This is a genomic window from Falsiroseomonas sp. HW251 (genome assembly GCF_050563545.1).
Taxonomy (GTDB): Bacteria; Pseudomonadota; Alphaproteobacteria; order Acetobacterales; family Acetobacteraceae; genus Falsiroseomonas.
This window is the reverse complement of record NZ_JBNXUM010000043.1, coordinates 1-47,723: the sequence shown is the minus strand read 5'-3', so window position 1 is coordinate 47,723 and position 47,723 is coordinate 1. Positions and strand designations below refer to the sequence as shown.

The window sequence follows — 47,723 nt, the reverse complement described above, 5'->3', positions numbered from 1 at the left end:
CGCTGTTCAACGCCTTCCGGCAGGGCACGGCGATGTCGCTGATGGCGATCCTCGGCGCAATCGCCGGCAACCGCTTCTGCGTGATCGCACCCGCGGCCAAGGCCACCGGAATGCGGCCCGGCGAGCGCGACGGCCTCGGTCAGCTCGATATCGCCTTCCAGCTTGATGGCGCCGATAGTCCGCTCTTCCTGGCGCAGTTCTGACGCTTGGGCGGATGGGTGGCGCGCGCGAACGTCAACGCAAGCTGCGCTGCTTAGCCCGCGCGCGACTTGGAGGGGGCATCCTCCATTGGTTCGGAACGACGTGCTACGCTGTCCTGCGCGGCCTGGGTCATAAGGCGGCCAACATCGCGCAAGAAGGCCGAGCCCGCCCTGGTCTGCTGCACTTGCACACTGCGGCGGTCCGTTGGGTCCGGCTTGCGACGGGCAAAGTCGAGATCGCCAAGCCGATCCAGCGCCCGCGTAATCGCCGGCTTGGATACCCTGAGCTTTGCGGCCAAGCCGCGGACCGTGTGTGGGCCGTCAGTGAGGTACACGGTTAGGAAGACCGCCATCTGGCGAGCGGTCAGGTCTGGCCCGTCTCGCCGCACCAGCTCCACCACCGTTTCGCGCAGCAGCAGGAGCATGTCGCCCTGCTCGGTGTCCGGCGTCATCGTCCGTATTCCTTTGTGGGCAAGGTTGTCGCAAGCGTCGCCGATACATCGAAAGCTGCGCAATCACGGTGACGAAACAACACGACATTTGTCGGTGATGGCGGGCCGTGGCCCGACCGTAGGCGCGCGTGCGATCGCTCCCGCGGCCAAGGCCACCGGCATGCGACCTGGCGAGCGCGATGGCCTCGGCCAGCTCGACATCGCCTTTCAGCTCGACGGCGCCGACAGCGCGCTCTTTCTGGCGCAGTTCTGAGGGGCCGGTTGAGCGACATTGCAGGACGAGTTCAAGCGATGCGATCGGAGTGCGCGAGCAATCTGTGGCGTGTCGAACAGCTCGTTCAGGCAGTTAGGATCGATCGCGCGGCCAACGGAAGGTTGAGGTGCTGATCTCAGAGTCTCGTTGAATTACGCTGCCGCGGTGATTGGCCTGGGTCGTCCGCGCACTGCGACGAAGCAGAGCGCTGCCACGAAGCAAAGTAGGCCGGCCGTGAAGAAGGCTGGCAAATAGGTGCCGAGCACATCGCGCGACTCCCCGGCCACATAGGCCATCGCCCCGGCGCCGAGCTGATGCGCGGCGAAGATCCAGCCAAAGGCGATCGGCGCCTTTTCCCGCCCCAAGGCCTGGACGGCGAGCTTCACCGTAGGCGGCACAGTCGCGATGAAGTCGAGGCCGAACAGGACGGAGAACAGCGACAGCTCCATGATCGAGAAGTCGCTAAAGGGCAGCCAGACCAGCGACACGCCACGGAAACCGTAGTAGCCCATTAGGAGCCAGCGCGGATCGTAGCGGTCCGACAGCCAGCCCGACGCAATCGTGCCCGCCATGTTGAAAGCGCCGATCACCCCAAGCAACCCGGCCGCGGTCAGCGTCGCGATCCCGTAGTCGCCGCAAAGCGGCACGAAATGTGCCTGCATCAGGCCCGTGCTCGAGAGCCCGCACACGGCAAAGGTAAAGGCCAGAAGCCAGAACAGCGGCGTGCGCACGCCTTCGGCAAGGGCGCTAAGGCTAAGCGCGAAGGGATTGCCCGAGGAGAGCGCAGCCGGATGTGCCGGTGGACCGGTTTCGCCATAGGGAGCGAGGCCAATCTCCTGCGGGCGGTCACGTGCTAGCAGCCAGAACAGCGCCGCCAGGATGCCGACGCTGATGGCGGAAGGCAGAAGCGCGTAGCGCCAACCCCAGGCCTCAGCGATCCAGGCGACGGGCGGTAGGAATACCAGCTGCCCTGCCGCGCCTCCGCCACCAAGTAACCCGAGGACCAAGCCGCGCCGCGCGGTGAACCAGCGGGTGGCCACCGTTGCGGGCAGCACTACCGCGGTCATGCCAGGCGCGATGCCGCAGAGCACGCCGAGGCTGAGCCAGAGCTGCCAGCGCGTCGTGATGGTCATGGCCATCAACAGCCCGACGAGCAGCAGCGCGGCGGAGGCTGCGACGACGGCGCGCGGTCCATAGCGCACCAGTAGGGCGCCGGCGAAGGGCGCGATTAGGCCGAACAGTGCGAAGCGAACGCCGATGGGAGCGGAGATATCACCCACAGACCAGCCCAAATCCTCCGCCATGGGCACCAGCAGCACGCCCGGGATGCCGAGTGTCGCGGACGAGCAGAGGACGTAGAGGAAGGTCAGTGAGACCAGCACCCAACCGTAGTGGATGCCGCGCCGCCTCAGCGCTTCAGCGAGCCGATCTCCAAGCATCAGATGCTCCGTTGCCTCGCACCGGGGACGGCCGGCTGCTCTCCTTCGGCCGAACCGAGTTGAGAATGATCCTGCCGCTTTAGCCATGGCAAGGGCGGCGACGGGAACAGGGGCGGAGCACGACGGCGCCGACAGCCGGCTTTTCCTGGGCAGTTCATAAAGGAGACCCTATGACCGTCGTCTTCTCGCGGCGTGATGCTGAGTGGTTCGCGCCACCTGGCGCTGCCGACCGCCGTTACCTCGTCGCGCCGCTGACCTATCGCGAGCGCCAAGCCTTTCGGGCCGACCTGGCGCGGGAGGGTGGGATCTACCCCTCGCAGGCGCAGATGCTCGACGCACTGCGGGCCGCGGTCCGAGAGGCCTCGCCCGGAAACGCGGACGAGCTGCTCGCGGTGATCGACGGGTCCGAGGCAACGCCGGACGATGCGGCAGTGCAGGTGCAGCTCGGGACCATCGAGGCGGCCTGCGCCACCGTGCCGATCTATGCGGGGCTGCTCGCCGCGCGTCAGCGCTACCTCGGCACGTTGCCCTGGGTCGCGGCTCGGCACGCACTGCGCGGCTGGGAGGGCACTGGCTTGCCACCCTTCCGCCGAGCACGGGGCCTGGTGCCCGACGACCTTCTCGAGGTGCTCCCGCAGGACGAGGTTGAGGCGGTGGGCTGGCGGGCCAGCACCCTCATGCAGCCCGGGCGGGATGCGGCGGGAAACTCCGGGGCGCCCTCGCCGTCGCCCGAGACCCCGGCGCCTTTGACGGCGGCCTGAAGCCCGACGACGGCGGCGACTGGTTAGTGGGTGGCGAGCCGTGGGCGGAGAACCCGAGGCTTGTCGTCCCCGAGGCCTGGCACGCCTTCGTGCGGCTCTGGGCGGCGTGCCGCGGCGGCCTGGGCGGCATCGCCCACTGGCCCGATCCCGGCGGTGTCAGCGACCAGGCAGCGTGGGTCGTGGACGCATTCGCGGTGCTTGGTGGCATCGATGCCCTTCTCGACGCAGAGCGGCGGCGATCGGGGGAGCGGTCAGGCGGGTAGACTACTGGCGTGAGGAGTCTTGCCGCGGTCCCTCCATCCCCGATGTGGCGCTGATCAGCACGGCCGCCCGCTCCGCCAGGACGTTCGGCTCAATCGGCTTGCGCAGCAGCGAGAAGGTGCCGTGGATGGCGCCGCCAATCGCGAGTTCGGCGGCATCGGTCGCGAAGCCCGTGAGCAGGATCGCACGCAGGCCGGGCCTCCGCCTCTGCGCCTCTCGGATTAGGGCTATCCCGTCCATTCCAGGCATCGAGAGGTCCGTGATGAGCAGGTCTACTGGCTCGCCGGAGTCCAGAAGCTCAATTGCTTCCGCGCCAGTTCCCACCGAATCAACGACGCAGCCCGCGGCCTCCAGCCCCTCGGTCGTGATCGCCCGGACCAGGGCTTCGTCGTCCACGAGCAGCACGCGGACGCGCCCACCGCCCTGTCGCGGCATTTGCATGGGGACCGGGCCGGGTCGGGAGAGGGCGTCGGCTGCGGCAGCCGGCAGCCAGAGACGGATGGTCGTACCCCGGCCAGGGGAACTTTCGATGGTGAGCGCGCCGCCGCTCTGCTCGGCAAAGCCGCGAGCCATCGCCAAGCCCAGCCCCGTTCCCTTTCCAGGCGGCTTCGTCGTGAAGAACGGCTCTGCCGCCCGGGCCAGCGTGGCCGCGTCCATGCCGGCCCCGGTGTCCGATACCGACAACCGCAAATAGCTGCCGGGTTTCAGCGCGGCCGGGTGACCCGGCCTTCGCATGCCACGCGGCACGTCCTCGACGATCCCGGCAAGAGTGATCACACCGGCGCCGCGCATCGCGTCGCGGGCATTGGCGGCGAGGTTCACGATGACGGTTTCGAGTTGCCCCTTGTCGGCCAGCAGCGGAAGCAAAGATGCCGGCGCCTGGACGCGCACCTCAATCCCGGTGCCGAGCGTGTGCGAGAGGATCTCGCGCATGTCCTCGAACAGCACGGCGACGTCCACGGCCTCAGCGCGCAGGTCGGCCCGCCGCGAGAAGGCCAGCAGGCGTCGCGTGACGGACGCGCCGCGCCGTGCCGCCTCGGCGATCATGCGGGCAAGGCGGCTGACCCGTTCAGGGTCGCTGTTCCGTGCCTCCATCAGCCGGGCCCCGCCTGCCACGGCATGGAGAACATTGTTGAAGTCGTGCGCCACCCCGCCGGCGAGCTGTCCCAATGCCTCCATACGTTGGGCCTGCGCCGCGCGAGCCTGAGCCTCCTCACGCGCGGCCACCTCCTCGCGTACCCGGGCCTCCAGCGCTTCGTTCAGACTCCTGAGCTCGGCCTCGCTCCTCGCCAGCTCCGCCTCGGCCCTCTTGCGCGGTGTAATGTCAATGGCGGTCCCGATCACCCGGATCGGACGATCCGAAGGGTCGAAGGCGGCGCGGCCCTTGGCCGCCACCCATCGTACGACGCCGTCCTCCTTGCCGACGGTGCGGTACTCGACATCGTAGACAGCCCGCTGTTGGGGATCGCAGGCTGCCGCGAATGCACTCGCCGTAGCCTCGCGGTCATCGGGATGCAGGCCCGCATAGAAGTCCTTCATCGAGACCGGGACGTCGGCCGAGATCCCGAACATCTCCTTCACGCGGGGCGGCCAGATCATCGTTTCGTTCAGCAGGTCGACGTCCCAAAAGCCCACCTCGGCCGCCTCGGTCGCCAGCCTCAGCCTCGCCTCGCTCTCGCGCAGGGCGCTCTCAGCCTCCAGGGCCCGGTTCGCCGCCTCAAGCTCCCGCGTGCGAGAGGCGACGAGATCCTGCAGCTCGATGGCCGTCCGCTCCCGCTCTTGGAGGTGGGCGCGTACCTCGTACTGGCGCCGGCGTGCCCGCACCGCTGCCAGGACGGCGCTCCTTAGGGTGAGGGCCTGAACGGGGCGCTCGAGGAGCGAGACGTTGCCCAGAGCCCCCAGCAGCAGCTCCCGTGCCGGCGCAGGGCGGTGATCGTGGTTCGTCAGCAGCACGAAGGGCATGTCCGACCAGGGCGGCTGGCGCGAGACCCAGGTCCCAAGCGCCTGCGCCGGCGCGCCGGCGAGCGCCTCCTCCGCCATGACGACGACATCGGCCCCTTGCTCGAGTGCATCCAGGAGGTCGCCGGTGTCGCGGCAGACCAGCGTATCGAGCCCGGCGCGGCCAAGCTGCTCGGCGATGGCCGGACCGTCACGTCCACGCGGAGCAACGACGAGGATCCGTGGCTTGGCGGGATTGGACGCTCTTGGCATGGCGCTACTCCGAGCCGTCGCCGTCCAGGCCCGGCAGGGCCGGTCCCGTGTAGCTTGGAGTGCCGGAAAAGACGCCTCGGAAGTCCCGAAGCGGCGGGCCGACTGCGATGCCCCCCTCGCTGAGGCGGAACTCGCGGATTGAGTGCTCGTGGTGGCCGCTGCGCTTCTTCACGATCGACAGCGCGCGTCGGACCTCGCCCTCGAACTCGAAGTAGCGCAGCAGCAGGACGGCGTCGCTGAGGTAGCTGAGGTCGATCGGGCTCTGGAGGGGTCCGACCATGCCATGCTGCGCGAGCACGAGGATGGTGAGCGCGCCCATCTGCCCGAGATAGGTCAGCAGCTCGTGCATCTGCAGGAGGAGGAAGCGCTCGTCCGGCATGGCGCTGAGGTAGCCGTTGAGGCTGTCGATCACCACGACCCGCGCCCGGTCCACTTCCACCGCGCGGCGAACGATGCTCGCGAACTCGCCTGGCGAGAGCTCGGCAGGATCGATCTGCTGAATGCGGAGAAGACCGGCCTCGACCGCGCCGTCCAGGGCCAGGCCCAGGGTCCTGGCCCTGGCCTCGATCGTTCCCCGCCCCTCGTCGAAGGCGAAGATCACGGCCCGCTCGCCCCGGTCCGCTGCGGCAATCGCGTAGGTCAGCGCCAGAGAGGACTTGCCCGCGCCCGCAGCGCCGAGGAGCAGGGCGTTGGTGCCGCGCTCCAGGCCGCCCCCGAGCATATCGTCCAATGCGGGATTGCCACTGCCGGCGAAGATGCTGCCCTCGGCCGCGCGATGGTGCTCCGCCGCCACAAGACGCGGGTAGATCTCGAGGCCGCCGGTCCGGATGGAGAAGTCGTGGAAGCCGCCGCGGAAGTCGATGCCGCGCATCTTGACCACCCGCAGGCGCCGGCGTTCGGCGCCGTAGTCGATCGCCGTCTGCTCCAGCCGGATCACGCCGTGGACGATGGAGTGGAGCTGCACGTCGTCAGCTTCCGAGCTGAGGTCGTCCAGCACCAGGACGGTGCAGTGGCGGTCGGCGAAGAAATGCTTGAGGGCGAGGATTTGCCGCCGGTAGCGGAGCGGGCTCTGCGCAAGGAGCCGCAGCTCCGACAGACTGTCGAACGCGATCCGGGTCGGGTTCAGCGCCGCGACCCGCTCGAAGATCATCCGGGTGGTTTCGCCGAGTTCCATCTCCGAGGGTGGGAAGACGCTCTGCTCGCGCTCCGGATCGAGGGCGGCTTCGGCAGGCACCAGCTCGAATAGGGAAACCCCGTCGAGTGACCAGCCGTGCCGGCGGGCCACGAGGCGGAGTTCGCGCTCGGTTTCCGACAGTGAGACGTAGAGGGTGGTTTCGCCCCCGCGCGCGCCCTCTAGGAGGAACTGCAGCGCGAGGGTCGTTTTGCCGGTGCCGGGCGTGCCCTCAAGGAGGTAGAGGCGGTTCGCGTCCAGCCCGCCACCGAGGATGTGGTCGAGGCCCGCGTTGCCCGTGGAGAGACGAGGTGGGTCGTCCAAGGCGGCTGCTCCGTCGATGGCCGAGCCAGCCGCGGACTGCTCATCGCTCGGCTGATTGATCATCCAGCTTTCTCCGACACTCTAGGCTGACGCGCCCTGACGAACCAATGGTCAGGTTCCGGTTCGGAATGCCTGACGGCGGAATGGGTTTCTCCGTTCGGTCCCTGCACGAGGTCCAGGAGTGAGCCCGATGGCGGGCTAAAGGCCCGATCGTCCTCGTCTCTGCGGCGGAAGAAACAAGAAATTCAATGGCATGATTTGTTCGTTCCGCGGTTACAGAGCCTGACGCGGGAGCGATTAGGTCGTCTGATCGTCGAGAGGCGCCTGCGGTCGAAGGGTTCAAATGTCTGGCTAGCGTCGAGCGGTAGCCGCTTCGCCCAACGAGCTTCTGCATGAATGAAACCGGCTGAAAGACGCCCTTCGCGCCCCTCTACGGCGTATCGACAGACATGCCCCTCATCACCGCCGCTGTTCGCGGCCACTTGCGCGCTGCGATGGATGCGGAGGTCCGCGATGCCGCACGCGCCCTGCGTCGCGGTGTCGAGCGCGCCGGCCGCGAGGTCCAGGCCGAGCTCCGCACCCAAGCGCGCGCCGCCGGCTTCAGTGACCGCGGCCGCGCCGTCGCCAATGCCTGGCGCCTGAGCCTCTACCCGCCGCCCGCTGCGGCCCCGCGCACGCTCCGGCCCGCGGCGCTGGTCTGGACCAACGCCCCCAAGCTCGTCGACGCCTTCGACCGCGGTGTCCCGATCGTTGCCCGCGGCGGCCATTACCTCGCCTTCCCGACGCCCTACAACGCCGCCGGCGGCCGGCGCGGCGCTTCGGCCCGCGGCGGCCTGCGCGTCACGCCGGCGCAGATGCAGGCCGCGCGTGGTGAGGCCTTCGTCATCCGCTCCCAATCCAATACGTCGGTCCGGCTTTGGTGCCTGCGCGTCCGCGCCGCCAGCGGCATCGCCCGCCGCAGTCGGCGGCTGCGGCTCTTCGTGGGGCCGAACGCCGAAATCCTGACCGGTCGCCGCCGCGGCCAGCAGCGCCGCGCCCGCGAGATCCTCGTCCAGGGGTTCGTCCCGATGTTCTTCCTCCTGAGGCAGGTGAGCCTGCGCAAGCGGCTCGACGTTGCCGCCGTGCGTCGCCGCGCCCCGGGCATCCTGGCGCGCGCGCTCGCCGCCGAGCTGGGCCGCCGGGCATGAGCGGGGCTGCCGCCCGCACCATCGCGATCCGCCTCACCGCCGACAACGCCGAGCCGACTCGCCGTGCACTGGAGCAGGTGGGCGAGAGCGGCGAGCGCGCGCTCCGCCGCATCGATGCCGCGTCTGCCAAGGCGCATCCCGCGCTGCAGGGCCTTGCCGCCGCGTCGGACGGCGCCGTGCGCGGCTTTGCGAACCTCGGCGTGAGCCTCGGCGGCGCGGAGCGGATCTTTGCTGGCGTTGCATCGGGCGCCGGCCTTGCTGCCACGGCCATCGCGGCCCTGGCGGCTGGCACGGTCGCGGCCGGCGTCGCCGTGGCCCGCGCCGGCGACGCGGCAACCGAAACCCTCGCCCGGCTACAGGCCGCCACCGGCTCCATCGCCGCGGCTGAGGCGGCCTACGGGGGCCTCTACCGCCTCTCCCAGCAGACCGGCGTGGCGGTCAGCGAAAGCGCTGGTGCTTTCGCCCGCTTTGCGCTCGCCGCGCGCGAGGTCGGCGCGACCAACGACCAGGTGCTGGCCCTCGTCCGCACTGTGCAGCAGGCCGGCATCGTCGCCGGCGCCAGCACCGCCGAGACCAGCTCGACCGTCATGCAGCTCGGCCAGGCGCTCGCGTCCGGCAAGCTGCAGGGTGACGAGCTCCGCTCCATCCTGGAGAACATGCCCACGCTGGCCGAGGCGCTCGCGCGGCAGCTCGGCGTTGGTGTTGGCGAGCTCCGCAAGATGGGTGAGGAGGGCCGGCTCACCGCCGACGTCGTGCTGCCGGCCTTGCTGCGCGCCGGCGAGCGGATCAACGCCGAGTTCGACAAGCTGCCGCCGACCATGGGCCGGGCCTTCTCGGCGCTCGGCGAGGCGATGACGCGCTTTGCCGCTGATCTCGACCGCGCCCTCGGCCTGTCGCAGGCGATCGCCCGGGCCGCGCAGGCTGCGGCCGCCGCGGTGGACCGCACCCGCGTGTCCGTCGGCCTCGGCACCCCTGAGGAGACCGCCCGCGCCGGCCGGGCCGCGGCCGAGCAGCGCCTGGCGAATGCCGACCGGCAATCCGCCGAGATCGAGCGCAGCATTGCCGCGCTCGAAGGCCAATCCGCGCCGGACCGTTCCCGAGGACGCGATCCTGGAGACGCTGCGTCGCCAGGCCGCGCCGCTCCGCGCCGACCGCGAGCGGGCCATCGCCGAGCTCGAACGCTTCAACCGCGAGGTCGAGGAGATCGAGCGCGAGGCGACCGTCCGTCGGCTTGGCGAGCAGGAGTCAGCTGAGCGCCAGCGCGCGGAGGGCCAGCGGCGGCGGGATAGCGCAAGTCTGGCTGACCTTCGCAAGGCGCTAGACCGCGAGCGCGGCATCCGCGACGAGCATGCTACGCGGGTGCGCGAGATCGACGCCTTGCTCAGCCGCGGCGCGGTCGAGGCCGCGGAGGCGCAGCGGCTGCGCGCGGCCGCCGATCGCGAGCGTGACGAGGCGCTCCAGCGCCTCGGCCACACCGCGCGCGAGACCGGCCGTCGGGTGCGCGAGATCGAGTATGAGAACGCCCCGGCCGGCCAGACGGTCTTTCCCGCCGTTGCCGTGCAGTCGGCGCTGGCCCGTGCCGCCGAGCAGCAGGAGCGGCGCGAGGCGGAGGCGCGCCGGACGCGCGAGCGGGCCATGGAGGAGGCGCGGCGGGAGGTCGAGAGCTTCGAGCAGACCTCACGCGATGCCTTTGCCCGCATCGGCGAGAACGCCTTCGATCGGATCGGCCAGGGGCTGGTCAGCGCCTTCACCTCGGGCGGGCAGGCCGCGCTCGACTTCGGGAGCCTCGCCAAATCGGTGCTGGCCAGCGCGGCCGCGGATTTTGCCAAGCTCGCGCTGGTCAACCCGCTGGCCAATGCCCTGCTCGGCACCAGCCGACCGACGCTGGCCGGCGCGTTCGGTGGCGGCGGTGACCTCGGCGGCTCGACGATCTTCTCGGGGCTGGGCGAGAGCATTGGCCTGACCGGCGAGGGCGGCTTGCTCTCCGGCCTCGGCGCGTCGCTGGGCCTGACGGGCTCCGGCGGCCTGCTTGGTAGTGCGCTCTGGACCACCTCGGCTGGTGCGGCCGCGACGGCAGCGCTACCGGCGGGGATGGCCGGGCCCGTACTGCCGGCCTTCGCCCTGGGCTCGATGGGCCTCGGCACCACGCTGGGCAGCCTGGCTGGTGGCGCCGCGCTTGGATTTGGCGCCGGCTCGCTGCTCGGCCGCTTCGTCGCGGGCAGCAGCCCCGTCCGCCAGCAGAACAGCACTCTTGGCGCCGGCGCGGGCGCGCTCGCTGGTGCGGCGATCGGCTCCATCATCCCGGGTGTAGGCACCGTGCTCGGCGGCCTGATCGGCGGTGCCGCGGGCGGCGGCCTCGGCGCCCTGCTCGGCTCCAAGGGCGGTGGCTCCTCCGCCGGCGAGGCCTGGATCACCGTCGGCGACGACGGGATGCTGCGGGTATCGCGGACCTCCAGCGACCGCTTCGACACCACGCAACTCGTCGCCAGCGCCCAGCAGCAGGTCGAGGCCATCAACGCGCAGCTCCGTGCCGGCGGCCTCTCCTTCGCGACCGGGGGCTCCGGCGTCGCCTTCCTCGGCGGCGGGCAGTCCCGCTACTCCAGCGACATCAACACCGCGCTGGCGAGCTCAGGCATCCTTGGCACCTTCCGCGCCAACACCGCCGACGCGCAGCGCACGCTCGATCGCGTCGGCCAGGGCGATCTCAACGCCCTGCTGCAGGCCCTCGCCCAGGACCGCCAGCAGCGCGCGTTTGAGGAGGCGCAGAGGGCCGCAGATCGCGCGCGCGATGAGGCGCAGAGAGCCGCCCAGACCGACGCTGCCCGCCTTGGCGCGGCGGGCGTGCTGGGGGGCTTGGCCGACTACGCCCGCGGGCTGCGGACCGTCGCCGACAACGCCGGCACGGTCGAATCCCGCTACGCCAGCGCCGAAAGCCAGTTCAGCCAGGACGCCGCTGCCGCCACGGCCGGCGATGCACAGGCGCTGGCCCGCCTGCAGGCCTCGTCCGAGACCTATCGCGGCCTCGCCCGCCAGCTCTACGGCACTGGCGGCGGCTACGCCAACGCTGAGGGGCGCATCGCCGCCGTGCTCGATCAGATCGGCAATCTCGGCGGGGACGCGCTCACGGCGTCCTTCCTGGCCGAGACCACCAAGACCCAGACCGATGCGCTGGTGGATGCGCTGCGGCGCGTGCAGGACGAGGTCGCCAAGCTGCGGGCCGAGATGCAGCAGCGCAGCGCCGGCGCGCTGCTGAGCTGAGCCATGCTGCCCGCGCTTGCTGTCCCCGCCCTGACGATCGTCGAGGCGCCGCCCGGCCTGCCGCCGGCCTACCGCCTGGCCGAGGACAGCGGGCCGGTTGTGCTGATCGCCGAACTCGACGCCTATCGCCCGGGCTCGACCGCCACGATCCTCGGCGAGGCCGCGCTGGTGCTGCCGGCCCTCGCTCTGACCACCACCCCGATCACGCTGGATGACTACGCGACGATCCGGGCCAGCGACGCCGGCTACGTCACGCGGGGCAGCGATCCCGCCGGTGTCCAGGCCTATCCGCCAATCCTCTCCTCCGGCCTCGAGATCGACCGGCAGATGGACCTCACGCCCAACGGGGCCGGCGCCGCCGCGGGCTGGGGCAGCATCCGGCTGGCCGATGACGGCAGTCTCGCGGCCCTCGTCTCGGCCCGGAACATCGACGGCCGCCCGATCCGCCTCCGGCTTGGCCGCAAGCAGCTGCTCCCGCACGGCTATTGGCGCGATCCCGCCTGGACCGAGACCGCCGAGCTGGTGGTCGGGCTCGGCGCGGCCTGGCGGCTCACCGAGCGGGAGATGACGGTCGCCTTTCGCGATCCCGGCTACTGGCTCGACGATCCCGTCGACGGCAGCGCGTATGCCGGCACCGGCGGCCTCGAAGGCAGCGCGGCGCTGGCCGGCAAGCGCAAGCCCAAGCTGCGCGGTGGGACAGCCGGCAATCCCGCGCGGGAGGTCCCGGCGGTGCTGGTGAACGAGACGGGCGGCATCTACCAGGTCAGCGACGCCACCGGCGGCATCGTCACCCTGTACGAGCGCGGGCTGTCGGGCGGCATCACCCTCAATGCCAACGTCGCCGACATCACCGCGAGCGCGCCGCCAGCCGGGACCTACAACGTGGAGAGCAGCGCGCGCGGGCTGTTCGTGCGGCTCGGCACCTTCCCGCCGGCGGGCCTCATCACCGTCGATGCCTGGGGGGCTTCCCCCGACGGGCAGGCACCCAGCACCGCCGCCTCGCTCGCACTGCAGTGGCTGCGCCAGGATCTCGGTGTACCGGAGACCCTGATCGACGCCGGCAGCTTCACCGGCATCGCCGCGGCCTGCCCCTGGGTCGCCGGCGACTGGCTGTTCGATCAGCCCGTCACGGGGCGGGAACTGGTTGGGCGGCTGCTGCGCAGTTCCGCCGCGCGGCTGGTGCCACGCCGCACCGGACGGCTTGCCGCGGTGGCCCTGACGGCGCTGCCCGCGGGCACCGTGCCCGTCGCGACCTACACCACGGCGCAGATCGTGGCCTGCGCGCCGCGCGATGCCGGACCGCCGCTGGCGCCGCCGCCCTATCGCGTGCGGGTCGGCGTGCAGCGCTATCACCAGACCCAGAGCTCGGACCTCGCGCCGACGCTCTCGGGCACCCGGCGGCAGAACCTGGCCGAGGCCTATCGCGTGCGGAGCGCCGCCGGAAGCGGGATCCTGACGGCCTGGCGCCGCCCCTCCGACCCCGCGATCGTCGAGACCAGCCTCACCAGCACGGCCGACGGCGACAGCCTCGCCGCAGCGCTGCGCGACCTCTGGTCCATCGCCGCAGGACGGCGGCTCTGGGACGTGACGCTGCCGCTGCCCTACGCGCTGCGCCACGACATCGGCGAGCCGATCGTCATCGCCTACCCAGGCCCGCTCGCCGCTGGCGCACTGGGGCGCATCGTCGGCGAGCAGATCCGGACCGCCGACGGCCTCGCCACCCTGCAGGTGCTGGTATGACGGCTTTCGGCTTTCCCACGGAGAACTGGGCCCGGCTCGGCACGGTCACCGCCTCGGCCGAGGTCGCCGGCCTCGGCGCCGGCCAGGTCCAGACCGACCAGGGCAGCAGCGCCAGTGCCTGGCAGACGCCCGCCGGCGTGACCTCGGCCGCGCTGACCATCGATGCCGGCGCGTCGCAGTCCTGGCGCGCCTTCACCCTGCACCGCACCAATCTGACCGCGGGCCGCGACGGTGCGCTGGCGCGTGTCGAACGATCCGGCCTTTGGCACCTCGGTCTACGACAGCGGCGTGATCTCGGCCGGCATCGCGGCGGGCTATGGCCAATCCATCCTGCTCCTCACCACCGCGCAGGCCGGCCGCTATGCCCGGGTGGATATCGCCGACCCCACCAACCCCGAAGCACTGCTGCGCATCCCGCTGGTCTTTGCCGGGCCGGTCCGCACGCCCACGCGGCGGTTTGGCGTAACCGGCACCGCCTTTCAGCGCCAGGCCAACGCACCGGCTGTCGTGACCCGGGGCGGGCAGGAATACCCGGACTTCCGCTACGCCCAGCGCGGCTGGACCGTGCTGCTGCCCCTGCTGACCGCGGCAGAGCAATGGACGCTCGTCCAGGAGCTGCAGCGCGTCAGCGAGGCCGGGGCGAACCTGCTGTTCCTACCCTACCTCGCCAGCACCACGGCCTCACAGGAGGCGGTCTTTGGCCGGGTGATCAACCCATCCCCCGTGACCTTCCCGAACGGCGCCCAGCGCGTCCGCAGCTGGTCCGCCACCATCACCGAGAGGCTCTGACCGATGCTCGCGAACTTCGTCCAGGAGACCGCGAACAACCCCGGCACCGCGACCACCATCAACCTCGCCGGGCCAGCGACGGGCCGCAGGGGCTTCGTGGCGGTGTTCGGCTCCGGTGCGACCGTCGACTACGTCATCGATGACGGCACCCTGTACGAGTATGGCATCGGCGTCGCCACCGCGGGCAGCCCCAACACGCTGCAGCGGACCACGGTGGTCGAGAACAGCGCCGGCACCACCGCCCGGCTGAATTTTAGCGGCGCCGTGCGGGTCTATGGCGCGCTCTCCATGACCCGCGTGGCCCACGTGATGGTCGAAGCCCCGCGCGTTGTCGCTGGCGTCGCCCAGGCCGACTTCCTGCTGCCGGGCACCTTCCGCGCCTTCAAGCTGCGGCTGATCAACGTCACGTCTGATGCGCCGCGCAACATGCACATCCGCTTTTCGACGGATGGCGGATCAAGCTTCGTGACAGGCGCGTCCTACTCCTACGCCGGCGGCATCTGGAATGCCGCCACGTCGACCTTCGGCGGCGACCCCGGCGCAAACCTCGGCCTCGGCAAGGTCAGCAACAACGTCTCCGGGGGTGGCGCGGCGGCGCTGAATGCGGAGATCGACATCGACCCCGGGACGGCGTCACGCGCCGCGAATTACCGATCGAGCTTCGTCTGCGTGGACGCGACGACGCTCTACAACGGCGGCTATGGCGGCTGGTGTACGGCGGGCGCGGCGACCAACGCGCTGCGGGTCTTCACCGGCAGCGCCGGCGCGCCGGCCGGTACCTTCACCGGCTCCCTCGAACTTATGGGCCTGCGATGAGCGACCGTCCCCTCAAGAGCACCATCACCGGCGAACTTGTCCCGCTGTCGGACGACGAGTTCGCGGCTTGGACGGCCGACCCGCCTCCGCTACCGGTGCCGGCCAGCGTCCGCCTGCTGCCCTTCCTGCGCGAGGCGGCCCAGCGAGGGCTGATCACCGCGGAGGACGCGCTGGCTGCCGCACGCACCGGCACCGTGCCGGCGGGCTTCGAGCCCTTCCTGGCCAAGCTGCCCGCCGACCAGGCCTTCGAAGCGCGCTTGGCCTGGGCCGCCATGGTGGACGTCGAGCGTGCGAACCCGCTGCTGGCCGTCGTCGCGGCGCAGAGCGGCATCGCGGACGCCACGCTCGACGAGCTGTTCCGCGCTGCGGGCGCGCCGCAGGGGGAGTAGCCCGACGATGAAACGCACGCTCGAAGCTGTCGCGGGAAGCACCGCGCTGGCCGCCCTCTCGCGCGTTGGCGTGCCGCTGCTGCTCGCCATGGTCATTTGGGCCGGCGGCGCGCTGATCGCGCTCGATCGCCGTGCCGCCGTGCTGGAGCAGGGGCGCGAGGGTGCGGCTGCAGATGTCACCCGACGGTTGAATGCGCTCGAGTCTGCCGACCAGCGCGACCGCGAGACCATGTCGCAAATGCGGGCGGACCTCGCCGCCCTGTTGGCGCAGCAGGCTGCGACGCTCCGCGCGCTCGATCGGGTGGAGCGGGCCCTGGAACGGCGCGAGCGCCTCTGAGCTTCATTGGCGCCCCTCTCTGACGACGCGTCTACACTCTCCGGCAGCTTCAGTCGAAGCGCGACGCAAACGACACGTTCATCTCGCACCGCGCCACGCTGGGGCTTAAGCTCGCCCCGATGCCCGTGCGCGTCCTCCGCCCGGGGATCAGGGGAGTTCCAGCATGGCCATGTACCACCAGGGCAGTCGGGAGCTGCAGGATGCCTTCGGAACGCGCGCGCTTGCCGACCGCATGGAACAACGGATTCGACGCGATGCCTTCACCGAGGAAGATGCGAGGTTCATTGCCTCACTTGCGTTCTTCTTCCTCGCCACGGCGGATGCTAACGGGTGGCCGGACTGCTCTTACAAGGGCGGCGATCCCGGGCTGGCGCGCGTCGTGGCACCCGACCTGCTGGTCTTCCCGGACTACGACGGCAACGGCATGTTCAAGAGCCTCGGGAACATCCGCGCCAATCCGCGTGTCGGGCTGCTCTTCATCAGCATGGACGAGAAGCCGAAGCGCCTAAGGGTGAATGGGACGGCTCAGGTCGTGCTGGACAATCCATTGCTAGCGTCATTCGAGGGTGGCCAGGCGCTAATACACGTGACGCCGGAAGACATCTTCCCTAACTGCCCGCGCAACATCCCGCGAATGCAGTTGGTGGAGCCCTCGCCCTTCGTGCCGCGCTGCAACACGGAAAGAGTGGAGCCGGCCTGGAAATCCTACGAGATGTTTGCGGACGTGGTCCCTCCGCGGAAGGCGTGAGAATTGATCGTCCCGAGTTCTACGCTCGGGCCGGCGTAGCGCACGCCTGCCGTCTTAGCTTCCTGCCGGCGGCTAGACTTTGGCGCGGGTCGCTCAATTGTCCGACCTGACCTTTTCGGCACCTTGGGGGTCGAAGTGGTCTGGCGCCGAAGAGGCATCGGACTGGCCATTTTCGGGGCCCTTTGCTGCACGCTTCTCCAGTTTTGCCGCGGCCTTGGCCTGCTTGGCGCGCTCGCGGTCCTTACGCTCCATGTTGTAGTTCGGCTTTCTCATCACTGGTCCTTGTCGACACTCCGCGCGCCCTGTCGTGAGTTACGCCGACCCGTCAAGATGCGGCACTCGCAGCGGTCCCTGCGCCACTACTCGGCGGAGATCGTCGAGACCTCCGGCCCTTTCCGCCCCTGCACAACCTGCATCCGAACACTCTGTCCGTCACTCAGTGTCCGCACGCCGCTGCGCTCGAGAGCCGTCGCGTGTACGAAGACATCCTTACCGCCGTCGGCCGGCGCCACAAAACCGAAGCCCTTTGCCGCATCATACCACTTCACGAAGCCCTGCACCTCATCGCCCTCACCGTGGGCGGGCGACGCCGGATGCGCGGGCCCTGCGGACGGGGAGCCGCCACCAGCGATTTCGAGCACCTCGGTAACTTGCAGCCCCTTCTGGCCTGGTCCCGTGCGGACCCGCAGGGTCGCACCTGGCTCAACCAGCTTGGCCCCGGCTCGCTCCAGGACGCTCGCGTGCAGGAAAGCGTCGCCACCGCCTTCTGCGACCTCGACGAAGCCAAAGCCCTTCTCGGCATTGAACCATTTGACGGTCACCTGGCTCTCCTGACCGAAGCCGGAACCGGAATACCGGGTCTCAGAGCGACCAAGGTCGGGCGGAGGCGACCACTCACTGCCGCCACCGAACGCCTCGTCCTCGGACCTGCCCCAACCTCGGGATTTGCGGACCCGTCCACCATCTCGACTCAACCAACAATTCTCCTTCCTTGCTGCACGACTGCAGGCATGAACGAAAGATAGATGCTGGGCTCGCTCCCGGGAAGATCAGGCAGGACGACAGGGGCGCGCGTTGGCCTCGGGGCAGTCTCATGCGGTTCGCAGACAGACGCGCACTCAGTGCTTGCGGGTACTGGCTGCCGCCATAAGCGGCCAAGCGGCCAGAAGCCCCCGTAAACGCCGCTATGCGCCCCGCCACGGTGACACCATTCCGGCACGTGTGATCGCTCAACGGACAAATCTGTTGACGGCAGGGGCGAAGAACCGTGCATCATATTCGCGCAAAGGGGGGCTTCTGTGCACGTGGTCCGCTGGCTTATTACGGCTGTGTCATGTGCCACCTTCACTTGGTGCTTTATCTTGATTGCGGTTACGCAGCCCGACGTGTTGCCGACGCTGATCACCCTTATGGCCGGCTGCTTCCTACTTGAATTCCTGTTGCTGCTCCGCTCCCAGCGGAAGGCCAAGGCTGCTGACCGTGATAGCGGATCGCGACCTGCCGTTCCCGCGGCCTCCCGACCTTGCGTGCAAGAGGAACGGGAAGCGAAGCGCGCGTGAAAAACTGCAAGAACGTCACGAGAACCGCGGCCGAAGTGGGCAGGGCGGATCGGTCGAGCTGACGTTGGAGCGACGAGAGCCGCCCTGACATCCGCGACGGCGGGACGACCTGCCGGCAGCTCCCGTCATCCCGGCCCAGCGCGCAAAAGCCTGCAAGGCGCAGCGGGCCTCGCGTCAGCTGTCGACAATGTCAGCCGGGAGCGCCTCGACCGCCTCAACCAGGGCGGCGAGATCGGGGCGCGGTCCTGGTGAAAGCCCCGGATCGGCAGCGGTGCGACGCAGAGTCGCCAACAGCGCTGCGCGCCCTGATGGCGAGAGCGCGCCGAGGAAGGTGTGCAGGGCTGCCCCGGCGCCGGTCTCGCGGAGGCCCGGTTCCACTTCGGTCAGCGTCGGGGCGAACGCTAGGCTATTCGCGTCCGAACGGTGCCGCCGGCACTTTGCACTGCTGGAGTGCATGGCCGTTTAGCGTAGCGGCGCCCCTGCCCTTGGTAACCGAGGCGGGTCTTCCCGGTCGCGCTGCATATCGCGCAGCCTGCGGGCGCTGTAGCGCACTGCCGACCCTACAGGCACGACGACTGCAAGCATCGCGGCGGCGATCAGCAAGGGCCGTTCGGCTGCTGTCGCGGTGAATAGGGATGCAACTGACCAACACAGGGTGGCGCTTGCCGCGAAGGCGATGATGGGTCGCAAAGGGTCCCCCTCCCGTTGCATGAACGATTGAGCATCAATCAGAAGTTGAGATTATGACGTTGTCAAGTTGTATTCATCAGCGATTATCATCTTTCTGGACGATGCTGCGAGTGACGCTCCGCCGCCGACCGTTCCGAGCTGCCGCACCGGCTGCCCCGACTGATCCCGCCCTGACGCCGGGGGAAGCTGCTACCCAACCCTGTCCAAGACAACTCGCAGTTGTCTTGCGCGGCATCACGTGCTCCATGCTTCCGTCGGCTGAACGGCAGAGACATGTACTTGAACCGGGTTCGGGAGCGGCAGCCCGGCGGGCTGCGGGCGCAGACGCTTGTGGTTCTTCTTGTGATGGCCTGCATGCTCCCTCTTCTGGCACTCACAGGCTTCTTGGCGCGCGCCTACTACGTTGCCGAAACCGAGCGCTTCGAAAGAGGCGTGCGTGACGCGGCGATCAATGCGGCGCTGGCCTTCGAACGAGAGCTAAGCGGCACAGTCGCAGCGCTTCAGGCCCTTGCTACCTCTCCTGCGCTCACGTCGGGCGATCTGGAAACCTTCTATAAGCAGGCGGTGGAAACGCGCCCATTGCTCGGCGGCAACGTCGTGCTTCGGACACCGGACGGACGCCAAGGCCACTGACCGCCCGTTCGTCACGGGGCACTACATCGGGCTCGCCGATGCCGCCCATAGCTACGCGGTGGTAGTGCCGGTGCACCGCGACGGCGTGGTTGTCTACCTTCTTCATGCCAGCCTGCCGGCGACGCGGCTGCGCGATATCCTGCGCGCGGCGAGGTTGCCCGACGTCGGGTCAATTGGTGTGATAGACCGTGACGGGATCGTGCTGGCGCGGCGCGACGGCCACGAGGAGGCGGTCAGCCGCAGGGCGAACTCCGCGGAACGGATAGCCGCGATGACGGCAGATGAGGAGACGGCGCGTCGCGTCGGGCGCGACGGATGGGAAAGCTTCACCGTGTTCCGGCGCCTGCCGACAAGCGGATGGGTGATCGGAGCGGCCGTTCCTGTCGACGTCGTGCTCGCTCCGCTTAGGGCGAACCTCTGGGCGAGTGCTCTTGTGGGCGCTCTTCTCGTCGTTCTCGCCTGTGGAAATGCGGCATTCCTGGGACGATTGGTCGCGCAGGACATCGGCGGCTTGGCGCTGCTCGGCAGGGCATTCGCTGACCGCGCGCCGCTGGCTGCGCCGCGAGGAAGCATTCGCGAGGTGAACGAGGTTGGCGCGATCCTGGCCGATGCGGCCGAGGAGCGGCGTGCATCGGATGACCGTCAGACTCTCCTCGCGCGAGAGGTCGACCATCGCGCCAAGAACGCGCTCGCTGTCGTGCAGAGCTTCACGAGCCTCACCTCGGCGGACGATCCGACAGCCTTCAAGCGCGCGGTGACGGGGCGCATCTCCGCACTCGCGCGCGTGCAGACGCTCCTGGCCGAGGACCGCTGGGCGGGTGCCGACTTTCGGAGCCTGGTGGAGGGCGAGACCAGCCCGTTCATGAGCGAGGGGCAGCGTGTGACGCTGAGCGGCCCAGACCTCAAGCTGCCGCCGAGGCTGGCTCAGCCCGTGGCCATGGTGCTTCATGAACTGGCGACGAACGCCGTCAAGCACGGTGCGCTTTCTCGCGAGACGGGGCGGCTCGCGATAAGCTGGCAGGTAGTCGGGACCGGCAATACGCTTCGGATGCGGTGGGCGGAGAGCGACGGTCCACCGGTGAGCAAGCCGCCGGCGCGGCGCGGCTTCGGCTCGCGTGTCATCGAGAGCACGATGAAGATGCAGCTGAAGGGGGCGGCACGGCTGACCTGGCTTGAGGCGGGCCTAGTGTGCGAGATGGAAATTCCTATGAGCGGTGACGGAATGCACCACGGCGGAGAGTAGCTGTCTCGTGCGTTGGCGTGCCACTGCAGTGCGCCACCGGGATCGGGGTGAGGTGCACTGATCGCTCTCAATCGGCGCTTCGGCGCAGAGCTTGCGCTTGCAGCACTCCCGCATTGAAGTACCGCGCTCAGAATCGGGGTCCAGCACGGCTGCTGCGCGCTCATAGGCAGACGCTCTTGCCAGAACCTCGGCGCGGTCGGATCGATCGCTGATTCGAGCCAAAGCGACATTCGGCCGCAAGTGCTCGCAAGCGCGTGGCTTCGATCTGGCGGAATGGCATAGCACGGTCCGAAAATCGCTTAGAACGAGCCGTCGCTGCTGCCCGCGACTACTGGCATGATTGCGACGAACCGCGTGCGCGACGACGCTTCTTTACGGTCGACCTCCAGCCCACCACCCCGCAACAGCCCGGTGAGAAGCCGCATGCCGAGCCCACGGCTCGCACGCGGATCGAAATCGGCGGATGGCCCGGCTCCCTCATCCTCCACGATGAGCTTGGTTTCGTTGTCGCTGAGAACAAGCCGTACGATCACCTCACCGGCACCATATTTCAGCGCATTGGTGACCAACTCCGTCGCGACCAGGCCGATCGTCGTGGCGCGGTCTGCGTCGCAGGTGGCGCCGTCCGCATCCGGGGCGACCTCGAGACTGATAGACCTGCCCGCTTCTGTCGCGCCTGCTGAAGCCGTTAGATCCTCGACAAGGCCACTCAGGTAAAGCCGCAAGTCGACGCGTCCCACCTCGGGGCCCGCGTACAAGCGCTCGTGGACCGCCGCGATGGAGAGAATTCGCCTCGCTGCCTCCTCGAGTGGCTCCTTAGCGGCCTCGGCACCGGCGGCCTTCGCTTGCAGCAGCAGGACTGTCTGCGCGATCTGCAGGCTGTTCTTAACGCGGTGATGGATCTCGCGCATCAGCAGGTCTCGGGCGAGCCGGTCGCGCTCGCGGTCTGCCGCGAGACCCAGGGTGTTTGCGAGAGCCTGCAGAAAGGCAATGTCATCAGGCGAGAAGGTCTCTGCCTCGTCCCGGCTGTCAGCCTCGAGCACGCCGAAGGGCGGACCATCGCTCTCGCCCTGGACGATCACGTTCACGGCCCGGCGAACCCCGTGTTCCGCTATGATCTGCGGCGTCCTAAACCGCGCCTCTCCAGCGAGGTGGTTCGAGATGACCGGCTCTCCGGTCTTGAGCGCGAACCCCGCCGGCGATGCTGTGTCGGCGCCGAGCTTTACGACGCTGACGGTGCCATCGCGCCAGCCAACTCCGGCGCGGATCAGCAGCGCGTCTTCGCGCGGAATGTACTCGAGGACTTTGGCGAGCTCGACGCCGAGCCCTTCCGAGGCTACACGCGCCGCCTCCTGGAGCAGGTCATCGAAGTCGGCATTGCGCAGCGCCTCCGCGCCAAAGGCGGCAACGAGGCGCTGCTGGCGCAGCCGAGCCCGGAGCGTCTGGGCGTCAACGAAGAGATCGGATCGCGTGTCCAAGCGAAATCAGTCCTGCTTCTTGTTTCGCGCTGGTGACAAGGCGGTGCCGTCGACGTCAGACCAAGCGACATGGTTATGACGAACTGAAAACGGTTCATCGCGAGCGCGAACAATTGAGAGCACGACGGACGGCTCTACACAAGTTAGGTCCACGCAACGCATGCACGTAATCGGGACAGCAAGATACGTCGGTGAGCCCCTAAAGCGCAGTTCGTCGCTGATAATCAGCGCCGGAGCAGAGCCCCTGCGACATGGTATCCGAGCGCATCAGGCGTCATGCGCCGGTGTCGCGGCTGCGCAAAGCGGATCACCGCGCTGTGCAGGTCGAATCCGTCCTCAATCGGGAAGGGAGATCCCGCGTCTCGGAGCCCGACAGATGCTGATGCAGCCCTAGCGACCGGCGCGTCGCAAGTCGCTATGCGCTCCCGAAACTCAGCGAAGTGGCGCGATCGAGGCGAGTGGTCGTGGTTTGTCAGCACTGACGGCGGCTCGGCGCAGCTTTTCTGCTCGCAGGTGCACACGAGCACGCGCGAGGCTCCGCCGCAGCGCGTTAACTGGCTTTCTCTTTGCCGCGGTACCCCACAGCCCGTCCCGATCGAGCGCCTCAACCAGAGCTGCCAGTCGCTCCAGATGCTTCTCCCGATGACGGATCTCGCGGTCCGCTTCGGCACGATGAACCGAGTGCACGCGGCGCCGCGGCTGAAGTTTCCACGCATCTCTTCGAATCGCCTGGTCGCGCTGATTTCCACATCAGCAGTGTCAAGAAAAGCGCTCTCGGTGGTGATCGCCGTGCCAGCCTGACGCTGGCGACAGATTGAATGCTGTCAGGCGAGAGACAGGCGGGACCGCGACTCGTGTGTGTGCAGGCTTCTCGGTTCCGTCTGCATCAACACGCTTTGACGCGCGAACAACACCGACGTGAAGGACGCGGCGATCATCTCGGCCGTGCAGGCCGTCGAGCATTACGAGCCGGCAGGACTGCGCCGCAATCCTGCAGCAGACCCTCGACGAGGAACATGCCGCTGACAGGAAGCTCACGCAGATCGCCGAAGCCCGCGTGAACCGAAAAGCAGCTTGCTTGGAAGGGACGGCACTGCGGAGCTGGAGTGCCGTCCCGAAAGAAGTTTGCGCGGTAGGCGGCGGCGCGCGGCAGGCCACCGCGCGCCGTCTATCCTCCGGTGTTACTGTTCGGCCGGAACGGCACGAGGCGACGAGCCTGCCTGCTTTCGGCCAGGCTGCTGAATATCGACCTCGTCGCGGCGCACTACGCCCCGCACCGTCTCGACGTGCTGCGTCCGCTCCGTCCGGATCACGACCTGTTCGCGCAGGCGAGCACGCTTCTCGACCACCGGAACCTCCGCAGTCTCGACGACCTCGACCGTGACCTCGGTCAGGATCTCCCCATTAGGCTTGGTACCAGTGGGCCTGCGGCGCTCCACCACGACCTGCTCACTTTGCAAAGTTACCTGACGCTCGACCGGGGTCTCGACGACATAACGGTGAATGCGAGCGGTGCCGCGGTTCTCAGTGCGCTTGCTGACTTCGAGCACCTCCTCGCCGAGCGGGATCACCTCCTGGCCGGCCGCCAAACCCCGCGGGGACGGGGCTTGGAGGCCCTGCATCATCCCCAACCAGGGGGCAAAGAAGAGGTTTGTGAGTGAAGACGCAGTGCGCAGGCCCGCCGTCTCCGAGGCACTGGCGACGAGTCGGGTGGCCTGGCGCCCCACATCAACGGCAGTCTTCATCGGCTGCATTGTTGCATCGGCAACCCGTCGAGCCGCTTCGTCGATGCGGCTCGCGGAGGCTTCAGCCTCTTGCGTGGCAGCCTCGGCCTGCCGGGCTTGCTCCTCCGCCCGCTCACGCTCTTGCCTCGCCTGGGCACGGCGTTCCTCCGCCTCCTCCTGCCTCGCCTGTTCGGCTTCGGCGCGACCGGCTTCGATCTTCTCGGTTACACCTTGCACCTGCTCTTCGCTCAGCGCCCGCTGCACGGCCGGGAGGATCTCGGTCTTTTCGTCGCGAGCATGCTGTCGGAAGAGCTTCTGCAACTCCTTCAATTGCGGCAGGAACGCCTCGTCGTTCTTCGGCACGCTGTCTAGCTCGCCGAGCTTCGCCCGTAGCTCGCGATTCTCTCGGGTAGCGTCGCCGACGAGTTCCTTCGTCTCTGCGTTGCGACGCAGGACGGGAAAGAGATGCTGCTCCTCCAGACTGGTATGAAGCTCGAGCTCTGCCTTGAGTTCAGCGAAGAGCCTCTCGCGGGTTTTCACGGCACCGTCCGAGGTTTCGGACAGCTTGGTGAATAGCTCGTTGGCCTTGGCCGGGCCTGCCTGCATCAGGGTACGTAAATTCATGGCCTGATCCTTCCTCTACCCCCGGTTGCACAACGGGTATGTCTTGCAAGTATCGCGGGCTTGCATCCCTCGTGGCGCTCGCGTCACGCGACACGGCGCACAAAGGCAGCGCACCGGGTTGCAGGGGAGTTTCGCGCCACGGTAAAACGATGCCCGGTAGATGCGGCGGAGGATCGGACCGCCGAGTCAGCGGTCACCCCCGCAGGCAGTCCGAAATTCGGACCAGCCTCGGCCAGTCGGCCTACGCCGAGTGCGAAGGTCAGGCGTTAGATTTTGCGGGGTGGGCCCGAACGTCGCGCCTGACGGAAGCGGCGCATGTCCTTTGCGTGCAAACCATGCAGATGATCCGCACCACGCGCGGCCTCTCTGGTGTGCCGGTGGACCGGGACACCGAATAGGCTGTCCGTTGAGCTTGCAAGCAGCCAAGGTGTCCGAAGAAGCCCCGCTGACCAATCGGAAGCGGGTCAGCGGGGTAGTTGATCGAATAGCCTCGTAGCACGCGAAGGCAAAACCAAAGTAGCCCTCGCTGCGCGCAGGAGATTAGCTGGCACGCTCGGACAAAACGTGTCTGCCGCGCGAGGTTTCAGCTTAATCCGCAGTCGTCAGGAGCTGGCGAATGCTCGCCCGAGTGCCCCATACCCGCAAAAAAACCCCGCTGACCGGGAGGGGCTGGTCAGCGGGGCAGTTGTTCGTAACGCTGCATCCACAACACGGCGGAGCGTACCAAGAGGTGAACCTCCGCCATCCACAGAAATGCTACGCGCTCGCCATTGTTTCGTTCCGCGTATCAAGCTTGGCTTCACGCTGCCTTGAAATGCTCGAACCATCCGCGACAACACACACTCGCTTGGCTCGGTTTGTCACCGGGGGATGACGGATGGGTCGCCTCCCGGGCTGCCGGGCGGCGGAAGCACACGCGTCGTGTTCGGGGTTGGATTAGGTACGTTCCCCTGGATCTCGGGATCCACGCCAAGGGGCGGCCGGATCGTTCCGCGGCGGGCCCCACCTCCTTCGCGGTCCCCGACGATGTCGTCCCCAGTCGGCCCATCGCCCGAGCGGTCGCGTGGCGGCCCAGCTGGATCTCCGCCGGGGCGCGACTGGTCCACCTCAGGCGGCGCGCGGCGCAAGCTCTCCGGTGGCGGCGAGGCACTCGTCTGGGCGTCTGCCACGCCCCACATGGCAGCAAGCGCCACGACGGTTACGAGGATGCGGCGCCCTAGTTGTCGCGCCTGCTCCGGTGTGTCTTCCGCGTCGATAGTCGTGCGCATGACTTTCCTCCGGCAGTTGGCGATGGGTAACGCCCGGAGCCCGGTCGCGGACGCCAACAACTTAGGCGCCTCACCACAGCTACAGCCGCTTCAACCGGAGCCTGTGACAGCTTTTTCTTGCGCGCGAAGCCTGACCTTTAGTTCTCGCGTTATCTACCCTGCGCAGCGATGTTGCCTCGAGCGGGTCGCGATGAATGACAGGGTGATCTTCCAGGTCTTGATGTCTCTCGCAGCGCCACCGTTCGCCCTGGCTCAGCCGCCCGAACTACAAGGTCGGCAGGCCCCCATGACACTCGGCGATCTTGAGGAACGCTGCCGACGAGGCGAAGCGGCGCGCTGCGATGAGCTCGATCGGATGCGGGCACGCCTCCAGGCAGAGATCGACGCTGCCAGGGAACGTCAGCGCCGCGACGACGCGACGCGCTCCGGTGCTGACCCCGCTGCACGCGGATCGGAGTCCTCGCGGTAGTCCGCCGCGCGGCGTGGTGCGACGCGTCTAGGAGACCGCCTTCGCCGTCGTGTGCGGTCCTCGCGGCCTGTGTGATTCCGGGCCCGGCGAAGGCTCGCTAGCCGGCCGAGCAAGCTGACCCAGCTTTTCTGCTCTGAGGTGCACACGGGCACGCGCAAGACTCCGCCGTAGCGCCTCGACCGGCCTGCGCCTTGGCGCCGTACCCCAAAAGCCGTGTCGATCGAGTGCCTCAACCAGGGCGGCTAGTCTCGCAAGGCGCTTTTCCCGATCGCGAATGTCGCGTTCAGCTTGAGGGCTGAGAATCGATGCCATAACGGTTAGCACGTTTCGCAGTGGCTAAAGTTTCGAGGCGCGACCGAACCACTGCTCCGGCGGGTTCTGAATCAGCGCCGTCACACGCAAGTCAACCGAAACTGTTTCGCCGGCCGACGTTCATCCTGAGAACGAACTCCACTTGCGATCGGCGGTCGCGGATGCCCGATGGACCACCTTCGGAACCCTTCACAGGCATGGGGTCGGGAAATCGTCCTCGTGATACGAGGCACTCGCACAGCGACCTCTGGTTCTTGGCGGCGTTGACCGCGATTATCCTGACCGAAATCGCCCTGGTGATCGCATGGCTCTGGCCGTGACCACGCGTCAACGCGGGCGGGTCGAAGAACTCCGGAAGTGCACTGGCTCGCGCCAGATCAGCGGCCAGCGACGGTTCGAATCCGGGCGCACTCCCTCCGCCAGTCGGCCACTCTAATGAATTGTTTCTGTTCGATAGTTTTTTATGCTGGCTGGATGACCCCCATGCCTACCCCCACTTGGCGCGACGATTGGCATAGACGCGCACAGATCTCGGCGCGTGGTCGGCCGCCAGCCGCGCCAGTCGCTTGCCCCGTGCGCGCGTTCTCTGCGTGCCTCAGCTCGAACCGTCACTTCCGGGACAGCGGCCATTAGACCAGCCCGCCGCGTCCATCGCCGCGCCGACATTCTCTCTTTACACGCCCGGCCGTATCCCCGCGTAGGTGCGCTTAATCGCCGGACCCTGCTTGCCAGCGCCCGCTTTCGTCGCGACGCCAGACCGCAATGGGTTGCAGCATCGTCTGCCTGCGCCAGACATCGCCGTTTAGCCGCCAAATCTCCACAGCGCCGACGCTTGGCGTGATGGGCAGAGGTGCTGGCGTGCCGAAGGCGGCCGGGACGACCCCACCGCGGTGTTCCCCGAGCATCGAGGTCGCAAGAATATGGGATGTCGCTGGGCTGCTTTGGCGGCCGTGCACCATCACCCCGTCCTGCCTTGAACGGTCAGCCGCGTTTATCTCGGCTTGTACGCGAACTTGCGGCTGGCCTGGATGGCGTTCTCCGCTTGCTATGCCGCGTGACAGGTTGCGGACCTACGATATCTTCGGCAACCACGAGCGGCAGCAGCCGCTCCGCCATACTCCGCAGGGCCTCGTGCGTATCGGACTGCGCCGCGATTAAGCCGACAGCGGTGGTCCGACCCTTGGCGCCGGGCTCCAACCGGAGTAGCTCTAAGGACGCGAGTAGCTGCTCCAACTTGTCAGGGGGTGCATCAGCGCCGGCCGCCAGATGCACCAGCAGCAGAGCCATGCCATTCATCGCGGCGTCGGCCTTCGCTTCGGCGAGCGTCGCGCGTGCAGCAACCTTCCATAGGAGCCGAGCCAGCTTTTCTGCTTCATTGCCAGCCTCGTCCATCGCTGCTCCGCGACCATAATTGCCAGGGCGGAACCCGCGGGGGTGCCAGTGGATCACGCATCGCAAATTCTTGTTTCGTGAACGATGCTCTTTCAGCAATGATCTCGCGCCCTGCGAGTAACGCGTACCCGCTTCCTCCGCCACTTGCGTCGGCCTTGAATATTGCAACTCGGAAGGGGCAAACGATCACAGCGCGCAACTCCATCGGCGTTCGCCGCCCAGAATGCGCTGCCTGTCGGTGCGTAGCTCCGGCTTACCTCAGCCAGGCCCAGGGTGCGCGCCGAGCCACGCGCGTCCGAGGCGGTCGCGAAAAGGACGCAGCATTGAGCAGCTTCTTATCGGCGCTGTAGCGAGCGCATTGGGGGGCAACGTCGCCGCAAGAGCGTCCCCGACCTTCAATCTCGGCACGCTTGGCAACACGATCACCGGGCTGCTCGCCGGCGGCGTCCTCAGTCAGATCGTCGCTTTGTTAATGCTGGCCATCACGGGAGCTGCGCAATCCGGGGGCCTGAGCATCGGCGTCATTGTGGCGCAGCTTTTTGCCTGTGGCATGGGGGAAGCCATCAGTACGGCAATTAAGATCGATTGAGCGGGCGGTCATAGCGTGCCGCGATGAATGTTCGTGGAAGCTCTGTTAGCCTCGTCCATTGCGCTTCTAATCGGCTTCGGCGTGGTTACCGGTATCCAAAGCAGGCGCAACGGGTCGCGCAACGCCGAGGTAGACCGCGAGGGAGCGACTAAGGGCGAGCCTCCCATCGCATTAGGACCACGCTTGGCAGCCTGTCCCTTCTGCGGAGTGGCAGCGCCGGTGATGGCGGTACGCCGGCATCCCGAATTCGGCGCGTTCGGCTACCTGGAACTGACCGTGAAATGCGCCGCGTGCGGGAAGACTTCTACCCGGGGCTGGTACGAGAGAAACGGCCAGGGTCGACACCCTTACCCTGGTCGGCTCGGTGCCTGATCTATCGGCACGCCTGGGCGGTCGCAGGCGGTGCGGATCGTCGGCATGGTCTGCTCCCGAAGCACATGCTTCGCTTCCGTCAGGCGCGAGGTCAACTCCTTCTCGTGCTGCGTGTCGCGCGCGATCAGGCGCAGCAGGAAATCGCCGCCGCCGCGGCCAGCTCCGCATCTGGCGCCATGTTTCCTCGGTCGTCCACGTCGGGAAGGCGCCCGCGCGCGTGCAGGCTCGCTCACACCACCCCCGACAAAAATTTCGCTGGCGACAGTGAAAAGAGGATCGAACCGCCTGAATGCGCGTTCTGGCGCAACATCAACACGCTCTCCAACGGCTCTGTTTGGATCGACCCCAATATAGGCGGGACGCGATGACGCATGAGGCTACCGGACCATCGTACGACATTACTACGCCGGTGCTGATCTTGAAGACGAGTGGCGACGTGTTCCAATTCAGCAGCCTTGGCATTGCTCGCAGCCTCGGCAGGCTCGGAGTCCCCGTCTACCTGTATTCGGCCAGGGAGGACCAGTTCACGCCGATCTCGAAATCAAAATATTTGGCGGGTGCCTATATCGTCCGTGACACCGGCAGCGACTTTCTGACGCATCTTCTCGAGATCGGCAGCGGCTTCAACAGGAAGCCGCTTCTGTTGCCCGTGGACGACTTCGGCGCCGTGTTCGCCGCGACGCATTATGCGGAACTGCGGCGTCTATTCCTGATGCCGGAGGCCAATGCCGAGTTAGTAGCCACCGTGACCGACAAAGCGAAGCTCGCAGAGTTGTGCCGGCAACACCGCCACCCGCATCCCGAGACCATCGCGGTCAATGACGGGCGCGATCGTGACGCCGTCATCGACAGGACCGACTACCCCTTCGTGATAAAGCGACCGCAGCAATGGGTGGGAAAAGGGCCGACCACCCGTCTCATCCAGGACGTGACGCAAATGGTCGAAGTCCTGAATGCCGCGAGGTACGAAGGCTTTGGCTTTGTCCTGCAGGACTACATCCCCTATTCGAAAGGACAGAATTGGGTCGTCCAGGGATATGCCGGACCCGACGAACAGAACGTCGTTCTTTTCACTGGGCTCAAGATCAGATCGAATCCTCCCGAGACCGGCGCGGGTTGCTTTGTCGAGGCGGTCGAGAACCCGGCCCTCCGGAAACAGGCGGAAGGATTCCTGCGGGACATCGGCTACAAGGGGATCCTTGACCTCGACTACCGGCTGGATCCGCGCGACGGGACCTACAAGCTACTGGACTTCAATCCGCGGCTCGGCGCGCCGTTCCGCCTGTTCCAAGACGAGCACGGGACAGACCTTGTCAGGGCGCTCCATCTCGATTTGACGGGGCGACGTCCGGCGCGCCCGATGCGTCCTCTCAACCGGCGTTTCATCGTGGAGGACTACGACGCACGCGCAAGCTTACGCTACTTCCGCGCCCGCCGCCTCGGCGTCCCCGAATGGCTCCGCAGCCTGCGCAACATCGACGAGGCCGCGTGGTTCTCCTCCGACGACCCGCTGCCGGCCTTCATGGTTGTCGCGCGCCGCTTCGTCGGGAAGTCCCGCCGTATCGAGCCACGGACGCCGCTGAGTTACAGGCCGGGACGCTTCTCGGGCGGAAGACTTAGGGCGACCCACCAGTGAACCGGCGAAGCCGCTCAAAACGCGGCGCTCCGTTCGCCGCTGGACATTACCACCGAGCTAAAGCTCCGCCCACGTCGGGTGAGCAGGGCGTCTTCAGCAACGAATGTGCCGGAGGGGGCGATGAAGCTCACCGGAGATGACGACGACTACTCTGCTACACTTGATGCGGTGCGCCGCGAGCTTCTGATCGCCCATCGGAGCGTCGACAGACACCTCATACCAATGTGGACGATTTACGGGCCTGACACCGTCGATTTTCCGGACCTGTTCGTGGCGGCCCTTTGGGTTGCGTGGCCGACACCCAAAGCTTCTGGCGTGCTGCTGCGCGTGGTATCGCTGGAGGACGTCAGGGCGCTGCTGCCGTCCCTCACCTGCATTCCCCGCCGGGAAGATGACGATCCGAACGTCATTGAGACCTAGCTCTGAAATGCGCGTCGACGCCACGTCTCCGCCGCGGCGGACCAACTCTATTCCGCGGAACTGACGGCTGCCGCATCGCTGATACCGAGCACGCGCTACGCCTCGAAAGGGGTCCCGCTTACCGGGCAGAGGTCAGCGGGGCTGCGGGAGCGCGCGGGCCTACACCCGAAGCATCCGAGAATGAGCGCACAGTCGCTCTCCCGGCCCGCAAAACCGATACGCGCCAACACCGAGTCAGTTCGCATTCCGCAATCACCTGTCCGCGCTGCCGGCAGGCGTTACGCTGGCGTGCCGCCGAAAACCGACGCCCTGCAGGATCGCTTTCGACGCGCGATCGAGGAGGAGCTGCGCCGCAGCAAGCCTCGAGGCCTGGATGCGGACGCACCGCGCCGATATGCGGGCGATGCTGAAAGGCGGCCAGATGGACTGGGAGGCCGCGGCCCGGCACTTCCACCGGGCCGGGCTGCGAGACGATCGCGGCATGCCGCTCGACGGCGCGAAGGCCGAGGTGACCTGGCGGCGCGTTCTGGCATCGAAAGATCCGCACGCGGGCGCGTGAGATTGCAGCGGAAGAGGTGCGATATGAAAGTGGATGGTCGCTGCCATTGCGGCGAGATCACTTACGAGGCGGTAGTAGAGGCGGACGACATCGCGATCTGCCACTGCCTCGACTGCCAAAGGCTGGGCGGCTCAGCCTTTCGAGCCAACGTTCCGGCGCGTGCTGACACCTTCCGTATGCTCACGGGGACACCGCGACTGTACGTCAAGACGGGTGACAGCGGCGCACGGCGTCTCCATGCATTTTGCGGGACGTGCGGCGCGCCGGTCTATTCCTGCGCGGTCGAGAACCCGCCGACCTATACACTGCGTGTCGGCGCGCTAAACCAGCGCCTGGAGCTCGGGCGACCGAAGCGGCAGATTTGGACGAAGCGCCGGCTCCCCTGGGTTCCGCCGTTTGAGGGGGTGCCGGAGGTCGAGGGGCAGCCGTGACTGCAGCAGGCGAGTTGTCGTGGCGCTGTAACGCTACCCCCGAGCGCGCGTTTTCTCGGCCCGTTGAAGCTATCTGAAATCGTGGGGCAGTGGCGGCCAGTCTGCTTGATCTTCGGCGGCGGCCTCAGCCCGATTGACTGGATACCGCTCATTGCGCTCGCGCCGTCGGGGCAGGGCGCCAGAATCATTCCGAGTGATCCCGCGCGGCGCCGGCAGCCACGGGGATTGCCGGTTTCGAGGTCTCGGGATCGCCGCCGGCCGTGATGTATGCGGCCTTGACGCTTGGCGTTGCCTCCATTCGGCGTCGGTCAGATCGCTCACATGGTGTAAAAGACTGCTTCATAACGGCCTCGGAGCAGCATTTGCGCTGGTTGTCGTTCGAGGAAGTCTGTTGTGGAGCCTCCGATGCAGCAAGAACGCACACGGAGTGTGCCGGTAGCCTCGCTGGCTCTGCCCCGCATGCATGCTGGAACTCGCGCCGGTCGTTGAACCCCGCGAAGGCCTTGGGTCCTGGCAGCCGGTCCGAGCCGGCTGGTGCGTCCCGGGCCGGCCTAGCTCAATTCTTCCGTGACGCAGAACTTCATGTTTGCCCCCGACGATTGCAGCGCCGAGGCTGCTCTCCGACGGGAGGCATCCGATGCGTGACCACGATACCGCCGCCCTGCTGCTAGAGCGCCTGCGGAGCCTGGCGCCCCTGGCCGAGGAGCACCGTGAAGCCATCGACACCGAGCGGCGCCTGCCGGCGCCGCTCTTCGCTGCGCTGGCAGGCGCTGGTCTGTTCCGGCTCTGGCTGCCGAAAGCTCTCGGCGGACCGGAGCTTTCCCCGTTCGAGTTCATGGAGGTAGTAGAGGCTGCGACAGCACTCGACGCCTCGGTCGGTTGGATCGTCGGGAATGGCGGCGGGGCGAGCCGCATCGCGGGTTACCTGCGCGAAGCTGCTGCGCGCAGGTTGTTCGCGGACCCGCATACCTTCCTGGTGCTGGCGACGGGGGCGGTCGGCCGCGCCATACCGGTGGAGGGCGGCTATCGGGTGACAGGACGCTGGCCGTATGGCAGCGGCATCCATGGTGCGACCGGCGTGGCCGGGCTCTGCGCCGTCGTGGCGCCGGGCCAGGAAGGTCCCGCGCCGACGCTGATGGCGCTTGCGCCGATCGAGGCTGCAGCGGTCATCGACACTTGGCAGGTCTCCGGCCTCAAGGGCACGGGAAGCTGCGACTTCACGCTGGAAGACGTGTTCGTACCCGCGGATCATGTCTTCGGCTACCCCGATCAGCGCGCGCTGATGCCGGGACTGGTCTACCGGCTGCCCGTGGTCAGCAGCTTCAGTTGGAGCGTCTCGGTGGTGCCGCTGGGCATTGCACGTGCGATACTGGACGATGTCGCTGGCTTGATGCGCGACCGGATGCGCGTCGGCACCAGCCAAGCGCTGCATGAGCGAGAGAGCATCCAGTCGGAAGTAGGCCGCGCCGAGGCGATCCTGCGTGCCGCCCGCGCCCTGATGGTGGAAGCGATGTCGGCGCTGATGGCGGCGGTGGAGCGCGGCGAGACGGCGCTGATCCCGCGCCGCGCGGACCTCCGGCTGGCCACGGCATACGCGGCAGACAGCGCGCTTCGCGCCGCAGCTATGCTAGAGGCAGCGGTTGGGGCTGTCGCGATCCAGGAGGGTGGGCCGCTTGCGCGCCGGCTGCGCGACCTTCGCGCGGCCGTGCAGCACGTTGCGATGTCACCCAACAGCTTCATCGTCGCCGGCAGGCTTCGGCTGGGGCTCGACGCGGGTACCTTGCGGATCTGAGCGCGTCGGACCCATTCGGGCGAGACCTCGCTGACGCTCCCGGACGACTGGGCAGGCGAACCCCGCAGGCGGGCCACGATGGACAGCCCGCGCCCCCGCCAACCCCGGACGGTGCGGCATGGTTCAGAGACAGTCAGTCAATCGGACCGCTGGGCTGCCGGCGGGAATCTGTGGCGGGCGGAACAGGTCATCGCGGCGGACTCCGTGGAAAGGGCTACCAAGCCTCGATACCTGCTTCCGATGTCCATGACGGCTCGCTCGGATACGGGCCACGAGCTGGTCGTCGCTGTGCTGCCGCTTTGCCGGCATCGAGCGGAATGCCTGCTCATCCTGCAGACGGGCATCGTGCGGCTTGCCGTGAATGCGTGTCCCGCAGCGGGCCTGCGGACAAAGATGCTGCGTCGTCGGGCAAGAGGAACGCGCCGAGAAGGCTGCGTGAAAGCGCGTGAAAAGGCGGCGAACGTCACCAGAACTGCGGTGCTAGCTCTGCCCTGACGCAACACCCCCAACGCACACCGCGACGATATCCCGTGGAGTGGCTGCCCAACTAAGTCGGGGCGTGTGATGCCTAACGCGTCAGAATCTTCACCGTCCCGCGCAGCCGTCCTTCGACCACCCCGCCGCATCCATTGCTGCGCCGACGTTATCCCCAGCGACCAGCACATCCGCCACAACCCGATTATGGCTCAGGTGATGCGGCAGCACGGCCAGCCGCGCCCCTTCGGTTCGCCGCCGAAGCTCACCCCGGGCCGCGCGCCACAGCGGGTGCCCGCGCTCGACCGTATCCACACCACGAACCCGGATGCGCACCGGCCCGCGAACGCCATCACACGTCGCACTGAGCGTGTCGCCGTCTGCCCAACGGGTCGGCGCACACGACCATGCCTCTGACGCTGGATACGTGCGGGCTGGCTCCCGCCAGCGGCAGGCTCCGGCATGGAACGGCGCGGCTACAATGCCGGCAGCAAGCACGACAGGGAGCAAGCGGTGCATTGATACGCCAGCTTAGCAGGAGAGTCCTGGCAAGGGGTGTTCTTTCTTCGTTCCCGGAGCCGGGTTAGGCTCTCGGCCATGCCACCCCGCCGCGTCCTGTCCCACGCCACAGCTTCAGCCGCCCTGGCCAGCGCGAAGGAGATGCGCAGCGCCGCAGTGAAGATCTGCACTGAGGCGCCAATCGGCTCGCAAGCCTACCGGGCGGCGCATACGCTCATGGAGGCTATAGACGGCCTCGCGGAGGCGCTTACCGGAAAGCGCGAGGCGTTCTGGCCGCAGCAGCATCGGGCCGGCGGGGACTAGGAAGCGAGCGGTTGTCAGCCTGGAAACAAGCTCGCTGACGCGGTTTCAGAGGCGTCGTGGTCGGGTTCGCGCCATACCGGGCCGAGGCGCACGAACCGATCCCAACCGCGGCGCGCCGAACGCGACACGTCGATGCCGAAGCGTTGCGCAGTCGGACCAGTGTGCGATGGTGAGCTACGCGATCGGCAAATTGGTCCAATGGTGTTGAGGAGCACAGTTGTCTTGGTGCAGCTACATCGGCGCGAGCGTCGCGCGTTGGAACACATGGCACGGAGCCGGCACGTGTTCGAGACGCGGCTTTGGATGCCACACGGGGTTGGGGAGAAGACGCTGGACGCGCTAGTGTCGCGCGGACTGATGAAAAAGGGGCGCTGCCCCCACCGGGGCAATGAAGTTGGTTGGGGGATCACGGTGGCTGGTAAACGAGCTGTCGCGGGATAGCACAGCGCATGCTGGCGCGTACCGTCGCGGCCAACCCGCAACGTCCACCGTTGAGGTGACGCCGGCCCGCCCGCTCGAGCCTTATCAGGCGCTCCCAGGGCAGCAGGCGAAGTCGTCAGTGTGCGTCGCCTTCGCCGGGGCGATCACCTGGGACGCCTTCCGGTAGGTGGCTTCGGACCGGTGCGTGCCGATCGGACACGAGGCTGTTCATCTTCGACACTTTCGCCGGGCCAGCCCTGTTTCTGGCGATCTCGCCTTGCAGGTTGAGACCGCGGTCTTCCAGCCGCGAACGGAGTTCGCCCCAGCTGATCCACGCGTGGTCGTGTGTGGACATGATGAAGGGAAGCATTTGTCGAATCGCGGGTTCGATGACGATCAGCCTGCTCACGTCAGCCTGGCTGAAATCCACATCCAGCTGGCGCCCGCCGAACGTCAGACGCACTTCGTTCGGCGTGAAAAAGCCTAGGCCGACCTGCTTGTTCGGGCCGCTCATGACACGCACAAATCCTGATGTACTGCGAAATATTCGAGCAATCTGTTCTTATGGTCAATTTCAAAGCATGAGCTATGAACAGATTAACACAATACGTTTCTTATCAATTGAGATTCCTTGCGCCGTTGCCCGCGCCGGTGGTTTGGACCGTCGATTGCGCAACTCGGCAGCCCGCCTATCGGGCGTGCAGCGCGATGCAAAGTTGCATTACCGGTTCGGAGCCCTGAAGCCCCAATTGCGGCCAGTTGGAGTTGCATCTTCGAGAGGGCCTGAGCGAGCGTATCACAGCGCTCCGCCTCATCGAGCAGCGCCTCGAGATCCGGTCGGAACCGGATGATCTTCACGAGGTCCCGGCACTCCGCGGCCGCCATCCGAAGCCGTCGCGCCTCCGTCTGCATCGCTCCAGTCCGTACATCTACAGCCATGAGTAGCATTCGGCATCTAGCGTACCTCTCCAGGGCTGTGGCAGCTTGTTGTGATCGCCGTTTTTTTCGTCATTCCGGGACCCTGATTTCATTGGCGGAAGGTAGACCAATACATTTCGGCAAGGCAGCTTGTCGGTATCAGGTAGGGCGATGAGAGTGCGGCGCGGCTCGCCTCGAGCGCACTCGTGCGTGGACCCCCTGTGCGGCGTGTTCGTGCGGAGCACGGCGCCAAGGCGCTTCGGCGTCCTGGTCATCGCCGCGCTTACGGTCCCGTTGCTTGTACTGGGTGTTTTCGTCGGGATGGCCAAGCGCGACACCTGGACGGCCGCGGAGCGCGAACTCGCGCGCAGCGCCGATGCCGCCGCCGAGTATGCTCAGCGCGTCCTCGATGTTCATCGCCTCGCCGCCGACCTCACCAACAACCTCCTGCGCGGCCTATCTGACGAGGAAGTCCGCGTGCGCGAGGCGGAGTTGCATGAGGAGCTGCGGAGGCTGCTGCCTTCGCTGCCGGGGGTCAACACCGTCGTCGTCCTCGACCGCGAGGCCGAAGCCCTGCTAACGGGGAACGTCTACCCGGTGCCGCGCGGGACGCGCTTCGACGACCGCGAGTGGGTCGTCGCCCTGCGCGAGCCCGATTCACCGGACCTGCACGTCAGCGCCGTCACGACCGGCCGACTGGACAACAATCTTTTCTTCGGCGTCAGCCGACGGCGTGTGGAGACGGGCAACAGGTTGCCGGCCGGCACCTACGAAGGGCTGATCAACGTCTCGGTGGACCCGCACCGCCTGTCCACGGGCCTCGCCGCCATCACCGGTCTGAAGGGCGATGTGGCGTCCCTCGTCCGCGCCGACGGGGCGCTACTGGCCCGGAGCAGCGGCCTGCCCGTGCCGCCGCCGCAGATCCCGGCCGTGAGCAAGCTGCGCGATGCTGCCAGGGCGGGGGAGACCGCCGGAATCTACATGGGTCAGAAGCTCGGCCCGCCACCTGACCGGCAAGCCGGCGAAACTCGCCTCATTGCATTCCGCCGCGTCGGAGACCTGCCGCTCTATGCGACTGTGGCGCGGCCGACGCCGCTCATCGTCAAGAGCTGGCTCGAAACGGTCCTGCTACAGCTCGCCGTGGGCCTGCCGGCCTGGGCCGGGCTCGTCGTCCTCGCGGTGCTGCTGCGCCGTGGGCAGCGCAGCCTTGCCTTGATGAATGCGGGCCTAGAGCTGCGGATCGAGGGACGCACAGCCGAGTTGCGCGAAAGCGCGACGCGGCTGTCCACCCTGGTCGACGCGCTCCCCTTGGGGGTCGGGTTGACCGACGCCACGGGCCGCCTGCTCGTGTCGAACGCCGCGTTGCGACGGTTTGCCCCCGAGGTTGCACCGTCGCGCGATGAAGCGCGCCGAAGCCGTTGGCGGGGTCAGCACTCCGACGGCCGCCCCGTTCAACCGGCGGAGTTCTCCGTGGAGCGGGCGCTGCGGGGCGAGACGGTGTTGCCCGGTATCGAGATGATCTTCACGGAGGACGATGGGCGCGAGACGTGGACCCGTGTCACCGCTGTCCCGCTTCGCGACGATTCAGGACAGGTCGCCGGTGCGGTCGTCGTAATCGCCGACATCACCGAGCAGAAGGCGTCCGAGGAGCATCAGCAGCTGCTGTCCCGCGAGGTGGACCATCGCGCCAAGAATGCACTGGCCGTTGTGCAGGCGGCGCTGCGCCTCACCCGCAAGGATGACGCCGAAACCTACGCGCAGGCTATCGAAGGCCGCGTGGGGGCACTCGCACGGGCGCACACGATCCTTGCCGCTGGGAAGTGGGAGCGCGCGGCGCTGCGCGAGCTGGTGGAGGCCGAGCTGGCAGCTTTCCAGCCAGGCAGCGCGGGCATTGGGGAAGGCGCGGGCTCAGAGAAGCGGGTGGCGGTGGATGGGCCCAACCTCGCGCTCGCCGCCGATGCCGTGCAGGCGCTGTCCATGGTGCTGCACGAGTTGGCGACCAACGCGACCAAGTATGGGGCGCTGTCGGTGCCCGAGGGGCGGGTGCGGGTGACCTGGCAATTGGACAGCAGCACGGCCAGCCTAACGATCACCTGGCGCGAGAGCGGCGGGCCGAAGGTGGCCGGCAAGCCGGCGCGCCGGGGCTTCGGGTCACGGGTCATCGAGGCGACGGTGCAAAATCAGCTCGGCGGCCGTGTGAGGCGCGCCTGGGAGGAGGACGGGCTGGTCTGTGTCATGACCGTGCCGGTCGCGCGTGCGGTGGCGTCCAGTAGAGGGACCGCACATTGAACGGTCGCTTGCGTGAGTAAGGCCCGCGTGCCAGCGAGGTGGCCTGATTTTCCAAGGGCGGCACCGCGGCTGCGCAGTGCCGCCCCAAGTCAGGCGATCAGCCTCGGCGGCGCCGCTCATTCTCGGGATGAGCGCCGCTGATGTTGGTGTTTGCGACCTCATCGATGCCGCGGCTGAGCTCGGTTCCCGGCGGATTGCCCGGCGTGCCATCTGGCGTCTGTGGCAGCACGTGCCCGTCGTCATCGGCACGCGGCGTCAATTGGCCGGAGCCGCCCACCGTCGAAGTATCATTTGCGGCGCGGCGCGCCGCTCGCCCTGCCGCGGTACCGGGCGGGTTCGCGCTGGTGCCGTCCGAGTTCTCGGGGTAGGCGCCGCTCATGTTGGTGCCGAGCGTCCGGTCGGCGGCGCGGCTAGCCATGGTCCCCGGCGGATTGCCGGGCGTCCCGTCGGGCGTGCCCGGCAGCACCCTGCCGTCGTCATTCGAGCGATGCGACGCGCCAAGCCTCGGATAGACGTCGTCCTTCGCCCGCGCAGCACTGCGGCCGAGCGCTGTGCCCGACGGGTTCGCGGGCGTGCCGTCCGACTGCTCGGGATAGGCGCCGCTCATGTTGGTGCCGAGCGTCCGGTCGGCGGCGCGGCTAGCCATGGTCCCCGGCGGATTGCCGGGCGTCCCGTCGGGCGCGTCGGACAACAGCGAGCCATCGTCGCTGTAACGAGACCAGCCGCCTGCACGGTACTCGGCCGCGCGTGCGGACACGTCCACCGTCTGATGCCGCGCGAGGATGGTCTCGGCCTGGGCCAGGCGCTCCTCATTGGCGCGCACGCTCACCAGCGTGCCGCCGCGCCGGATGCCTTCAGCATAGACATGAGCATCACGCTCCTCCACGCCCGAGCCGACGAGCGCACCGAGCAGGCCGCCTGCCGCAGCGCCCGCGCCAGCGCCGGTCAGCGCCGCGACCAGCCAGCCCGCGGCCACGATGGGGCCGAGCCCGGGGATCGCCAGAGCGCCAATGCCGGCGAGCAGACCAGCGCCGCCGCCGAGCACTGTCCCCAGCGTCGCGCCGGTACCGGCGCCGCCGTCCGCTTCGGTCGTGCTGGTGTTGTTGCCCGCCATAGCGTCGTCGCGGCGCTTACCGCCCATGATGCTGACTTCGTCAGCGGTGAACCCTGCGCCTTCCAATTCGCGCATTGCCTGCACGGCGTGTGCGTGGTCATCGAACATGCGGACCAGTGTGCGTTTCTTCATGCTTAGGTTCCTCTGCCTGGGTTGGGAGCGTCGGTCGGGCGGCGCTAGCGCACCGCCCTTGAACCTCAACGTGTCGTACCGCCGGTGGCCGGGGCTGGGGCCGTGGGGTTCGCACCAGTGGTATTGCTTCCCGTCGCACGGTCGAGCGCGCGACCGGCCGCAGTGCCGGGCGGGTTCCCCGGCGTGCCGTCGGCACGCGGCGTCTCGCCCTGCGCGCGATCGACGGCTCGGCCCGTCGCCGTCGAGGGCGGATTGCCCGGCGTCCCGTCCGGGCGCGCGCTGCTATCCGCGCGCGGCGTCGCCGCGGGCCCCGCCCTGTCAGCATTGCTGTTGCGACCCGCGCCGAGGTTCGCGACGCCGGGGCCGGCTGCGATGCGGCCGCGGAAGTCCAGCGCTACCTCGGTCGAGGCACCGGCCCGCATCGCGCGGGCGCGCCAGAAGCCGGCGTCGTCCTTGCGAAGATCCTGGAGGTTGGTGAAACCGGCATCCTCAAGTCGAGCGCGCGCCTGTCCTTCTGTGAAACTGTTCGCGCCTGTCTCCAGGGCTGACGCATCAACGATCGACGACCGCTCGGCGTCGCGCCGATCAGTTGGCGCGGCGGTGTCCCGGGGTGTGGTCGCCGGGGCAGTCGCCGCCGGGGCCTGATCGGGCTGGCGCGGCTGCTGCGCTGCGGCGCCCCCTGCGCCGCCGATCCCGAGGGCAAGGCCGCCCAGCAAAGCGGCACGTAGGCTGGATCTTGTCACTGGCTTTTCTCCCGCGTGGTGCGAGGTCGCTGGACCTCAAGACCATAACGGAAGCCAATGCATGACGTTGCGCACACCAGCCGTACGCGATGCGTGGTTCAGGGTCCTCGACGTGCGCTCTAACAGGTTATCGCAACCGCGACCGGCGTGACCTCCACTGGCGCGGTGCCGTCGTCCTTCATGCCGATGCGCTCTGCAGTGCCTTCGCTCACGTCGATGATACACCCAGTCCCGGCTCGCAGTCGCGGACGCCTCAGCGATAGTTGCAGCGATAAGCCCCGCCAGCAGCAGTGCTGACGGGCAGTCGAACCGCGCAGCTTACGCATACGTCGGGACAAGTCTGACCGGTTGCCGACGCGGCTGATGCAGGACTGTTTCGACATGAGGGGGAAATGACACTTGGCACGTTCTCGATCGAAACGCAGTGCTCACGCACAACGTCTTGTTCGCGCGTAGCGAAACGACCGCAACGATGTGCGAACGTGACAACTGAACATCTGGCACCGTTGCCCGGTCGGCAGTCGTTGCTGCTGGCCTTAGACGGGAGAACGTTCAATGACAGACGTGTGGTACTGCGAGCCGCCACCCTGCTACGAGCCCCCACCCTGCTATGAGCCGCCACCGTGCCATGAGCCGCCACCCCGCGGGGGTCCGCCGGAGCACGCCGACAACGGCTGGGGCAACGGCATTGACGGGGATAACCCTGGCACGCCGCAGGGCAACGCCGCACAGGCAGGCTCCAAGGGGAACGCTGACTTTTCCCAAACGGCGTTCCTGTTCGAGCGGTTTGGCGGACGGTGACCTAAGTAAAGTGCACGAATGCTTTCTCGACTGACTGTCACTTGAATCGAGCGCCCCCGCCGTCCGTACCGGCGGGGGCGCATCTCGCGCTGCTCGTGCACGTGCACCGTCGGTGGGTTCAGCCGTTGCGAGATGAGCTTTCGACTAGTCTTCGTTGGCTGCGTCCGGTTCGCCGCACCTGATCCGGGATCAGTTGCTGGACGAGCCCAGCCGCATCGACAGTGCCGCGCCCCGCAATGCGCATCCGGGGCCAAAAGGAAGGCCTATGGAACAGCTTCTCATCGGCAGTGTAGCGGGCGCATTGGGCGGCAACGCCGCTGCAAGACTGTCCCCGACCTTCAACCTCGGCACGCTTGGCAACACCGTAGCCGGCTTGCTCGGCGGCGGTGTCGTCAGTCAGGTCGTCGTCTTGTTGATCTTGGCCATCACAGAAGGCGCGCAATCCGGGAAGCTGAGCATCGGCGGCGCCGCGGCGCAGCTTATCGTCGGGGGCGCGGGTGGGGCCATTGTGACGGCAATAGCCGGCTCCATGCGTGAGGTGGACTGAACGGGCCTTCGTCCCCACGGTCGGGCCACACGGCGTCCAGCAAAAGCCCAGCGCACACTTCGCCGCCGGCGGTTGGCCGCGCACCCGATGCCACGTTTCCTCGGTCGTCGCCGCTCGGGCAGGCGCGCGTCTCGCAGCGATACCGTGCTGAGGAAATGGCGGGGGAATTCTGGCCGCCGGCATGGTCGAAATAGTGGTGGCTGCAGGGGCGCTGAGCATCGCGCTGCGAGAACGCCCCGCTGACCAGGGCAGAGGTCAGCGGGGCTGAGGCGACGCAGAGACCCACCCGAGGTTGAAGGTGAGCGCGCACCTTCCGGGGCCTCCGAGAATGATACGCCCGACCACTGAGTCGGTTCCCTTATCGCAATCACCGGTGCGGCAGCAGAGGCACTGCTGTGCACTGCAGGCGTTACGCTGACGTGCCACCAAAGCCCGATGCCCTCGAGGAGCGTTTCCGCCGCTTCGCAGGGACGACATGGCCCAATGGTCCAGGCCTCGGCCTGCTGATCGGCCACGCCGACGCCCCCGATCGGCTGCTGCGAGCGGAGCGCGCACAGGTCGATGAGAAGCACCCGTTTCGGGTAGTCCCTGGCCGTGACGTTGAGGTGCGGCGGCGATGGCACTGACCGCAGCACAATGCCGGGCAGGGCGTGCCCTGCTGGCTTGGACGCAAGCCGATCTCGAGGCGGCATCTACCATTGCGCGCAAGACGATCGCCGCCTTCGAGCTTGGGATCCGGCAGCCTCTCCCGGTGACGCTGGCCGCGCTACGGCACGCGATCGAGGAAGCCGGCGTCGATTTCATTGAGGAGAACGGCGGCGGCGCCGGCGCGCGGCTGCGGCGGCCGGCGGCCGACACGACGAGGTTGGGCGAGCCGACAACGATGCTCCCGGCGGAGGCCACGGCCGGCTTTGGTGCGGAAGAGTGCCGGCGAGCGCGCACCGCAGTCGGCTTAAGCCGCACGCGCCTGGCGGCACTTGCTGGCGTCACCGAGACGACGCTGACGAAGCTCGAGCGTAGCGGGGAAGTGCGAGCGGACCTCGTGGCCGCCATTCGCCAAGCGCTTGATGCAGTCGGCGCCCAGTTCATAGCCAAGAAGCGCGGCGGCCAGGGACGGCTTGAGATTGCCGACCTCGGTGCGGCGGCCTTGACGAAGGGGCACCATGCCGAGCCGCGCAGCACACGGGAACGCCGTCCGCTTCCGCCGCTCATCTCGGAACCGCCGCTGCGGCTCGGGCCTTCGTCGACGCGGAAGAAACGCTGAGGGCGAGGCCGCACGGGCGCGCCGATTGGCGCGGCCGCGCGCCGTGAGAACGCCCCGCTGACCAGGGCAGAGGTCAGCGGGGCAAGGTTGAGCGCAGCAGGGCTTCACCCGATACCCGAAGAGCGAACCCTACACGCCCTCCGCGGCCTGCAGCATCGAAACGCGCGGCGAACGAGTAAGTTCGCGTTCCGCAATCACCTGTGATGGCCGTCCGGGCACCGCGCCGGGGTGCGAGCGTTACGCCAGCGTGCCGCCGACGTCCGACGCCCTGCATGCCCGCTTTCGCCAGGCGATCGAGGAGGAGCTGCGCCGCACCAGCCTCGAGGCCTGGATGCGAACGCACCGGGCCGAGATGCGGGGGATGCTGAAGGGCGGCCAGATGGACTGGGAGGCCGCGGCCCGGCACTTCCACCGGGCCGGGCTGCGAGACGATCGCGGCATGCCGCTCGACGGCGCGAAGGCCGAGGTGACCTGGCGGCGCGTTCTGGCCTCGAAAGATCCGAAGCCGGGCCCGCCAGCGCGGCGAACCTAGGGCCGCTGTTCCCCGCCCCCTCTGGACTGTCCGGCTCTGCCGGTGCTCTCGAGTGCCTGCGCTTTCGCCTCGTAATCTGCCGCTTGCTGTAAAACGAGTTCTCGGTCTGGCCGGTAGCTGATCATTGTGGCGATGCGCCGGCATTCCGCAGCGAGCAGCCTGAGCCGATTCACCTCCCGTCTCACCGGCACGAGCCTATATCCCTCCCCCAAGCGACGGTTGGGACCAAGCATACTTGCGCCACCGTCTCGTCAAGCCTGAAACGCTGTCCATTTCACGCGGGATCACCGTGGCCGCTCGGGCATGCCTGGGACATCGCGCGTTCTGGTCTCGAAAGATCCGCAAGCGGGCGCGTGAGCGCGCGATTCTGCTTGCCAGAGCAAGGCCGGCGGCGCTTCGGAGATCGACCGCCGGCCAGTCTCAAACTGAGTCTGAAAGCAGCCGCTCCGCCAGGCGGCGCAATGCATCCGGGGTCGCCATGAGCCGCGGCGAACGCCACAGTACGTACGGCCTCGGCGAGGTCGTCCGGCATATCAAGCGCCGCGTCAGCCCATCTCCGTTGCCCTTGCGGCTGCGATCACACGTCGTTGCGACCGCCCGAGCTACATCACTGAGATAACTTGATTTCAGCGGTGGAAGGTGTGTCGATACGTTCCAATCAAGGCAACCCGTCCGCCTTGGGGGGCCATGAACATCCATCGCGGCATGCAGCGCGAACAAGCCCACGTCGCCCTGACGCGCGGCGTGCCAATCCGGACCGCGGCGCCGCGGCGCTTCGGCGCGCTGGTCCTCGCCGCGCTGACCGTCCCCCTGCTCGTCCTTGTCGTCTTCGCCTGGCTCGCCTGGCGCGACACCTGGAACTCGGCGGAGCGCGAACTCGCGCGCAGCGCCGATGCGGCGGCCGAGTATGCTCAGAGAGTTCTCGACATTCATCGCCTGGCCGCCGACCTCACCAACCACGTCCTGCGCGGCCTTTCCGACGCGGAGGTCCGCGCGCGCGAGGGCGACCTGCACCGCGAGTTGCGCCAGCTCCTGCCTTCGCTGCCTGGGGTGAACACCGTCGTCGTCCTGGACCGAGAGGCCGAGGTCTTGCTTACGGCGAACGTCTACCCGGTGCCGCGCGGCACGCGTTTCGCCGACCGCGAGTGGGTCGTCGCCCTGCGCGAGCCCGACGCGCCGGACCTGCATATCAGCGCAGTCACGACCGGCCGGCTGGACAACAACGTCTTCTTCGGCGTCAGCCGCCGGCGCGCCGAGACGGGCAACGGGCTTCCGGTCGGCGCCTACGACGGGCTCATCAACGTCTCGGTGGACCCGAACCGCCTGTCCGCCGGCCTCGCCGCCATCGCGGGACCGCAGGGGGACGTCGCGTCCCTCGTCCGCGCCGATGGGGCGCTGCTGGCCCGGAGCGGCGGGTTCCCGGTTCCGGTGCCTCAGATCCCGGCGAACAGCAGGCTGCGCGACGTCGCCCAGGCGGGCGAGATCCCGGGACCATCATGGGACAGACGCTCGGCCTGCCGCCCGACCAGCGGGCGGGCGAGGCCCGCCTGATTGCCTTCCGCCGCATCGAAAATCTGCCGCTCTACGCAACAGTGGCGCGGCCGACGTCGGTGATCATCGGGCGCTGGCGCGACACGTTCCTGGTCCAGCTTACCGTCGGCCTGCCAGCCTGGGCCTGCCTTGTCGTTCTTGCCCTGCTCCTACAGCGAAGGCAGCGCGACCTCGCGTCAATGAACGCTGGCCTCGAGCAGCGGATCGAGGCGCGCACGGCAGAGCTGCGCGATCGCGAGGCTGATGCTCGGTACGCCTTGATGCAGCTCGATGCGATCTACGCAGCGGCACCGGTTGGCCTCTGCGCGTTCGACCTGCAGGGGCGCTACATCCGTATCAACGCGGAGCTAGCGGAGATGAACGGCGTGCCCGCCGATGCCCATATCGGGCGCACAATGCGCGAGGTCGTTCCCGACATCGCCGACCTCGGCGACGCTCCGCTCCGCCGCCTTCTCGAGACCAACCAGCCGGTGCTGGGGATCGAGGTCGAGGGAGAGACGCCGGCGCAGCCTGGCGTGCGCCGCGCCTGGATCGCGGACTGGAGCCCCATCCGGGACGAAGCGGGCCGCTTGGCCGCCATCAACGTCGTTGTGCGTGAAGTGACGAAAGAGCGCGCTGCCGCACGTGCCCTGGCCGAGAGCGAGGCGCGGCTGCGCGAGAGCGCATCCCGTCTGTCCACCTTGGTGGATGCGCTTCCACTCGGCGTCGGGCTTTGCGACGTCGACGGCCGGCTACTTGTCGCGAACGCCGCGATGCGGCGGTTCGTCCCGGAGGTCATTCCCTCGCGCGACGAAGCGCGCCGGGGCCGTTGGCGGAGCTACAACCAGGACGGCAGTCTCTTGAACCACGCTGACTTCCCAGCGGCGCGGGCGCTGCGTGGCGAGATGGTCCTGCCGGGGATGGAACTCATCTACACGGAGGACGATGGCCGTGAGACGTGGACCCGCGTCCTGGCCGTGCCGCTGCGCGAGGAGGGCGAGGTCACTGGTGCGGTCCTCATCGCGGCCGACATCACGGCGCAGAAGGCGTCGGAGGAGCGTCAAAAGCTGCTGTCTCGCGAAGTGGACCATCGCGCCAAGAACGCGCTGGCTGTCGTGCAGGCCGCGCTGCGCCTGACCCGCAAAGACAACGCTGAAGCCTAAGCGCAGGCAATCGAGGGCCGCGTCGGCGCGCTGGCGCGGGCGCACACGATGCTCGCCGCAGGTCAATGGGCGAGCGCGGCCCTGCGCGACCTGATCGAGGCCGAGCTGGCGACGTTCCAGCCAGCCGACACCGAGGCGCAGAAGCGGGTTCAGGTCGAAGGACCGGACCTCGCGCTGGACGCCGACGCCGTGCAGGCGCTCTCGATGGCGATCCACGAGCTGGCGACCAACGCTGCGAAGTATGGTGCGCTGTCGGTGCCAAAGGGCCGGGTGTCGGTAACCTGGCACCTGGACAGCGACACCAGCAGCCTGACCATCATCTGGAGGGAGAGCGGCGGGCCGACGGTGACCCGCGCGCCGGAGCGGCGCGGTTTCGGCTCGCGGGTGATCGAAGCGACGGTGCAGAGCCAGCTTGGCGGCCGAGTGAAGCGCGTTTGGGAGGCCGACGGGCTGGTCTGCGAGCTGATTGTGCCCGTTGCGCGCGCTCTCTCGCCAGATGGTCCCAGCCAGGCCTGATCGCGCGTCGGTTCACCGATGCTCCGACCTGTCTTCTATTTCGGCCGGTCGATCACGACGGCGCGAAGCGTCTATTGACGTCGCGATCAGCGCCCACGGGGCAAGGAACGAAATCAGCAGGCTCGGCTTATTGCAATCAGCAATTCGGCCAGCCTGAGAAGGCCGGGATCTTACCAGCGAAGGCTTGGCCGCATGCATGTATTGCTTGTAGAAGACGAACCGTTCACGCGCGAGATGCTTCGCCAGGACTTGCTCGACACTGGCCTGGACGTCCTCCCCGTCGGAACGGCCGAGGAAGGCCTAGACTCTGTCGATCGCGAGGTCGCGCCCGCGGTCGTCGTCACCGACGTGAACCTTGGCGCCGGCATGGACGGCGTTGCCCTGGCCGAAGAGGCGCGCCGCCGCTGGCCGGATGTCGTCGTGTTGGTCATGACGGGGGACGAGCGGAACCTGCATCGACTGCCCGACGATTTACGGGAGAACTGCTTCATCAAGCCTTTCGAGCCGGAGCGCCTGGTAGCAGCCGTCCGCCGCTGCGTATGGCGATAGCGCCTCGGGTCGGCCGCGCCCGTCCCAAGGGAGCTTTGCGCATGTCCACAGTCATCGCAGCAGGGATCCCGCCTCACGATCGGCATGGACCGCGGACAGCGCCATCTCTTGCACCGCTTCCGCGAGGTCATCCTGCAGCCATCCCCTGCGCTGGCGCCGCGCGACGGTCACGGCCAGCACCACCGGGCCTATCTGCACGTCCACAAGGACCACCGGCCGGCGGCGCAGCGGCGAGTCCTCGGGCACCCTGACGCGCAGGACAGAACACGCTTCAGCAGCCTCGCGCGCGGGCGGGTGCGCGCGCGTTTTTCCGGTCGTCTCAGGGCCGGGTCGCAAGTCACGCGGAAGGCGGAGGGGCGGTCAGGCAGCGCCCTTCTCTACC

At 67.9% G+C, this 47,723-nt stretch carries 43 protein-coding genes and 1 pseudogene; 31 read left to right on the top strand and 13 right to left on the bottom strand.

The window, feature by feature from the left end:
* The coding region (locus tag ACLF3M_RS32280; RefSeq protein WP_430661131.1) for a hypothetical protein at positions 1 to 203 on the top strand (203 nt) is incomplete at its 5' end.
* A gap of 50 nt (positions 204 to 253) precedes the next feature.
* On the opposite strand, the gene ACLF3M_RS32275 is transcribed toward ACLF3M_RS32280, so the two are convergent.
* Positions 254 to 652 (bottom strand): MarR family transcriptional regulator, encoded by a 399-nt coding sequence (locus ACLF3M_RS32275; RefSeq protein WP_430661130.1) that lies wholly within the window; start codon positions 650 to 652, stop codon positions 254 to 256.
* Here ACLF3M_RS32275 and ACLF3M_RS32270 point away from each other — a divergent pair.
* Positions 639 to 905, top strand: a complete 267-nt coding sequence (locus tag ACLF3M_RS32270; protein WP_430661129.1) for a hypothetical protein — start codon at positions 639 to 641, stop codon at positions 903 to 905. The genes ACLF3M_RS32275 and ACLF3M_RS32270 overlap by 14 nt on opposite strands.
* Positions 906 to 1,057: 152 nt before the next feature.
* On the opposite strand, the gene ACLF3M_RS32265 is transcribed toward ACLF3M_RS32270, so the two are convergent.
* The gene (locus ACLF3M_RS32265) at positions 1,058 to 2,287 is read right to left on the bottom strand and encodes an MFS transporter (protein ID WP_430661128.1); all 1,230 of its coding nucleotides are present in this window, start codon (positions 2,285 to 2,287) and stop codon (positions 1,058 to 1,060) included.
* A gap of 227 nt (positions 2,288 to 2,514) precedes the next feature.
* Between ACLF3M_RS32265 and ACLF3M_RS32260 the strand changes: the two genes are divergently transcribed.
* Together ACLF3M_RS32260 and ACLF3M_RS32255 are read left to right on the top strand one after the other, a co-directional pair.
* Positions 2,515 to 3,105, top strand: a complete 591-nt coding sequence (locus ACLF3M_RS32260; RefSeq protein ID WP_430661127.1) for a hypothetical protein — start codon at positions 2,515 to 2,517, stop codon at positions 3,103 to 3,105.
* A gap of 26 nt (positions 3,106 to 3,131) precedes the next feature.
* Positions 3,132 to 3,368, top strand: a complete 237-nt coding sequence (locus ACLF3M_RS32255) for a hypothetical protein (RefSeq protein WP_430661126.1) — start codon at positions 3,132 to 3,134, stop codon at positions 3,366 to 3,368.
* A 1-nt stretch (position 3,369) separates the two neighbouring features.
* Here ACLF3M_RS32255 and ACLF3M_RS32250 read toward each other — a convergent pair whose 3' ends face one another.
* Positions 3,370 to 5,577, bottom strand: coding sequence for a response regulator (locus ACLF3M_RS32250; protein WP_430661125.1), 2,208 nt, complete (start codon positions 5,575 to 5,577; stop codon positions 3,370 to 3,372).
* Between the two features lie 4 nt (positions 5,578 to 5,581).
* Positions 5,582 to 7,135 (bottom strand): ATPase domain-containing protein, encoded by a 1,554-nt coding sequence (locus tag ACLF3M_RS32245; RefSeq protein ID WP_430661124.1) that lies wholly within the window; start codon positions 7,133 to 7,135, stop codon positions 5,582 to 5,584.
* A 386-nt stretch (positions 7,136 to 7,521) separates the two neighbouring features.
* Here ACLF3M_RS32245 and ACLF3M_RS32240 point away from each other — a divergent pair, with 386 nt between their 5' ends.
* The 8 genes from ACLF3M_RS32240 to ACLF3M_RS32205 all read left to right on the top strand — a co-directional run bounded on the left by ACLF3M_RS32240 (position 7,522) and on the right by ACLF3M_RS32205 (position 16,336).
* On the top strand, positions 7,522 to 8,259 hold the full coding sequence (locus ACLF3M_RS32240) for a DUF6441 family protein (RefSeq protein ID WP_430661123.1): 738 nt from the start codon (positions 7,522 to 7,524) through the stop codon (positions 8,257 to 8,259).
* Positions 8,256 to 9,512 (top strand): tape measure protein, encoded by a 1,257-nt coding sequence (locus ACLF3M_RS32235; RefSeq protein ID WP_430661122.1) that lies wholly within the window; start codon positions 8,256 to 8,258, stop codon positions 9,510 to 9,512. Before ACLF3M_RS32240 ends, ACLF3M_RS32235 begins: the two co-directional genes overlap by 4 nt.
* Positions 9,513 to 11,520: 2,008 nt before the next feature.
* Complete coding sequence (locus ACLF3M_RS32230; protein WP_430661121.1) at positions 11,521 to 13,257, top strand: hypothetical protein; 1,737 nt, start codon at positions 11,521 to 11,523, stop codon at positions 13,255 to 13,257.
* Between the two features lie 243 nt (positions 13,258 to 13,500).
* Positions 13,501 to 14,046, top strand: a complete 546-nt coding sequence (locus tag ACLF3M_RS32225; RefSeq protein WP_430661120.1) for a hypothetical protein — start codon at positions 13,501 to 13,503, stop codon at positions 14,044 to 14,046.
* Positions 14,047 to 14,049: 3 nt separating this feature from the next.
* A complete protein-coding gene (locus ACLF3M_RS32220; RefSeq protein WP_430661119.1) occupies positions 14,050 to 14,862 on the top strand; it encodes a hypothetical protein in 813 nt (270 codons plus the stop codon).
* Entirely contained in the window at positions 14,859 to 15,251 is a 393-nt protein-coding gene (locus tag ACLF3M_RS32215; RefSeq protein WP_430661118.1) for a hypothetical protein, read from the top strand. The genes ACLF3M_RS32220 and ACLF3M_RS32215 overlap by 4 nt, the downstream gene beginning before the upstream one ends.
* Before the next feature lie 7 nt (positions 15,252 to 15,258).
* Positions 15,259 to 15,588 carry a hypothetical protein gene (locus ACLF3M_RS32210; RefSeq protein ID WP_430661117.1) on the top strand — a complete coding sequence of 110 codons (330 nt, stop codon included), beginning with the start codon at positions 15,259 to 15,261 and terminating at the stop codon, positions 15,586 to 15,588.
* Between the two features lie 169 nt (positions 15,589 to 15,757).
* Complete coding sequence (locus ACLF3M_RS32205; RefSeq protein ID WP_430661116.1) at positions 15,758 to 16,336, top strand: pyridoxamine 5'-phosphate oxidase family protein; 579 nt, start codon at positions 15,758 to 15,760, stop codon at positions 16,334 to 16,336.
* 93 nt (positions 16,337 to 16,429) lie between these two features.
* Here ACLF3M_RS32205 and ACLF3M_RS32200 read toward each other — a convergent pair whose 3' ends face one another.
* Positions 16,430 to 16,609, bottom strand: coding sequence for a hypothetical protein (locus ACLF3M_RS32200; protein WP_430661115.1), 180 nt, complete (start codon positions 16,607 to 16,609; stop codon positions 16,430 to 16,432).
* 86 nt (positions 16,610 to 16,695) lie between these two features.
* On the bottom strand, positions 16,696 to 17,157 hold the full coding sequence (locus ACLF3M_RS32195) for a cold-shock protein (protein ID WP_430661114.1): 462 nt from the start codon (positions 17,155 to 17,157) through the stop codon (positions 16,696 to 16,698).
* A gap of 1,701 nt (positions 17,158 to 18,858) precedes the next feature.
* On the opposite strand from ACLF3M_RS32195, the gene ACLF3M_RS32190 reads away from it, so the two are divergent.
* Both ACLF3M_RS32190 and ACLF3M_RS32185 read left to right on the top strand, forming a co-directional pair.
* Positions 18,859 to 19,218 carry a hypothetical protein gene (locus ACLF3M_RS32190; protein ID WP_430661113.1) on the top strand — a complete coding sequence of 120 codons (360 nt, stop codon included), beginning with the start codon at positions 18,859 to 18,861 and terminating at the stop codon, positions 19,216 to 19,218.
* Between the two features lie 58 nt (positions 19,219 to 19,276).
* Positions 19,277 to 20,461 carry an HWE histidine kinase domain-containing protein gene (locus ACLF3M_RS32185; protein ID WP_430661112.1) on the top strand — a complete coding sequence of 395 codons (1,185 nt, stop codon included), beginning with the start codon at positions 19,277 to 19,279 and terminating at the stop codon, positions 20,459 to 20,461.
* 299 nt (positions 20,462 to 20,760) lie between these two features.
* On the opposite strand, the gene ACLF3M_RS32180 is transcribed toward ACLF3M_RS32185, so the two are convergent.
* Positions 20,761 to 21,939, bottom strand: coding sequence for a sensor histidine kinase (locus tag ACLF3M_RS32180; RefSeq protein WP_430661111.1), 1,179 nt, complete (start codon positions 21,937 to 21,939; stop codon positions 20,761 to 20,763).
* 642 nt (positions 21,940 to 22,581) lie between these two features.
* Between ACLF3M_RS32180 and ACLF3M_RS32175 the strand changes: the two genes are divergently transcribed.
* Entirely contained in the window at positions 22,582 to 22,740 is a 159-nt protein-coding gene (locus tag ACLF3M_RS32175) for a hypothetical protein (protein ID WP_430661110.1), read from the top strand.
* 160 nt (positions 22,741 to 22,900) lie between these two features.
* Positions 22,901 to 23,002 (top strand): annotated as a pseudogene (locus ACLF3M_RS32170) (DUF892 family protein); the annotation flags it as partial.
* A 118-nt stretch (positions 23,003 to 23,120) separates the two neighbouring features.
* On the opposite strand, the gene ACLF3M_RS32165 reads toward ACLF3M_RS32170, so the two are convergent.
* Complete coding sequence (locus ACLF3M_RS32165) at positions 23,121 to 24,287, bottom strand: DUF2382 domain-containing protein (RefSeq protein ID WP_430661109.1); 1,167 nt, start codon at positions 24,285 to 24,287, stop codon at positions 23,121 to 23,123.
* Between the two features lie 3,030 nt (positions 24,288 to 27,317).
* Complete coding sequence (locus ACLF3M_RS32160; RefSeq protein ID WP_430661108.1) at positions 27,318 to 27,728, bottom strand: hypothetical protein; 411 nt, start codon at positions 27,726 to 27,728, stop codon at positions 27,318 to 27,320.
* 358 nt (positions 27,729 to 28,086) lie between these two features.
* On the opposite strand from ACLF3M_RS32160, the gene ACLF3M_RS32155 reads away from it, so the two are divergent.
* The 7 genes from ACLF3M_RS32155 (at position 28,087) to ACLF3M_RS32125 (ending at position 33,527) form a co-directional block, all read left to right on the top strand.
* Positions 28,087 to 28,317: a hypothetical protein gene (locus ACLF3M_RS32155; RefSeq protein ID WP_430661107.1), complete on the top strand. Its 231-nt coding sequence runs from the start codon at positions 28,087 to 28,089 to the stop codon at positions 28,315 to 28,317.
* 437 nt (positions 28,318 to 28,754) lie between these two features.
* Positions 28,755 to 29,057 (top strand): hypothetical protein, encoded by a 303-nt coding sequence (locus ACLF3M_RS32150; protein ID WP_430661106.1) that lies wholly within the window; start codon positions 28,755 to 28,757, stop codon positions 29,055 to 29,057.
* Between the two features lie 41 nt (positions 29,058 to 29,098).
* Complete coding sequence (locus ACLF3M_RS32145) at positions 29,099 to 30,325, top strand: hypothetical protein (RefSeq protein WP_430661105.1); 1,227 nt, start codon at positions 29,099 to 29,101, stop codon at positions 30,323 to 30,325.
* A gap of 120 nt (positions 30,326 to 30,445) precedes the next feature.
* On the top strand, positions 30,446 to 30,745 hold the full coding sequence (locus ACLF3M_RS32140) for a hypothetical protein (protein ID WP_430661104.1): 300 nt from the start codon (positions 30,446 to 30,448) through the stop codon (positions 30,743 to 30,745).
* 403 nt (positions 30,746 to 31,148) lie between these two features.
* Positions 31,149 to 31,304, top strand: a complete 156-nt coding sequence (locus ACLF3M_RS32135) for a hypothetical protein (protein ID WP_430661103.1) — start codon at positions 31,149 to 31,151, stop codon at positions 31,302 to 31,304.
* 23 nt (positions 31,305 to 31,327) lie between these two features.
* Positions 31,328 to 31,735 carry a GFA family protein gene (locus ACLF3M_RS32130; RefSeq protein ID WP_430661102.1) on the top strand — a complete coding sequence of 136 codons (408 nt, stop codon included), beginning with the start codon at positions 31,328 to 31,330 and terminating at the stop codon, positions 31,733 to 31,735.
* A gap of 637 nt (positions 31,736 to 32,372) precedes the next feature.
* Positions 32,373 to 33,527: an acyl-CoA dehydrogenase family protein gene (locus tag ACLF3M_RS32125; protein WP_430661101.1), complete on the top strand. Its 1,155-nt coding sequence runs from the start codon at positions 32,373 to 32,375 to the stop codon at positions 33,525 to 33,527.
* A gap of 1,852 nt (positions 33,528 to 35,379) precedes the next feature.
* Here ACLF3M_RS32125 and ACLF3M_RS32120 read toward each other — a convergent pair.
* A complete protein-coding gene (locus ACLF3M_RS32120; RefSeq protein WP_430661100.1) occupies positions 35,380 to 35,757 on the bottom strand; it encodes a hypothetical protein in 378 nt (125 codons plus the stop codon).
* Positions 35,758 to 36,482: 725 nt separating this feature from the next.
* Between ACLF3M_RS32120 and ACLF3M_RS32115 the strand changes: the two genes are divergently transcribed.
* Positions 36,483 to 38,450 (top strand): HWE histidine kinase domain-containing protein, encoded by a 1,968-nt coding sequence (locus ACLF3M_RS32115; protein WP_430661099.1) that lies wholly within the window; start codon positions 36,483 to 36,485, stop codon positions 38,448 to 38,450.
* Between the two features lie 97 nt (positions 38,451 to 38,547).
* Here ACLF3M_RS32115 and ACLF3M_RS32110 read toward each other — a convergent pair whose 3' ends face one another.
* Together ACLF3M_RS32110 and ACLF3M_RS32105 are read right to left on the bottom strand one after the other, a co-directional pair.
* On the bottom strand, positions 38,548 to 39,696 hold the full coding sequence (locus ACLF3M_RS32110; protein WP_430661098.1) for a hypothetical protein: 1,149 nt from the start codon (positions 39,694 to 39,696) through the stop codon (positions 38,548 to 38,550).
* 65 nt (positions 39,697 to 39,761) lie between these two features.
* A complete protein-coding gene (locus tag ACLF3M_RS32105; RefSeq protein ID WP_430661097.1) occupies positions 39,762 to 40,412 on the bottom strand; it encodes a hypothetical protein in 651 nt (216 codons plus the stop codon).
* 1,093 nt (positions 40,413 to 41,505) lie between these two features.
* Between ACLF3M_RS32105 and ACLF3M_RS32100 the strand changes: the two genes are divergently transcribed.
* From ACLF3M_RS32100 to ACLF3M_RS32070, 7 genes are all read left to right on the top strand, one after another.
* On the top strand, positions 41,506 to 41,787 hold the full coding sequence (locus ACLF3M_RS32100) for a hypothetical protein (protein WP_430661096.1): 282 nt from the start codon (positions 41,506 to 41,508) through the stop codon (positions 41,785 to 41,787).
* A 616-nt stretch (positions 41,788 to 42,403) separates the two neighbouring features.
* Positions 42,404 to 43,051 (top strand): helix-turn-helix domain-containing protein, encoded by a 648-nt coding sequence (locus ACLF3M_RS32095; protein ID WP_430661095.1) that lies wholly within the window; start codon positions 42,404 to 42,406, stop codon positions 43,049 to 43,051.
* A gap of 247 nt (positions 43,052 to 43,298) precedes the next feature.
* A complete protein-coding gene (locus ACLF3M_RS32090; protein WP_430661094.1) occupies positions 43,299 to 43,583 on the top strand; it encodes a hypothetical protein in 285 nt (94 codons plus the stop codon).
* Between the two features lie 705 nt (positions 43,584 to 44,288).
* Positions 44,289 to 45,134 (top strand): hypothetical protein, encoded by an 846-nt coding sequence (locus tag ACLF3M_RS32085; protein WP_430661093.1) that lies wholly within the window; start codon positions 44,289 to 44,291, stop codon positions 45,132 to 45,134.
* On the top strand, positions 45,080 to 46,276 hold the full coding sequence (locus ACLF3M_RS32080) for a PAS domain-containing protein (RefSeq protein WP_430661092.1): 1,197 nt from the start codon (positions 45,080 to 45,082) through the stop codon (positions 46,274 to 46,276). Before ACLF3M_RS32085 ends, ACLF3M_RS32080 begins: the two co-directional genes overlap by 55 nt.
* A gap of 9 nt (positions 46,277 to 46,285) precedes the next feature.
* On the top strand, positions 46,286 to 46,792 hold the full coding sequence (locus ACLF3M_RS32075; RefSeq protein ID WP_430661132.1) for an HWE histidine kinase domain-containing protein: 507 nt from the start codon (positions 46,286 to 46,288) through the stop codon (positions 46,790 to 46,792).
* 192 nt (positions 46,793 to 46,984) lie between these two features.
* A complete protein-coding gene (locus ACLF3M_RS32070) occupies positions 46,985 to 47,341 on the top strand; it encodes a response regulator (protein WP_430661091.1) in 357 nt (118 codons plus the stop codon).
* Positions 47,342 to 47,392: 51 nt separating this feature from the next.
* Here ACLF3M_RS32070 and ACLF3M_RS32065 read toward each other — a convergent pair whose 3' ends face one another.
* Positions 47,393 to 47,587 carry a hypothetical protein gene (locus ACLF3M_RS32065; protein WP_430661090.1) on the bottom strand — a complete coding sequence of 65 codons (195 nt, stop codon included), beginning with the start codon at positions 47,585 to 47,587 and terminating at the stop codon, positions 47,393 to 47,395.
* Positions 47,588 to 47,723: the final 136 nt, after the last annotated feature.

Coding starts and splice junctions, on each gene's coding strand:
- ACLF3M_RS32085 (WP_430661093.1), top strand. CDS start 44,289: ATGCAGCGCGAACAAGCCCACGTCGCCCTGACGCGCGGCGTGCCAATC.
- ACLF3M_RS32275 (WP_430661130.1), bottom strand. CDS start 652: ATGACGCCGGACACCGAGCAGGGCGACATGCTCCTGCTGCTGCGCGAA.
- ACLF3M_RS32245 (WP_430661124.1), bottom strand. CDS start 7,135: ATGATCAATCAGCCGAGCGATGAGCAGTCCGCGGCTGGCTCGGCCATC.
- ACLF3M_RS32220 (WP_430661119.1), top strand. CDS start 14,050: ATGCTCGCGAACTTCGTCCAGGAGACCGCGAACAACCCCGGCACCGCG.
- ACLF3M_RS32140 (WP_430661104.1), top strand. CDS start 30,446: ATGAAGCTCACCGGAGATGACGACGACTACTCTGCTACACTTGATGCG.
- ACLF3M_RS32205 (WP_430661116.1), top strand. CDS start 15,758: ATGTACCACCAGGGCAGTCGGGAGCTGCAGGATGCCTTCGGAACGCGC.
- ACLF3M_RS32070 (WP_430661091.1), top strand. CDS start 46,985: ATGCATGTATTGCTTGTAGAAGACGAACCGTTCACGCGCGAGATGCTT.
- ACLF3M_RS32115 (WP_430661099.1), top strand. CDS start 36,483: ATGGCCAAGCGCGACACCTGGACGGCCGCGGAGCGCGAACTCGCGCGC.
- ACLF3M_RS32165 (WP_430661109.1), bottom strand. CDS start 24,287: ATGAATTTACGTACCCTGATGCAGGCAGGCCCGGCCAAGGCCAACGAG.
- ACLF3M_RS32130 (WP_430661102.1), top strand. CDS start 31,328: ATGAAAGTGGATGGTCGCTGCCATTGCGGCGAGATCACTTACGAGGCG.
- ACLF3M_RS32110 (WP_430661098.1), bottom strand. CDS start 39,696: ATGAAGAAACGCACACTGGTCCGCATGTTCGATGACCACGCACACGCC.
- ACLF3M_RS32235 (WP_430661122.1), top strand. CDS start 8,256: ATGAGCGGGGCTGCCGCCCGCACCATCGCGATCCGCCTCACCGCCGAC.
- ACLF3M_RS32120 (WP_430661100.1), bottom strand. CDS start 35,757: ATGAGCGGCCCGAACAAGCAGGTCGGCCTAGGCTTTTTCACGCCGAAC.
- ACLF3M_RS32240 (WP_430661123.1), top strand. CDS start 7,522: ATGCCCCTCATCACCGCCGCTGTTCGCGGCCACTTGCGCGCTGCGATG.
- ACLF3M_RS32100 (WP_430661096.1), top strand. CDS start 41,506: ATGGAACAGCTTCTCATCGGCAGTGTAGCGGGCGCATTGGGCGGCAAC.
- ACLF3M_RS32160 (WP_430661108.1), bottom strand. CDS start 27,728: ATGGACGAGGCTGGCAATGAAGCAGAAAAGCTGGCTCGGCTCCTATGG.
- ACLF3M_RS32175 (WP_430661110.1), top strand. CDS start 22,582: ATGACGGATCTCGCGGTCCGCTTCGGCACGATGAACCGAGTGCACGCG.
- ACLF3M_RS32080 (WP_430661092.1), top strand. CDS start 45,080: ATGGGACAGACGCTCGGCCTGCCGCCCGACCAGCGGGCGGGCGAGGCC.
- ACLF3M_RS32200 (WP_430661115.1), bottom strand. CDS start 16,609: ATGAGAAAGCCGAACTACAACATGGAGCGTAAGGACCGCGAGCGCGCC.
- ACLF3M_RS32250 (WP_430661125.1), bottom strand. CDS start 5,577: ATGCCAAGAGCGTCCAATCCCGCCAAGCCACGGATCCTCGTCGTTGCT.
- ACLF3M_RS32260 (WP_430661127.1), top strand. CDS start 2,515: ATGACCGTCGTCTTCTCGCGGCGTGATGCTGAGTGGTTCGCGCCACCT.
- ACLF3M_RS32150 (WP_430661106.1), top strand. CDS start 28,755: ATGCTTCGCTTCCGTCAGGCGCGAGGTCAACTCCTTCTCGTGCTGCGT.
- ACLF3M_RS32210 (WP_430661117.1), top strand. CDS start 15,259: ATGAAACGCACGCTCGAAGCTGTCGCGGGAAGCACCGCGCTGGCCGCC.
- ACLF3M_RS32215 (WP_430661118.1), top strand. CDS start 14,859: ATGAGCGACCGTCCCCTCAAGAGCACCATCACCGGCGAACTTGTCCCG.
- ACLF3M_RS32135 (WP_430661103.1), top strand. CDS start 31,149: ATGCTGAAAGGCGGCCAGATGGACTGGGAGGCCGCGGCCCGGCACTTC.
- ACLF3M_RS32230 (WP_430661121.1), top strand. CDS start 11,521: ATGCTGCCCGCGCTTGCTGTCCCCGCCCTGACGATCGTCGAGGCGCCG.
- ACLF3M_RS32190 (WP_430661113.1), top strand. CDS start 18,859: ATGTACTTGAACCGGGTTCGGGAGCGGCAGCCCGGCGGGCTGCGGGCG.
- ACLF3M_RS32125 (WP_430661101.1), top strand. CDS start 32,373: ATGCGTGACCACGATACCGCCGCCCTGCTGCTAGAGCGCCTGCGGAGC.
- ACLF3M_RS32095 (WP_430661095.1), top strand. CDS start 42,404: ATGGCACTGACCGCAGCACAATGCCGGGCAGGGCGTGCCCTGCTGGCT.